This is a genomic window from Pseudomonas sp. Pseusp9, assembly GCF_059491265.1.
This window is the reverse complement of sequence record NZ_CP168500.1, coordinates 5,937,088-5,994,758: the sequence shown is the minus strand read 5'-3', so window position 1 is coordinate 5,994,758 and position 57,671 is coordinate 5,937,088. Positions and strand designations below refer to the sequence as shown.

49 protein-coding genes (2 of these 49 only partly in view) are annotated in these 57,671 nt (G+C 60.6%); 27 read left to right on the top strand and 22 right to left on the bottom strand.

The window, feature by feature from the left end:
* From etfA to ACEN8E_RS27360, 4 genes are all read left to right on the top strand, one after another.
* Positions 1–68, top strand: partial view of an electron transfer flavoprotein subunit alpha gene (etfA, locus tag ACEN8E_RS27375; RefSeq protein ID WP_495590556.1) — the final stretch only. The gene continues 1,153 nt to the left of window position 1, outside the view; the window shows 68 of its 1,221 coding nt (coding positions 1,154–1,221); the start codon falls outside the window, past its left edge; its stop codon occupies positions 66–68.
* A gap of 15 nt (positions 69–83) precedes the next feature.
* A complete protein-coding gene (gene etfB / locus ACEN8E_RS27370) occupies positions 84–854 on the top strand; it encodes an electron transfer flavoprotein subunit beta (RefSeq protein ID WP_495590555.1) in 771 nt (256 codons plus the stop codon).
* A 132-nt stretch (positions 855–986) separates the two neighbouring features.
* A complete protein-coding gene (locus ACEN8E_RS27365; protein WP_495590554.1) occupies positions 987–1,553 on the top strand; it encodes a GNAT family N-acetyltransferase in 567 nt (188 codons plus the stop codon).
* A gap of 178 nt (positions 1,554–1,731) precedes the next feature.
* The gene (locus ACEN8E_RS27360; RefSeq protein WP_495590553.1) at positions 1,732–2,937 is read left to right on the top strand and encodes a retroviral-like aspartic protease family protein; all 1,206 of its coding nucleotides are present in this window, start codon (positions 1,732–1,734) and stop codon (positions 2,935–2,937) included.
* A 762-nt stretch (positions 2,938–3,699) separates the two neighbouring features.
* Here the strand turns inward: ACEN8E_RS27360 and gbca are convergent.
* Positions 3,700–4,995, bottom strand: a complete 1,296-nt coding sequence (gene gbca, locus ACEN8E_RS27355) for a glycine betaine monooxygenase oxygenase subunit (protein WP_429366797.1) — start codon at positions 4,993–4,995, stop codon at positions 3,700–3,702.
* A gap of 295 nt (positions 4,996–5,290) precedes the next feature.
* Between gbca and gbcB the strand changes: the two genes are divergently transcribed.
* Complete coding sequence (gene gbcB / locus ACEN8E_RS27350) at positions 5,291–6,391, top strand: glycine betaine monooxygenase reductase subunit (protein ID WP_495590552.1); 1,101 nt, start codon at positions 5,291–5,293, stop codon at positions 6,389–6,391.
* Positions 6,392–6,518: 127 nt separating this feature from the next.
* Here gbcB and ACEN8E_RS27345 read toward each other — a convergent pair whose 3' ends face one another.
* Entirely contained in the window at positions 6,519–7,343 is an 825-nt protein-coding gene (locus ACEN8E_RS27345; RefSeq protein ID WP_495590551.1) for an SDR family oxidoreductase, read from the bottom strand.
* A 213-nt stretch (positions 7,344–7,556) separates the two neighbouring features.
* Entirely contained in the window at positions 7,557–8,597 is a 1,041-nt protein-coding gene (locus ACEN8E_RS27340) for a threonine aldolase family protein (RefSeq protein ID WP_008019507.1), read from the bottom strand.
* Between the two features lie 132 nt (positions 8,598–8,729).
* On the opposite strand from ACEN8E_RS27340, the gene ACEN8E_RS27335 reads away from it, so the two are divergent.
* From ACEN8E_RS27335 to fdhA, 8 genes are all read left to right on the top strand, one after another.
* Positions 8,730–9,482: a TraX family protein gene (locus ACEN8E_RS27335; protein WP_495590550.1), complete on the top strand. Its 753-nt coding sequence runs from the start codon at positions 8,730–8,732 to the stop codon at positions 9,480–9,482.
* A 301-nt stretch (positions 9,483–9,783) separates the two neighbouring features.
* Positions 9,784–11,037 carry a serine hydroxymethyltransferase gene (gene glyA, locus ACEN8E_RS27330; protein WP_413424829.1) on the top strand — a complete coding sequence of 418 codons (1,254 nt, stop codon included), beginning with the start codon at positions 9,784–9,786 and terminating at the stop codon, positions 11,035–11,037.
* Between the two features lie 23 nt (positions 11,038–11,060).
* The gene (locus ACEN8E_RS27325) at positions 11,061–12,311 is read left to right on the top strand and encodes a sarcosine oxidase subunit beta (RefSeq protein WP_007907561.1); all 1,251 of its coding nucleotides are present in this window, start codon (positions 11,061–11,063) and stop codon (positions 12,309–12,311) included.
* A gap of 14 nt (positions 12,312–12,325) precedes the next feature.
* Positions 12,326–12,655 carry a sarcosine oxidase subunit delta gene (locus ACEN8E_RS27320; RefSeq protein ID WP_053163068.1) on the top strand — a complete coding sequence of 110 codons (330 nt, stop codon included), beginning with the start codon at positions 12,326–12,328 and terminating at the stop codon, positions 12,653–12,655.
* Entirely contained in the window at positions 12,652–15,669 is a 3,018-nt protein-coding gene (locus tag ACEN8E_RS27315; protein ID WP_495590549.1) for a sarcosine oxidase subunit alpha, read from the top strand. Before ACEN8E_RS27320 ends, ACEN8E_RS27315 begins: the two co-directional genes overlap by 4 nt.
* 149 nt (positions 15,670–15,818) lie before the next feature.
* On the top strand, positions 15,819–16,451 hold the full coding sequence (locus ACEN8E_RS27310) for a sarcosine oxidase subunit gamma (RefSeq protein ID WP_495590548.1): 633 nt from the start codon (positions 15,819–15,821) through the stop codon (positions 16,449–16,451).
* 156 nt (positions 16,452–16,607) lie between these two features.
* On the top strand, positions 16,608–17,465 hold the full coding sequence (gene purU, locus ACEN8E_RS27305) for a formyltetrahydrofolate deformylase (protein WP_495590547.1): 858 nt from the start codon (positions 16,608–16,610) through the stop codon (positions 17,463–17,465).
* Between the two features lie 202 nt (positions 17,466–17,667).
* Positions 17,668–18,867, top strand: a complete 1,200-nt coding sequence (gene fdhA / locus ACEN8E_RS27300) for a formaldehyde dehydrogenase, glutathione-independent (protein ID WP_429366789.1) — start codon at positions 17,668–17,670, stop codon at positions 18,865–18,867.
* Positions 18,868–18,940: 73 nt separating this feature from the next.
* Here the strand turns inward: fdhA and ACEN8E_RS27295 are convergent, their stop codons facing one another.
* The 3 genes from ACEN8E_RS27295 to ACEN8E_RS27285 are packed head-to-tail and all read right to left on the bottom strand — an operon-like array spanning position 18,941 to position 20,886.
* Entirely contained in the window at positions 18,941–19,615 is a 675-nt protein-coding gene (locus tag ACEN8E_RS27295) for an anti-sigma factor (protein ID WP_495590546.1), read from the bottom strand.
* Complete coding sequence (locus ACEN8E_RS27290) at positions 19,612–20,238, bottom strand: sigma-70 family RNA polymerase sigma factor (RefSeq protein WP_495590545.1); 627 nt, start codon at positions 20,236–20,238, stop codon at positions 19,612–19,614. The genes ACEN8E_RS27295 and ACEN8E_RS27290 overlap by 4 nt, the downstream gene beginning before the upstream one ends.
* 54 nt (positions 20,239–20,292) lie before the next feature.
* A complete protein-coding gene (locus tag ACEN8E_RS27285; protein ID WP_081015145.1) occupies positions 20,293–20,886 on the bottom strand; it encodes a fasciclin domain-containing protein in 594 nt (197 codons plus the stop codon).
* A 308-nt stretch (positions 20,887–21,194) separates the two neighbouring features.
* Between ACEN8E_RS27285 and ACEN8E_RS27280 the strand changes: the two genes are divergently transcribed.
* Entirely contained in the window at positions 21,195–21,779 is a 585-nt protein-coding gene (locus ACEN8E_RS27280; RefSeq protein WP_495590544.1) for a DUF2780 domain-containing protein, read from the top strand.
* A 1-nt stretch (position 21,780) separates the two neighbouring features.
* On the opposite strand, the gene yihG is transcribed toward ACEN8E_RS27280, so the two are convergent.
* On the bottom strand, positions 21,781–22,668 hold the full coding sequence (yihG, locus tag ACEN8E_RS27275) for a 1-acylglycerol-3-phosphate O-acyltransferase, YihG family (protein ID WP_495590543.1): 888 nt from the start codon (positions 22,666–22,668) through the stop codon (positions 21,781–21,783).
* 164 nt (positions 22,669–22,832) lie between these two features.
* Between yihG and rloA2 the strand changes: the two genes are divergently transcribed.
* On the top strand, positions 22,833–23,333 hold the full coding sequence (gene rloA2 / locus ACEN8E_RS27270; protein ID WP_495590542.1) for a retropepsin-like aspartic peptidase RloA2: 501 nt from the start codon (positions 22,833–22,835) through the stop codon (positions 23,331–23,333).
* 12 nt (positions 23,334–23,345) lie between these two features.
* Here the strand turns inward: rloA2 and ACEN8E_RS27265 are convergent, their stop codons facing one another.
* The 8 genes from ACEN8E_RS27265 to ACEN8E_RS27230 form a co-directional block, all read right to left on the bottom strand.
* On the bottom strand, positions 23,346–23,975 hold the full coding sequence (locus tag ACEN8E_RS27265) for a glutathione S-transferase (protein ID WP_495590541.1): 630 nt from the start codon (positions 23,973–23,975) through the stop codon (positions 23,346–23,348).
* A 144-nt stretch (positions 23,976–24,119) separates the two neighbouring features.
* Complete coding sequence (locus ACEN8E_RS27260; protein WP_495590540.1) at positions 24,120–24,308, bottom strand: hypothetical protein; 189 nt, start codon at positions 24,306–24,308, stop codon at positions 24,120–24,122.
* Positions 24,305–25,435 carry a PepSY-associated TM helix domain-containing protein gene (locus ACEN8E_RS27255; protein WP_495590539.1) on the bottom strand — a complete coding sequence of 377 codons (1,131 nt, stop codon included), beginning with the start codon at positions 25,433–25,435 and terminating at the stop codon, positions 24,305–24,307. The genes ACEN8E_RS27260 and ACEN8E_RS27255 overlap by 4 nt, the downstream gene beginning before the upstream one ends.
* Before the next feature lie 72 nt (positions 25,436–25,507).
* Complete coding sequence (locus tag ACEN8E_RS27250) at positions 25,508–27,952, bottom strand: TonB-dependent siderophore receptor (protein WP_495590538.1); 2,445 nt, start codon at positions 27,950–27,952, stop codon at positions 25,508–25,510.
* Positions 27,953–28,127: 175 nt separating this feature from the next.
* Complete coding sequence (locus ACEN8E_RS27245; protein ID WP_495590537.1) at positions 28,128–29,102, bottom strand: FecR domain-containing protein; 975 nt, start codon at positions 29,100–29,102, stop codon at positions 28,128–28,130.
* Positions 29,099–29,617: an RNA polymerase sigma factor gene (locus tag ACEN8E_RS27240; protein ID WP_495590536.1), complete on the bottom strand. Its 519-nt coding sequence runs from the start codon at positions 29,615–29,617 to the stop codon at positions 29,099–29,101. Before ACEN8E_RS27240 ends, ACEN8E_RS27245 begins: the two co-directional genes overlap by 4 nt.
* A 240-nt stretch (positions 29,618–29,857) precedes the next feature.
* The gene (locus tag ACEN8E_RS27235; RefSeq protein ID WP_495590535.1) at positions 29,858–30,565 is read right to left on the bottom strand and encodes a 3'-5' exonuclease; all 708 of its coding nucleotides are present in this window, start codon (positions 30,563–30,565) and stop codon (positions 29,858–29,860) included.
* Complete coding sequence (locus ACEN8E_RS27230) at positions 30,562–32,502, bottom strand: putative nucleotidyltransferase substrate binding domain-containing protein (RefSeq protein ID WP_495590534.1); 1,941 nt, start codon at positions 32,500–32,502, stop codon at positions 30,562–30,564. The genes ACEN8E_RS27235 and ACEN8E_RS27230 overlap by 4 nt, the downstream gene beginning before the upstream one ends.
* Positions 32,503–32,756: 254 nt before the next feature.
* Here ACEN8E_RS27230 and ACEN8E_RS27225 point away from each other — a divergent pair, with 254 nt between their 5' ends.
* On the top strand, positions 32,757–33,218 hold the full coding sequence (locus ACEN8E_RS27225) for a response regulator (RefSeq protein WP_495590533.1): 462 nt from the start codon (positions 32,757–32,759) through the stop codon (positions 33,216–33,218).
* 184 nt (positions 33,219–33,402) lie between these two features.
* Here ACEN8E_RS27225 and ACEN8E_RS27220 read toward each other — a convergent pair whose 3' ends face one another.
* Positions 33,403–35,580, bottom strand: a complete 2,178-nt coding sequence (locus ACEN8E_RS27220) for a malate synthase G (RefSeq protein ID WP_495590532.1) — start codon at positions 35,578–35,580, stop codon at positions 33,403–33,405.
* A 546-nt stretch (positions 35,581–36,126) separates the two neighbouring features.
* On the opposite strand from ACEN8E_RS27220, the gene ACEN8E_RS27215 reads away from it, so the two are divergent.
* Positions 36,127–36,645, top strand: coding sequence for a glycine cleavage system transcriptional repressor (locus tag ACEN8E_RS27215; protein WP_429366772.1), 519 nt, complete (start codon positions 36,127–36,129; stop codon positions 36,643–36,645).
* A gap of 215 nt (positions 36,646–36,860) precedes the next feature.
* Here ACEN8E_RS27215 and rarD read toward each other — a convergent pair whose 3' ends face one another.
* The 5 genes from rarD to ACEN8E_RS27190 form a co-directional block, all read right to left on the bottom strand.
* Positions 36,861–37,748: an EamA family transporter RarD gene (gene rarD, locus ACEN8E_RS27210; protein WP_495590531.1), complete on the bottom strand. Its 888-nt coding sequence runs from the start codon at positions 37,746–37,748 to the stop codon at positions 36,861–36,863.
* A 207-nt stretch (positions 37,749–37,955) separates the two neighbouring features.
* Positions 37,956–38,930 carry a serine/threonine protein kinase gene (locus ACEN8E_RS27205; protein ID WP_108231659.1) on the bottom strand — a complete coding sequence of 325 codons (975 nt, stop codon included), beginning with the start codon at positions 38,928–38,930 and terminating at the stop codon, positions 37,956–37,958.
* A gap of 196 nt (positions 38,931–39,126) precedes the next feature.
* Positions 39,127–41,028, bottom strand: a complete 1,902-nt coding sequence (locus tag ACEN8E_RS27200; protein ID WP_495590530.1) for a PhoX family protein — start codon at positions 41,026–41,028, stop codon at positions 39,127–39,129.
* Between the two features lie 66 nt (positions 41,029–41,094).
* Positions 41,095–41,859 carry a TOBE domain-containing protein gene (locus ACEN8E_RS27195; protein WP_495590529.1) on the bottom strand — a complete coding sequence of 255 codons (765 nt, stop codon included), beginning with the start codon at positions 41,857–41,859 and terminating at the stop codon, positions 41,095–41,097.
* Positions 41,860–41,922: 63 nt separating this feature from the next.
* Positions 41,923–42,663 (bottom strand): ComFC family protein, encoded by a 741-nt coding sequence (locus ACEN8E_RS27190; protein WP_495590528.1) that lies wholly within the window; start codon positions 42,661–42,663, stop codon positions 41,923–41,925.
* Positions 42,664–42,755: 92 nt separating this feature from the next.
* Between ACEN8E_RS27190 and bioB the strand changes: the two genes are divergently transcribed.
* The 7 genes from bioB (at position 42,756) to ACEN8E_RS27155 (ending at position 49,866) form a co-directional block, all read left to right on the top strand.
* Complete coding sequence (bioB, locus tag ACEN8E_RS27185; RefSeq protein WP_429366767.1) at positions 42,756–43,811, top strand: biotin synthase BioB; 1,056 nt, start codon at positions 42,756–42,758, stop codon at positions 43,809–43,811.
* 166 nt (positions 43,812–43,977) lie between these two features.
* A complete protein-coding gene (gene bioF, locus ACEN8E_RS27180) occupies positions 43,978–45,156 on the top strand; it encodes an 8-amino-7-oxononanoate synthase (protein WP_495590527.1) in 1,179 nt (392 codons plus the stop codon).
* Positions 45,149–45,880: an alpha/beta fold hydrolase gene (locus tag ACEN8E_RS27175; protein ID WP_495590526.1), complete on the top strand. Its 732-nt coding sequence runs from the start codon at positions 45,149–45,151 to the stop codon at positions 45,878–45,880. Before bioF ends, ACEN8E_RS27175 begins: the two co-directional genes overlap by 8 nt.
* Complete coding sequence (gene bioC, locus ACEN8E_RS27170) at positions 45,873–46,685, top strand: malonyl-ACP O-methyltransferase BioC (RefSeq protein ID WP_495590525.1); 813 nt, start codon at positions 45,873–45,875, stop codon at positions 46,683–46,685. Before ACEN8E_RS27175 ends, bioC begins: the two co-directional genes overlap by 8 nt.
* Positions 46,682–47,362, top strand: coding sequence for a dethiobiotin synthase (gene bioD / locus ACEN8E_RS27165; RefSeq protein ID WP_085716494.1), 681 nt, complete (start codon positions 46,682–46,684; stop codon positions 47,360–47,362). The genes bioC and bioD overlap by 4 nt, the downstream gene beginning before the upstream one ends.
* A 123-nt stretch (positions 47,363–47,485) precedes the next feature.
* A complete protein-coding gene (locus ACEN8E_RS27160) occupies positions 47,486–47,782 on the top strand; it encodes a pyrroloquinoline quinone biosynthesis protein PqqE (protein ID WP_495590524.1) in 297 nt (98 codons plus the stop codon).
* A 278-nt stretch (positions 47,783–48,060) separates the two neighbouring features.
* Complete coding sequence (locus ACEN8E_RS27155; RefSeq protein ID WP_495590523.1) at positions 48,061–49,866, top strand: phenylacyl-CoA dehydrogenase; 1,806 nt, start codon at positions 48,061–48,063, stop codon at positions 49,864–49,866.
* Positions 49,867–49,936: 70 nt separating this feature from the next.
* Here the strand turns inward: ACEN8E_RS27155 and ACEN8E_RS27150 are convergent, their stop codons facing one another.
* Complete coding sequence (locus tag ACEN8E_RS27150; protein WP_495590522.1) at positions 49,937–51,724, bottom strand: hypothetical protein; 1,788 nt, start codon at positions 51,722–51,724, stop codon at positions 49,937–49,939.
* 1,110 nt (positions 51,725–52,834) lie between these two features.
* Between ACEN8E_RS27150 and ACEN8E_RS27145 the strand changes: the two genes are divergently transcribed.
* From ACEN8E_RS27145 to ACEN8E_RS27135, 3 genes are all read left to right on the top strand, one after another.
* The gene (locus tag ACEN8E_RS27145; RefSeq protein ID WP_495590521.1) at positions 52,835–54,976 is read left to right on the top strand and encodes a cytochrome-c peroxidase; all 2,142 of its coding nucleotides are present in this window, start codon (positions 52,835–52,837) and stop codon (positions 54,974–54,976) included.
* A gap of 152 nt (positions 54,977–55,128) precedes the next feature.
* Positions 55,129–56,421: a GGDEF domain-containing protein gene (locus ACEN8E_RS27140; RefSeq protein WP_495590520.1), complete on the top strand. Its 1,293-nt coding sequence runs from the start codon at positions 55,129–55,131 to the stop codon at positions 56,419–56,421.
* A gap of 85 nt (positions 56,422–56,506) precedes the next feature.
* A protein-coding gene (locus ACEN8E_RS27135) for an acyl-CoA dehydrogenase C-terminal domain-containing protein (RefSeq protein ID WP_495590519.1) crosses the window boundary here: on the top strand, positions 56,507–57,671 show its 5' portion. Its footprint extends 632 nt past the window's final position; the window shows 1,165 of its 1,797 coding nt (coding positions 1–1,165); the start codon lies at positions 56,507–56,509; its stop codon lies off the right edge, out of view.

Below are 57,671 nucleotides of genomic sequence, written 5' to 3'. Positions count from 1 at the left end.
AGATTCTTCAAGCCTTGATCGAAGCGGTAGAGGCTTACCGCAACGACGCCAAGCGCGATGCGGCTTAAGGGAAGGAAAGGGTTATGAGCACGAAAATCATCAGCCTGGTGTCCATCGGCGCCCACCCGACATCCGGTCGGCCGCGTCGCGCGGAGCAGGATGCGCGGGCGGTAGAGCTGGGGCTGCAACTGGCTGGGGATAACTTGCAAGTGCTGCATGCTGGCGACATTGCCGAGCCTGCCTTGCGCGCTTACCTGGGCATGGGGCTTGAGCAACTGCATGTGCTGGAGCAACCGCAAGGCGCCGACGCGTTGCCGGCGCTGACCGAATATCTGCGCGATGCCGGTGCTCAGGTGGTGTTGACCGGCAGCCAGGCGGAAACCGGCGAAGGTTCGGGCATGTTGCCCTTCCTGCTGGCCGAAAGCCTGGGCTGGCCGCTGGTGGTGGGGCTGGCGCAAGTCGAGTCCATCGATGGCGGTTCGGCGCTGGTGCTGCAAGCCTTGCCCCGTGGCCAGCGTCGCCGGCTGAAGGTGCGCCTGCCATTTCTGGCCACTGTGGATAACGCCGCGCCAAAGCCTCGTCAGAGCGCTTACGGCCCGGCCCGACGCGGCGTGCTGCAAGCGCAGGAAGTTGAAGTCATCGATGACGAACTGCTCGCGGTCGCCAGCCTGCAACCGGCCAAGCCACGACCCAAGCGTCTGAAGGTGATCAAGGCCAAGAGCGGCGCCGACCGCATGAAAGCCGCAACGGCGAAAGCCAGTGGCGGAGGTGGACAAGTGCTCAAAGGCGTTACCGCGCAAGCTGGGGCGGAAGCGATCCTCAAGTTGCTGATTGAAGAGGGTGTGGTCCGCTAACCCGGTTTCAGCACAGATCTCCTGTAGGAGCGAGCCTGCTCGCGATGGTGGTCAACGATGACGCGGGACGCCTGAATGACCGTGGTGTCCTTAAGTTTTTCGCGAGCAGGCTCGCTCCCACAAGGAAACACGATGACAGTTGAATTTCGTTCGGCGGTCCGCGCGGATGCGCGTGAGATTGCTCGGTTGTTCCAGATTTCATCCGAGGGCGCTTCAGATTACATCTGGAGCCAGATTGCAGAGCCTGGCCAGGAACTGTTGGACGTCGGCGCCATTCGGTATGCCCGCGACGACGTGGATTTCTCCTACCAGAACTGCCTGATTGCCGAGGCCGATGGCCAGGTCATTGGCATGATGCACAGTTACGTGATGCGCCACGATCCACTGGCGGTGCCAACGACCGATCCGGTGCTGGCGCCTTACGCCGACATGGAAGTGCCCGATACCCTCTACATCTCCAGCCTGGCCTTGCATGAAGGCTGGCGCAATCGGGGGTTGGGCGTGCAGTTTCTCGCCCATGCTCAGGAGCGTGCCGAGCGGCTGGGGCTCAATGGCCTGAGCCTGATCGATTATGCCGCCAACACTGGCGCCCGTCGCTTTTACGAGCGACACGGTTTCGGGATCATCAAAACCTGCCAGGTCACCCCTCATCCAATGATCCGTGTCACCGGTGACGCCTATCTTATGCACAGGCCCTGAGCGTGCTCGAGGGTTCGACCAGCGACGGTTATCCACAACGTCTCGCCCCCTTGTCCCACGCTGACGAGGGCGGTGAGCTACAGTTTTCCATGCGCTGATCAAGGATGCGGCACGCTTTCGGGAGTTTTCAGACGTTCAGCGCTGACTCATGAACCCGGTGTTTGTGACTGGCTTGAACATGAAGACTTTCGCTCTTCTGGTGCTTTTTGCATCGACCCTGTGGGTATCCACGGGCTTGTTGTCTGCTGCCCCGGCAAACGTGCCCGTGGCCGATCAGGACTTTTATCAATGGCTGGAGACCGGGCAGGGGCACAACGCGTCCCTGGCGCAGTTGCGGGAGCAATGCGACAAGGTACCGGATGCCGATAAGCACCTCAGCTGTTCGGTGACGGTTTTGGCCAGAATGTTCGAAGCCAAAGCCACCAGCCAACTCCCCGAGTACTATCTGGCCATCAAGGGCAAGCATGCCCGGGCTATTGCGGCCGACGCCGACCTGAACGCCCTGTTCTCCATGTTTGGCAGCGAATCACTGGCCATCCTGGCGAAGACTGGCAATTTCTCGGTCAAGGGTTCGGCGCGACATGAGGTGCTGCAGCTCCATCCCTATGCCAATGACTTCTACATCGTTGAACAAACACTGCCATTTATCGAGGTCGGAACGGCCAACGGTGTCTCGGCGCGTTTTGTACTGGACACGGGGGCACCGCAAACCCGGGTCAACATTGAAACTGCGAAACAGATGGGCATCAGGATGTTGCCCGATGCTCAATATCGCTACAGCACGTTTTATGGTGAAAAGGGTCTGGCCGCGAGGTTGGGAATTCTCAAGTCACTGACAGTCGGCAGCCGTGAGTTCAGGAATGTCCTGGTCTTTGTCAGCGACCGGGATAATTTGTTGGGGCTGGATCTGATCAGCAAGCTGGGTCGCTTGAAGATAACCAGGAAAACACTGGAGCTGAATCCGCCGCCTGCCAGGCGCTGTGATGCGCCAATTGCCTTGAGCCGCCTGGATCTCAACCAGCGGCTGGTGGTCGACGCACAGTTGGATCGTCGGGCAACGCAGGCCATCATCGATACGGGAAATGTCGACTACCTGACGGCCTCGTCGCCCGGCAGGCAAATCAGCGTGGTGCAGGCGCTGACACCGGGGGGCTCGAACGGTTACAGCGGCGACAACAGGCACTTTCAACGCTTCACCGGCGTGTTGGCCATGCAAGGCAACACCCTGGTGGTCAGCTACAAATACTACCCGGGCTTTACCATCCCGCCGTCGTTGGTGGACGGGCAATACGTCCCGTCGATATTGCTCGGGTGGCGTGCCTTCAAAGACTTCGAATTGAACCTGGACCTGGACTCAGGTCGCTCATGCCTCAATAAAGTCTGAACAGTTTTGGCGTTTACCCACAATCCCTGTTGGTGGATCTGTGGATAACATGTTCGCCCCTCGCTACACCCCATACAGATCAGGCCCTGCAGGGCATCGTACAAAAAACAACCACCCTGGCTCGTGGTTTTTCCAAGCTTTTTCAAGGGGATAAGTGTTGCTGTCGATGCAGACTTGCCCCCAATCTCTGTTGGCGCTTCTGTGGATAAGATGTTTGCTATCGTCTGTAGGCCTTATAGGCAGCGGTGTGCAGGGTTATGATCAAAAAATGATCAAAAGACGGTTTTGTGCCGTCAGCTATCACCTAAACACCGGATTTCCGCGGGCTTCAGCGGTTTTCCACAGAGCCTGCGAAGTTAACCCCAAAGTCTGTTGGCGCTTCTGTGGATAAGGTGTTCGCCATCCTCTGAAGGCTATATAATCCGTGGCTTTCAGGCTTCTGATCAAAAAACAGCCAGTGCACCAATGGAAGCATGCTTCTGGATAAGTCACGGTTTTTCTTTGGATTCAGTGAAGAAAGTTGGCGACATTTCCACAGTTGTCCCCATTAGCTGTGGGTGGAGATGTGGATAACTTGTTCGCGGAAGGCTGAGAGGTGCGGCGGGCATAGGCCTGAACGAAATAGATCATATTTCGTACAGTTCTGAGAGGGAATGCTGTACCGCATGGCGCTTTCGCGAGCAGGCTCGCTCCCACAGGGGATTTGTGAACGACACAGATCCAATGTGGGAGCGAGCCTGCTCGCGAAGCGTTTGAAGTTGATTAGCCTTGAACAGGAACCCCTTTGAGGTACGGCGCAGGCTCGGCCCCCAGGTTGCTCAGCAGGCGTTCGCTGTACCAGTCCACGAAGTTCACCACGCCGAACTCATAGGTCTTGGAGTACGGGCCAGGCTGGTAGGCGGTGGAGTTGATGCCGCGCTGGTTTTCTTCGGCCAGGCGACGGTCCTGGTCGTTGGTGGCGTCCCAGACCTGGCGCATGCGCTCCACGTCGTAGTCCACGCCTTCGACCGCGTCCTTGTGTACGATCCACTTGGTGGTGACCATGGTTTCCTGGGCGCTGATCGGCCACACGGTGAACACGATGATGTGATCGCCCATGCAGTGGTTCCAGGAGTGCGGCAGGTGCAGGATGCGCATCGAGCCCAGGTCCGGGTTCTTGATGCGGCCCATCAGCTTGGCACAGCCCTGTTTGCCGTCCATGGTCATCGACACGGTGCCCTTGAGCAGTGGCATGCGCACGATGCGGTTACGCAGGCCGAAGCTGGCGTGGGCATAAGGGATCTTCTCGGCTTCCCAGGCAGCGGCGGAGGCGGCGACGTGGTCCTTGAACGCCTGGTCGGCGCGCGGGTCGGTGACGTCGTCCCATTCCAGCAGGGTTTTCAACAGTTCCGGGTGCGATGCGTTGCAGTGGTAGCACTCGCGGTTGTTCTCTAGCACAAGCTTCCAGTTGGCCTTTTCCATCAAGGTGGTTTGCACCGCCACCTTGGTGTTTTCCATGTCGTACGGTTCCATGTAGTGGCTGAGCGTCGACAGGAAGTCATCGATGGCCGGCGGGTTCTCCGCCAGGCTGATGAAGATGTAGCCGCCGGCGGTCTTCACGTTCACTGGTTTGAGGCCGTACTGATTCATGTCGAAGTCGGCGCCCATTTCCGTGCCGGCGAACAGCAGGCGGCCGTCCAGTTCGTAGGTCCACTGGTGGTAGTGGCAAACCAGCTTGGCGACCTTGCCCTTGTCGCTGGTGCACAGGCGCGAGCCACGGTGGCGGCACACGTTATGGAACGCGTGCACCACGCCTTCGGCGCCACGGATCACGATGATCGGATTCTTGCCGATCTGCAGGGTCAGGTAGTTGCCCTTGGTAGGGATCTCGCAGGTCATGCCGGCGATCAACCACTCTTTCTGAAAGATTTCCTGCATGTCGATATCAAACAGGCGGTCGTCGGAGTAAAACGGCTGCGGCAGCGAGAACGTGCGCTCGCGCTCTTGCAGCATCTGTGCGGTGGCCTTGCGTGCGGGTTCCAGCGGATCGCCCAGGCTCAGGGTAGTAGTGACGTCCATCGTTTTATCCTCAAGGCCATCTGCGTGGCCGGCGAAAGTGGCTAATCAGGTGTGCTGTTCAGGGTTGCTACGCAAGGTGTAAAGGTTGTGTCTTGGTATGGGGCGAGTGTGGGGCCGGCGCAGGCCAGAACCTTATCCATGGGCGACATGGTGCAATCTGTTCCCGACGCGCAAGCCCCGGTAGTTGGGGGCTGGTCGCGATGAGCATGTGAATGTCGCAGATAGGTAAATGGGTGGTTCGCGCTATACGCAGAATCGCCAACATGAAGGCCGACAGTCGGCCGTGGAGATCAGCATGTCCAATAACTTCCTGAACCCGGTAACCACCCAGACCTGGGCCAATGGTCGGCACATCGTCCGTTGCGTCAAAGTCATCCAGGAAACCTGGGATGTGCGTACCTTCTGCTTCATGGCCGACCAGCCGATCATGTTCTTCTTCAAGCCGGGGCAGTTCGTCACCCTGGAGCTGGAGATCGAAGGCCAGCCGATCATGCGTTCGTACACCATTTCCAGCTCGCCGTCGGTGCCTTACAGCTTTTCGGTGACCATCAAGCGGGTTCCGGGCGGCAAGGTCTCGAACTGGCTGCATGACACCCTGCATGAAGGCTACGAACTGGCGGTGCACGGCCCGGTCGGCCTGTTCAATGCCATCGACTTCCCGAACCCGAAAGTGCTGTATCTCAGCGGCGGCGTGGGGATCACACCGTGCATGTCCATGGCGCGCTGGTTCTTCGACACCAACGGCAACGTCGACATGGCATTCATCCACAGCGCCCGCTCGCCCAAGGACATCATTTATCACCGCGAGCTGGAACATATGGCGGCGCGGATCGAGAACTTCAGCCTGCACCTGATTTGCGAGAAGCACGGTTTCGGTGAGCCGTGGGCCGGATATCGCGGTTATCTGAACCACAAGATGCTGGAACTGATGGTTCCGGACTTCCTGGAGCGCGAAGTGTTCTGCTGCGGCCCGACGCCGTATATGAATGCGGTCAAGCGCCTGCTGGAAAACGCCGGCTTCAATATGAAGCACTACCACGAGGAATCCTTCGGTGCCACGCCGCCAGAGGCGATTGCCGATGCCGTGGAGAATGCCGAACAGGCTGCCGAGGCACCGGAAATCGATGCTGCGGATTTGCACGAAGTGGAGTTCACCGCTTCCGGCAAGAGCATCCGCGTGGCCCCGGGCGAGACCGTGCATGCGGCGGCGGCCAAAGTTGGCCTGATGATTCCGAAAGCGTGCGGCATGGGTATCTGCGGCACCTGCAAGGTGCTGAAGCTGGGCGGCGAAGTGGAGATGGAGCACAACGGCGGGATCACCGAGGAAGACGAAGCCGAAGGGTACATCCTGTCGTGCTGCAGCGTGCCGAAAGGTGACGTGCGCATCGAGTACTGATCCACACCGATGCCCCTTGTAGGAGCGAGCCTGCTCGCGATGGACGTCAACGGTAACGCTGGCGTCCTGATGCCCCGCGTTGTTCTGTCGTACATCGCGAGCAAGCTCGCTCCTACAGGGAGGGTGGTCAATCGATGAACAGGTCCGTCATCAGCTTGTCGCTGCTGTCGGGCGCGAACCGATAGTGTTCGAACTCGGTTACGCCATTCTCACGCAGTATTTCCTCATCGATCAGCAATCGCCCGGTCAGGCTGCGGTTCGCGCTGCTCAGGATCACATGAGCGGCATCGGCCATGATCGCAGGCGTACGCGCATGCTTGAACGATTCCCTCGACCCTAGCTGAAACTCGATGGCGGCGGTGGCGATCATCGTCTGCGGCCACAGCGAGTTGACGCTGATCCCGTAATTCCTGAATTCCTCGTTCATGCCCAGGGTCAGCATGCTCATGCCGTATTTGGTGACGGTATAAGGGCTGTATTGGGCGAACCACTTGGTGGCCAGGTTCAGCGGCGGCGACAGGTTGAGGATGTGCCCGGCGGACTTCTTCAAATAGGGCAGCGCGGCCTGACTGCAAAGCAGTACGGCGCGGGTGTTGATCTGGTGCATCAGGTCAAAGCGCTTGAGCTCGAGGTGCTGGACCCCGGTCAGCTTGATCGCCCCGGCGTTGTTGATCAGTGCGTCGATACTGCCGAAATGTTCGTTGGCCCGGGCCAGCGCCTCACGTACGGCATCCTCTTCACGTACATCCACCTGCAAGGCCAGCGCCTTGCCGCCTGCGGCTTCCACTTCTTCGGCCACGCTGAAAATCGTCCCCGGCAGCTTGGCGTGGGGTTCGGCGCTTTTGGCGGCGATCACAATATTGGCCCCGTCGCGTGCGGCCCGCAGCGCGATCTCGCGGCCGATCCCGCGGCTGGCGCCGGTGATGAACAGGGTTTTGCCTTGCAATGACATGCGTACGCTCCTGATTGTTGTTATCTGTACGGATCGACAGACAATGTAGACCAAGACTTCAGGTGCGAACGGTCAGGGAAAATTCGGCGGGGGATTTACTTGTGGGAGCGAGCCTGCTCGCGAAGACGTACTGACCTTCAACATTGATGTTGACTGACCCAACGCCTTCGCGAGCAGGCTCGCTCCCACAGAGATTGCATTGGCTCTGGAGTTTTAGTGAGACATTACTTCGCGGATGTCTTTGGCCAGCTCGCGCACGCGCTCTTCCTCGGTGTCCCACGAGCACATGAAGCGTGCGCCGCCGTTGCCGATGAAGGTGTAGAAGCGCCAGCCCCTGGCGGTCAGTGCGGCGATGGCCGGTTCCGACAGTTGCAGGAATACGCCGTTGGCCTGAACCGGGAACATCAGTTCCACGCCGGGAATGTCGCTGACCAGTTCGGCGAGCAATTGTGCGCAACGGTTGGCGTGATTGGCGTATTTGAGCCAGGCGTCGTTTTCCAGGATGCCGACCCATGGTGCCGACAGGAAGCGCATCTTTGAAGCAAGCTGCCCGGCCTGTTTGCAACGGTAATCGAAGTCTTCGGCGAGTTTGTGGTTGAAGAACAGAATCGCCTCACCCACCGCCATACCGTTTTTCGTGCCGCCAAAGCACAGCACGTCGACGCCGGCCTTCCAGGTCAGGTCAGCCGGGGTGCAGCCCAGGAATGCGCAAGCGTTGGAGAAGCGCGCGCCGTCCATGTGCAGGTTCAGGCCCAGCTCCTTGCAGGTGGCGCTGATGGCGCGGATTTCGTCCGGGGTATAGACGCTGCCGACTTCGGTGGCCTGGGTCAGGGTCACGACGCGGGGTTTGGGGTAGTGGATATCCTGGCGCTTGAGCGCGACCTCGCGGATCGAGTCCGGGGTCAACTTGCCGTTTTCAGTGCGGGCGATCAGCAGTTTGGAGCCGTTGGAGAAGAATTCCGGGGCGCCGCATTCGTCGGTTTCGACGTGGGCGGTTTCCGAGCAGATCACGCTGTGGTAACTCTGGCACAGCGACGACAGCGCCAGCGAGTTGGCGGCGGTGCCGTTGAAGGCGAAAAACACTTCGCAGTCGGTTTCAAACAGTTTGCGGAAATCGTCGGAGGCGCGGGCGGTCCACTCGTCGTCGCCGTATGCGCGTTGGTGGCCGTGGTTGGCCTGTTCCATGGCCGCCCAGGCTTCAGGGCAGATGCCGGAATAGTTGTCGCTGGCGAATTGTTGGCTCTTGTCGGTCATGGCCTGCTTCCGTGGTCGAGATGCCTATGGTGAAGCGTCCCGTGGTCAATGAGGGTGCGCACTGTACCCAAGATCGTCAGGTGGAGCGCACAGGATGTCGCTGTTTGGAAAATACAGTGTCGAAGGGCAATTATGCACGTGACAATGCACAAGACCATGCACAAGGCCACGCACTTAAAGCAGCGAGACGGGGCATTGGATCTGCTCAAGTGGCTGGCGCTGCTCTGCATGCTGCTCGATCACTTGCGATATGTCGGTTATTCCGCCGATTGGCTGTATGTGCCGGGACGCCTGGCGTTTCCGTGGTTCTGTCTGGCGATGGCGGCCAATCTGGCGCGCGTGCGGACTAATACGACCGGTGGTCAGTGGCGTTATCTGGCTTGGCTGATTCTATTTAGTGCGGTGAGTGAAATTCCTTACCGAATGTTCATTCCCGATCCCGACACGCTGAATGTGCTGCCCACCCTTGCCCTGGGTTTGCTGGTGGTTCGTGGCTGGCAGCAACCGGCGCTTGTGTCGCGACTGCTGGCGGCCGGCGCAGTACTGCTGGCAGCGTTTTTCTCCCAGCGCTTGATGTTCGGTTTTTTTGGCGTTCTGTTGCCGTTGGCAATGCTGCTGGTGATCCGGCGTCCATGGTATTTCGCGTGGCTGCCGGGGCTGGTCTGTCTGGCGGCCAATCAATGGCAGGTGCTGTATCACGCCGCACGGCTGGGCAATCACGCCGCGATTCCCGCCATCGCCACTTGTCTGATTGCGCCATGGCTGGGGCTGTTCTTGTTGCGACATGCCCAGGCCGTAAAACCACCTCCCATGCGACGCTGGGCGTATGCGCTGTATCCCGTGCATTTCGTCGCTTTGCTGGCTGTACGCCAGGTTCTCGCCTGACCCTGTGGGAGATGCAAAGCCTGTGGGAGCGAGCCTGCTCGCGAAGAGGGAGTGTCAGGCGACATCAATGTTGCTGACCTATCGCCTTCGCGAGCAGGCTCGCTCCCACAGGGGATTCCGGCTGGTTCGGGGATTGTGTCCAGCTTGGCATTTCCCGTCATGTCGTAAACGCACCTTTGCGTGGCGCCCTTAGGCATTTGACCTGTCTGCCTCGGTCATACCATCGCTATCAAAGGGCACTGCCGAAAAGCCAGTGCCTCACCGAGACGAATGGCGCACCGCCGCCGCTGGGAGAGACGCGATGTTCAGCAAGCAAGACAAGATCCAGGGTTACGACGATGCACTGCTGGCGGCGATGAATGCCGAGGAGCAACGTCAGGAAGATCACATCGAGCTGATCGCGTCGGAGAACTACACCAGCAAGCGCGTGATGGAAGCGCAAGGCAGCGGCCTGACCAACAAGTACGCCGAAGGTTATCCGGGCAAGCGCTACTACGGTGGCTGCGAGCACGTCGACAAGGTCGAAGCCCTGGCCATCGAGCGCGCCAAGCAACTGTTCGGTGCCGATTACGCCAACGTCCAGCCACACTCCGGTTCCTCGGCCAACAGCGCCGTGTACCTGGCCCTGCTGCAAGCCGGCGACACCATTCTGGGCATGAGCCTGGCTCACGGCGGTCACCTGACCCACGGTGCCAAGGTGTCGTCCTCGGGCAAGCTGTACAACGCCGTTCAATACGGCATCGACACCAAGACCGGCCTGATCGATTACGACGAAGTCGAGCGCCTGGCCGTCGAGCACAAGCCGAAAATGATCGTTGCCGGCTTCTCGGCCTACTCCAAGACCCTGGACTTCCCGCGCTTCCGTCAGATCGCTGACAAAGTCGGTGCGCTGCTGTTCGTCGACATGGCCCACGTGGCCGGTCTGGTCGCTGCCGGTCTGTATCCGAACCCGCTGCCTTACGCCGACGTGGTCACCACCACCACGCACAAGACCCTGCGCGGTCCACGTGGCGGGCTGATCCTGGCCAAGTCCAATGAAGAAATCGAGAAGAAGCTCAACGCGGCCGTATTCCCCGGCGCCCAGGGTGGCCCGCTGATGCACGTGATCGCCGGTAAGGCAGTGTGCTTCAAGGAAGCGCTGGAGCCAGGCTTCAAGGCCTACCAGCAGCAAGTGATCGACAACGCCCAGGCGATGGCCGGCGTATTTATCAAACGCGGCTACGATGTAGTGTCCGGCGGCACCGACAACCACCTGTTCCTGGTCAGCCTGATCCGTCAGGGTCTCACCGGCAAAGAGGCGGACGCCGCCCTCGGTCGCGCCCATATCACTGTGAACAAGAACGCTGTCCCGAACGATCCACAGTCGCCGTTCGTGACCTCCGGCCTGCGTATCGGCACCCCGGCGGTGACCACTCGCGGCTTCAAGGTGACCCAGTGCGTCACGCTGGCCGGCTGGATCTGCGACATCCTCGACAACCTCGGCGACGCCGATGTCGAGGCCAATGTCGCCCAGCAGGTATCGGCCCTGTGCGCGGACTTCCCGGTTTATCGCTGAGTGCGGTTTTGGAGTAAATGACTATGCAACGCTACTCGGGCTTCGGCCTCTTCAAACACTCTCTCAGCCACCACGAAAACTGGCAGAAAATGTGGCGCACGCCGACCCCTAAAAAGGTCTACGACGTGGTCATCGTCGGCGGTGGCGGGCATGGTCTCGCCACGGCTTACTACCTGGCCAAGGAGCACGGCATCACCAACGTGGCCGTGGTCGAGAAAGGCTGGCTGGGCGGCGGTAACACCGCGCGCAACACCACCATCGTTCGCTCCAACTACCTGTGGGACGAGTCGGCGCACCTGTACGAACACGCGATGAAACTGTGGGAAGGCCTGTCCCAGGACCTCAACTACAACGTGATGTTCTCCCAGCGCGGCGTCTACAACCTGTGCCACACCCTGCAGGACATCCGTGATTCCGAGCGTCGAGTCAGCGCCAACCGCCTCAACGGCGTGGACGGCGAACTGCTCGATGCCAAACAGGTGGCCGACGAGATTCCGTACCTCGACTGCTCCAAGAACACTCGCTACCCGGTGATGGGTGCGACCGTCCAGCGTCGCGGCGGCGTGGCCCGTCACGATGCCGTGGCCTGGGGTTTTGCCCGTGCCGCTGACGCCTTGGGCGTGGACCTGATTCAACAGACCGAAGTGATCGGCTTCCGCAAGGAAAACGGCGTGTGCATCGGTGTGGAAACCAACAAGGGCTTCATCGGCGCCAAGCGCGTCGGCGTAGTGACTGCCGGTAACTCCGGGCACATGGCCAAACTGGCCGGTTTCCGTCTGCCGATCGAATCCCACCCTCTGCAGGCGCTGGTGTCCGAGCCGATCAAACCGATTATCGACAGCGTGATCATGTCCAACGCCGTGCACGGCTACATCAGCCAGTCCGACAAGGGCGACCTGGTAATCGGCGCCGGTATCGACGGCTACAACGGCTATGGCCAGCGTGGTTCGTACCCGGTGATCGAGCACACCATCCAGGCCATCGTCGAGATGTTCCCGGTGTTGTCCCGCGTGCGCATGAACCGCCAGTGGGGCGGCATCGTCGACACCACGCCGGATGCCTGCCCGATCATCTCGAAAACCCCGGTACCGAATATGTTCTTCAACTGCGGTTGGGGCACCGGTGGCTTCAAGGCCACACCTGGCTCGGGCAACGTGTTTGCCGCCAGCCTGGCCAAGGGTGAAATGCACCCATTGGCTGCACCTTTCTCCATCGACCGCTTCCACAGCGGTGCGTTGATCGACGAACACGGCGCTGCAGCAGTCGCCCACTAACAGGAGAAATCCCTATGTTGCATATCTTCTGTCCTCACTGCGGCGAACTGCGCTCCGAAGAGGAATTCCATGCATCCGGCCAGGCGCACATCCCGCGTCCACTGGATCCAGGCAGCTGCACCGACGAGGAGTGGGGCGACTACATGTTCTTCCGCGACAACCCTCGCGGTCTGCACCACGAGTTGTGGGATCACGTCGCCGGTTGCCGCCAGTACTTCAACGTCACCCGCGACACCGTGACCTACGAGATTCTCGAAACCTACAAGATCGGCACCAAGCCACAATTCACCGACAAGACCGATAGCCCGAAAGCGGCCAGCACGGCTCTGGGAGAGAAGGTATGAGCCAGATCAATCGCCTGTCCAACGGCGGACGGATCGACCGCAACAAAGTCTTGACCTTCACCTTCAACGGCCAGAACTACAAAGGCTTCGAAGGCGATTCCCTGGCCGCTGCACTGCTGGCCAACGGCGTCGACATCATCGGTCGCAGCTTCAAGTATTCCCGTCCGCGCGGCATCTTCGCCGCCGGTGCCGAAGAGCCGAACGCGGTGCTGCAGATCGGCGCCACCGAAGCCACGCAGATCCCGAACGTGCGTGCCACGCAACAGGCGCTGTACCAGGGCCTGGTCGCCACCAGCACCAACGGCTGGCCGAGCGTGAACAACGACATGATGGGGATTCTCGGCAAGGTCGGCGGCAAGCTGATGCCACCGGGTTTCTACTACAAAACCTTCATGTACCCGCAATCGTTCTGGATGACCTACGAGAAGTACATTCGTAAGGCTGCCGGTCTTGGCCGCTCGCCGACCGAGAACGATCCGGACACCTACGACTACATGAACCAGCATTGCGACGTGCTGATCGTCGGCGCTGGCCCTGCCGGTCTGGCGGCTGCCCTGGCGGCTGCGCGCAGCGGTGCCCGCGTGATCCTCGCCGATGAGCAGGAAGAGTTCGGCGGCAGCCTGCTCGACTCCCGCGAAAGCCTCGACGGCAAGCCTGCCGTGGAGTGGGTTGCCAGCGTCATCGCCGAGCTGAAAAACACCCCGGACGTGCTGCTGTTGCCGCGCGCCACGGTCAACGGTTACCACGACCACAACTTCCTGACCATTCACGAGCGCCTCACCGATCACCTCGGCGACCGCGCACCGATTGGCCAGGTGCGTCAGCGCATCCACCGTGTTCGTGCCAAGCGCGTAGTGCTGGCGACCGGCGCTCACGAGCGTCCACTGGTTTACGGCAACAACGATGTGCCGGGCAACATGCTCGCTGGCGCTGTCTCGACCTACGTGCGCCGTTATGGCGTGGCACCGGGCAAGAAGCTGGTGCTGTCGACCAACAACGACCACGCCTACCGCGTTGCCCTGGATTGGCTCGATGCCAGCCTGCAAGTGGTGGCCATCGCCGACGCCCGCAGCAACCCGCGTGGTGCGCTGGTGGAAGAAGCCCGCGCCAAAGGCATCCGCATCCTCACCGGCAGCGCCGTGATCGAGGCCCGTGGCAGCAAGCACGTGACCGCTGCCCGTGTGGCCGCCATCGATGTCAAAGCCCACACCGTGACCAGCCCGGGCGAATGGCTTGAGTGTGACGTGGTGGCCAGCTCCGGTGGTTACAGCCCGGTGGTTCACCTGGCTTCGCACCTGGGTGGCAAGCCGATCTGGCGCGAAGACATCCTCGGTTTCGTACCGGGCGAAGCACCGCAGAAACGCGTGTGTGTTGGTGGTATCAACGGCGTCTACGGCCTTGGCGATTCTCTGGCCGACGGTTTTGAAGGCGGCGCCCGCGCCGCTGCTGAAGCCGGGTTCCAGACAGTCGAAGGCGTACTGCCGAAAGCCCTGAGCCGTCTCGAAGAGCCGACGCTGGCGCTGTTCCAGGTGCCCCATGAAAAGAACACTGCTCGTGCGCCGAAGCAATTCGTCGACCTGCAAAACGACGTGACCGCCGCCGCCATCGAACTGGCGACCCGCGAAGGCTTCGAGTCGGTCGAGCACGTCAAACGCTACACCGCACTGGGCTTCGGCACCGATCAGGGCAAGCTCGGCAACGTCAACGGCCTGGCCATCGCTGCCCGCTCGCTGAACGTGACCATCCCGCAGATGGGCACCACCATGTTCCGCCCGAACTACACGCCAGTGACCTTTGGTGCTGTGGCCGGCCGTCACTGTGGGCACATCTTCGAGCCGGTACGCTACACCGCCCTGCATCAGTGGCACCTGAAAAACGGCGCCGAGTTTGAAGATGTCGGCCAGTGGAAACGTCCGTGGTACTTCCCGAAATCCGGTGAAGACATGCACGCGGCGGTGAAGCGTGAATGCAAAGCCGTGCGCGACAGCGTCGGCCTGCTGGACGCATCGACCCTGGGCAAGATCGACATCCAGGGCCCGGACGCCCGCGAGTTTCTCAATCGCGTCTACACCAACGCCTGGACCAAGCTCGATGTGGGCAAGGCGCGTTACGGCCTGATGTGCAAAGAAGACGGCATGGTGTTCGACGACGGCGTGACGGCATGCCTGGCCGACAACCATTTCGTCATGACCACCACCACCGGCGGCGCGGCTCGTGTGCTTCAGTGGCTGGAGCTGTACCACCAGACCGAATGGCCGGACATGAAGGTGTACTTCACCTCCGTGACCGATCACTGGGCGACCATGACCCTGTCCGGGCCGAACAGCCGCAAGCTGCTCAGCGAAGTCACCGACATCGACCTGAGCAACGAAGCCTTCCCGTTCATGACCTGGAAAGAAGGTCTGGTCGGTGGTGTGCCGGCGCGGGTGTTCCGGATTTCGTTTACCGGTGAGCTGTCGTACGAAGTCAACGTGCAAGCCGACTACGCCATGGGCGTGCTGGAAAAAATCGTCGACGCCGGCAAGAAGTACAACCTGACGCCATATGGCACCGAAACCATGCACGTGCTGCGGGCCGAGAAGGGCTTCATCATCGTCGGTCAGGACACTGACAGCTCGATGACCCCGGACGACCTGAACATGGGCTGGTGTGTCGGTCGCACCAAACCGTTCTCGTGGATCGGCTGGCGTGGCATGAACCGCGAAGACTGTGTGCGTGATCAGCGCAAACAGCTGGTTGGCCTGAAGCCGATCGATCCGACCAAATGGCTGCCGGAAGGTGCGCAACTGGTGTTCAACACCAAGCAAGCCATCCCGATGACCATGGTGGGTCACGTGACTTCCAGCTACCTGCACAACTCCCTGGGCTATTCGTTTGCCATGGGCGTGGTCAAGGGCGGCCTCAACCGCATGGGTGAGCGTGTGTTCGCGCCACTGGCGGATGGCAGCGTGATCGAGGCGGAAATCGTTTCTTCGGTGTTCTTCGATCCGAAGGGTGAGCGCCAGAACGTGTGATTGCCTCGGTCCCTGTGGTGAGCCTGCCGACGCCTTCGCGAGCAGGCTCGCTCCCACAGGAGATTGCGTAACCGTTGTGGGAGCGAGCCTGCTCGCGAAGACGGCGGAACAGCCCCCACAGGGCCAACAGAATTCAGGACAGGTGCTTTATGACCGCAGCCAATGTTTACCAACAACGCCCAACCTCCGGGGCCAAGGCCGAGTCGTCGCTGCATCACGCCGACCTCGCCAGCCTGGTGGGCAAGGGTCGCAAGAACGCCGGCGTGACCGTGCGTGAGAAAAAACTCCTCGGCCACCTGACCATCCGCGGCGATGGCCACGACGCCGCGTTCGCCGCAGGCGTGCACAAGGCCCTGGGCATCGAGTTGCCGGGCGCGCTGAGCGTCATCGTCAAAGGCGAAACCAGTTTGCAATGGATGGGGCCGGATGAGTGGCTGCTGATCGTGCCGACCGGTGAAGAGCTTGCTGCCGAGAAAAAACTGCGCGAAGCGCTGGGCGATCTGCACATTGCAATCGTCAATGTCAGCGGCGGCCAACAACTGCTCGAACTGAGCGGCCCGAACGTGCGCCAGGTACTGATGAAGTCCACCAGCTACGACGTGCACCCGAACAGCTTCCCGGTGGGCAAAGCCGTCGGCACGGTGTTCGCCAAGTCGCAATTGATGATCCGTCACACCGCCGAAGACACCTGGGAACTGCTGATTCGTCGCAGCTTCTCGGATTACTGGTGGCTTTGGTTGCAGGATGCTTCCGCCGAATACGGCCTCAGCGTTCAGGCCTGATCACACCGCCCCTGTAGGAGCGAGCTCTGCTCGCGATGGACGACAACGATAACGCGTGCTTGCTGGATGAGCGCGTCGTCCTTGAGTCCATCGCGAGCAAGCTCGCTCCTACAGGAAGGTAGCTTCATCTACAGATCTCACAGGAGTCACCGCACCATGAGCCGCGCCCCAGACACATGGATTCTGACCGCCGACTGTCCAAGCCTGCTCGGCACGGTGGATGTGGTGACCCGCTTTCTGTTCGAGCAGGGCTGCTACGTTACCGAGCACCACTCCTTCGACGACCGCCTCTCGGTGCGTTTCTTCATTCGTGTGGAATTCCGCCAGCCCGATGGCTTCGACGAGCAGTCGTTCCGCGCGGGGCTGGCCGAGCGTGGTGATGCCTTTGGCATGAACTTCGAACTGGTCGCGCCGAACTATCGGCCGAAAGTGGTGATCATGGTTTCCAAGGCCGATCACTGCCTCAACGATTTGCTTTACCGCCAGCGCATCGGCCAGTTGTCGATGGACGTGGCCGCCGTGGTCTCCAACCACCCGGACCTCAAGCCGCTGGCCGACTGGCACCAGATTCCGTACTACCACTTCCCGCTGGATCCGAACGACAAGCCGGCGCAGGAACGTCAGGTATGGCAGGTCATTGAAGAGTCCGGTGCCGAACTGGTGATCCTTGCGCGCTACATGCAAGTGCTGTCGCCGGAGTTGTGCCGCAAGCTCGATGGCAAGGCGATCAACATCCACCACTCCCTGCTGCCCGGTTTCAAGGGTGCCAAGCCCTATCACCAGGCCTACAACAAGGGCGTGAAGCTGGTGGGCGCGACGGCGCACTACATCAACAACGATCTTGACGAAGGGCCGATCATCGCCCAGGGCGTCGAGGCGGTGGACCACAGCCATTACCCGGAAGACCTGATCGCCAAGGGGCGGGATATCGAAGGGCTGACTTTGGCGCGGGCGGTTGGTTATCACATTGAGAGAAGGGTTTTCTTGAACGCGAACAGAACTGTCGTTCTTTAGATCGCTTTCGCGAGCGGGCTCGCTCCCACAGGGTTTTGTGTCGTTCACATACCTTGTGTTCACTCCCGATCCACTGTGGGAGCGAGCCTGCTCGCGAAGAGGCCCCAACAAGCAACACAAGAAACAGCATCTGTACCCGAGCATTTAACGCGCTGCCTGCCTGGGCAACGCGGTTCCATAAAAACAACAGCGAGGTGAAAGCATGTCTGGCAATCGTGGTGTGGTGTATCTCGGCGCTGGCAAGGTCGAAGTACAGAAAATCGACTATCCGAAAATGCAGGACCCGCGCGGCAGGAAAATTAACCACGCCGTCATCCTGCGTGTGGTTTCCACCAATATCTGTGGTTCCGACCAGCACATGGTGCGTGGCCGTACCACCGCACAAACCGGTCTGGTCCTGGGTCACGAGATTACCGGTGAAGTGATCGAAAAGGGCAGCGACGTCGAGAACCTGCAGATCGGCGACCTGGTGTCCGTACCGTTCAACGTGGCTTGCGGGCGCTGCCGTTCCTGTAAAGAAATGCACACCGGCGTTTGCCTGAGCGTTAACCCGGCGCGTCCGGGCGGTGCTTATGGTTATGTCGACATGGGCGACTGGACCGGTGGCCAGGCCGAATACGCCATGGTGCCGTACGCCGACTTCAACCTGCTGAAACTGCCTGATCGCGATCGCGCCATGGCAAAAATCCGCGACCTGACCTGCCTCTCCGACATCCTGCCAACCGGCTACCACGGTGCCGTGACTGCAGGCGTTGGCCCGGGCAGCACCGTATACATCGCCGGCGCCGGTCCGGTGGGCCTGGCGGCTGCCGCTTCCGCTCGCCTGCTGGGTGCAGCGGTGGTGATCGTCGGTGACGTCAACACCGTCCGCCTGGCTCACGCCAAGGCCCAGGGCTTCGAAATCGCCGACCTGTCCCTGGACACGCCGCTGCACGAGCAAATCGCCGCACTGCTGGGCGAACCGGAAGTGGATTGCGCCATCGACGCCGTTGGCTTCGAAGCACGCGGTCACGGCCACGATGGTGTGAAACACGAAGCGCCGGCCACCGTGCTCAACTCGCTGATGGGCGTGGTGCGCGTAGCCGGCAAAATCGGTATCCCTGGCCTCTACGTTACCGAAGACCCGGGTGCTGTCGACGCTGCCGCGAAAATGGGCAGCCTGAGCATCCGCTTCGGCCTCGGCTGGGCAAAATCCCACAGCTTCCACACCGGCCAGACCCCGGTGATGAAGTACAACCGCGCGCTCATGCAAGCGATCATGTGGGACCGCATCAACATCGCCGAAGTGGTGGGCGTTCAGGTGATCAGCCTGGATCAGGCTCCACAGGGTTATGGCGAGTTCGATGCCGGCGTACCGAAGAAGTTTGTGATTGATCCGCACAAGATGTTCAGCGCGGCTTGAGTCTTCACGCAAAATGAAACGGCGACCTTCGGGTCGCCGTTTTCTTTAATTGCGATCTTTTGCTCTTCTGCTTTCACAGTGCCGCCAACGCCCCTTGGTACAGTACCGGCCCCGTCGGCTGCCCGGTCGGCGATCCACCCTTCGGTTCAAGGCTTACCGCCAGCGCAATCGGTTTGCCGATCAACGTTTTCTGCGCCTCGCTCAATTCGACCTTGCCTTTGCCTCCGGCCGGAATCACGCCGAGGGAGATCGGCTTGCCGTCCGCCGGAATCGCCCACAACTCCAGGCTTTGCCCGGGTTCGACAGCCGCCAGCGTCAGCGGCTCGACTTGCAGGTAATTCTCGTGGGCCTGCACGCGCAGTGCCGGTTTCGCGTCGGCGTTGACCAGCGTGGCACTGTAGCGGGCGTCGTCGGAGATGTAGTGAACCCCGAGAATCACTGCAAGCAGCAGTGAGCCAACCGCCGCCGTCACTCGCAGCCAGTTCCAGAACGGACGCTTCTGCGGCACGTGCAGCACTTGCGGTTCGATCCGTTCGGTAATGCCCTGCCAGACGCGATCCGGCACCGGCTGCTCCGGCAGGGTTTCGGTCAGGCTGACCAGGCTTTCCTGCCACTGCGCCAGTTCCGCGCGCAAAGTCGCATCTTCCAGCAACAGCTGTTCGAAGCGTCGGCGCGCGGTGGCGGGCATCAGGCCAATGGCATAGTCGGCGGCGAGGGCGCGGCGCAGGGTCGGGGTTTTATAGTTCATGATTCAAGGCACCTGCGCAGGCGCTCCATGCCGCGGCGAATCCAGGACTTCACCGAGCCCAGCGGCGCGGCCAGGTGTTCGGCCAACTCGGAACACGACAGTCCCTGGAAATAAGCGACGGTAATCGACTGGCGCTGCATGCCTTCGAGGCTGTCCAGGCAGCGGCTCAGGGCGCTGGCTTCACGGGCACTGTCCAGTTGCTCTTGGGCCGATGGACTTTCATCCACAAGCATCTGTTCTTCGAGATCGCTCAAGGGCCGATCACGGTGTTTGCGCAACTGGTCGATGGCTTGATTTCGGGTGATGTTGATCATCCAGGTCAACGGCGCCGACAGATGCGCGTCGTAGCGCGAGGCGTTGTTCCAGATGCGTACGAAGCTCTCTTGCAGGACCTCTTCGGCCAGGTCCGGACGGCCCATGAAGCGCAGCGCTACCCCATGCAGACGCGGGCCGACACTGCGGTACAGCGTCTCGAACGCGCGGCGATCACCCAATGAACACTGGGCCAGCAGTTGCCTGAGCTGATCGGTGTCGGTGATGGGAATGGCGGTTCTCCAGGAAAGCAGGGCAGGGGGCCGGTTGCAGGCAGAGGTTAGTTCACGGCGTGCAGTTGTTCCATTCACGGCGAACACCTCGGGAGGACCGCCGCCCCCGATGCGCGGGGGCGGCGGTACGGTTCAGCTTTTTGGCATCAACACTTTGTCGATGACTTGAATCACGCCGTTGGACTGGTACACGTCATAGGTGGTGATGTCGGCGACGGCGCCCTTTTCATCCTTGATGGTGATGTTGTGCGGGCCGTTCATCATTGCCCACAACTTGCCGCCGGCAACGGTGGTGAGCTCGGTTTTGCCGCCGCCGGCCTTGATCTTCTCGGCCAGGGTGGCCATGTCGAGTTTGCCGGCGACCACGTGGTAGGTGAGGATTTTGCTCAGGGTGGCCTTGTTTTCAGGTTTGAGCAGCGTATCGACAGTGCCGGCAGGCAGGGCGGTAAAGGCTGAATTGACTGGGGCGAACACGGTGAACGGGCCTTTACCCTTGAGGGTGTCAACCAGGCCGGCGGCTTTTACCGCGGCGACCAGGGTGGTGTGATCGGCGGAGTTCACCGCGTTATCGACGATGTCCTTGCTCGGCAGCATGGCCTGGCCGCCGACGGTCACGCTGTCATGGCTCATGGTTGCCGCTTGCACGGTATTCAGGGCGAAAGCACCGCCAAGGGCCAGGGTCAGCAGGCTGGCAATCAACGGTGTTTTGATCGAAGTGCGTTTCATGGTGATGATCCTTTGGTGGGGAATCGGCCAGGAATGTCTGTCCGTGCTTGATATACGGGCGAGGGGCGGGACTGGATGCAGCACCGGGAAAATATTTGGATGAACCTGATCCCTGTAGGAGCGAGCTTGCTCGCGATGGGCTCAAAGGCAACGCGTTTGTCCAGACAGCCCGCGTCATCGTTGACGTCCATCGCGAGCGAGCTCGCTCCTACAGGGGATGGGTGGACGGGAACAATGTCGGGGGATATCAGTCCAACGCACAGTTTTTCGCCGTCCATTGCCGGGCGGCGTTCATAGAGGATGTCTGAATGAAGATTTCACGCGGTTTTGTCCTGGCATCGCTCTTGACCCTGGCAGTCAGCCCGGCCTTTGCCCAGTTCAACCTGAGCGATGCGGCCAATGCCATTTCCGGCATGCAGGGCGGCAATACGGCGACCGATACCGCGCCGACCCCGGAAACGGCGGACCTGCTGGGCACGCTCACTGAATTGAACATCACCCCACAGCAAGCCATTGGCGGCGCCGGGGCGATGCTGGGGCTGGCGAAGAACCAGTTGAGTTCGACCGACTACTCGGAACTGGCCAAAAGCGTGCCGGGTATCGACATGTTGTCCGGCGGTGGCGAGCTGGGGGCGCTTGCCGGATTGCTCGGCTCCACCGGCAAGGCCGCAGGCCTGGATAACGCCTTGGGCAACGTCAAGAACACCAATGACCTGAACAATGCTTTCAGCGCCTTGGGCATGGACAGCGGCATGATCGGGCTGTTTACCCCGGTGCTCCTGCAATACCTCGGTCAGCAGGGCGTTGGCGGTTCGCTGCTGAGCAATCTGGGTAGCATCTGGGGCACGGGCACGGGCACGGGCACGGGCATGGGCATCGGCACTGGTAGCTGATTCAGCGGCGCCCGGCGCGCAAGGCGTCGATGCGCCGGTCTTTCTCGATCCAGAGCTGGTTGACCCAGTTCTGGGTTTTTTCGCGAAACAGCGGATCGTTTTCGTAATCGCCCTGCCACAGCGCGGGGTCGAGTTCGCGGGTCTGGATATCGATGATGACCCTTGGCACATTGCCGCTGATCAAGTCCCAGAACCCCGGAATGTTCTGCTGCGGGTAAACCACCGTCACATCGAGGATCGCGTCCAGCTGTTCGCCCATCGCCGCCAGCACAAAGGCCACCCCGCCAGCCTTGGGCTTGAGCAGGTGATCGAACGGTGACTGTTGCCGGGCACGTTTGGCCGCCGTGAAGCGCGTGCCTTCCAGATAATTGACCACCGTCACCGGTTGGCGCTTGAACAACTCGCACGCCTGTTTGGTGATCTCCAGATCCTTGCCCGCCAGTTCCGGGTGCCTGGCCAGGAACGCCTTGCTGTAGCGCTTCATGAACGGGTAATCCAGCGCCCACCACGCCAGGCCCAGGAAGGGCACCCAGATCAGTTCTTTCTTGAGGAAGAACTTGAAGAACGGTGTACGCCGGTTCAGCGTCTGGATCAGCGCCGGAATGTCGACCCAGGATTGATGGTTGCTGATCACCAGGTATGAGGTGTCACGACGCAGATCGTCACCGCCGCGGATGTCCCATTGGGTGGGGATGCACAGGCGGAAGATCAGCTTGTCGATCTCGGACCAGGTCTCGGCAATCCACATCACCGACCATGAGGCGTAATCGCGAAAACGACCGGACAGGACCAGTTTGAGCAGGGCAAACACCATCAACGGCCCGATCAGGAGCAGGGTGTTGAGCAGAAGCAGCAGGGTCACGAAACAGCCGGTGAGCAGGCGGCGCATAAGTCACTCGTGGAAGCGGTTGGGCGCGCCATGATAAGCAGCTTCGGGCAGCAGGCCAAATCGGCGGTGACGAATGTTTCACCTTTGGGCCGGTAACCTTACGGGAACGATCAAGCGAACGACGGTCTAAATTCCCGCTGTTCACTCTCATGGAAGCTCATCACGTGAAATCCCTCCTTGCAGTGCTCTCCCTCATCGCCCTGCCGGTCTTGGCCGCCGAACCCACCCTCTATGGGCGTTACGAATACATCGCCCTGCCGGAAATCGGCGGACAGGTCCTAAAGGCGAAAATGGACACCGGCGCCCTGACCGCGTCGCTGTCGGCCAAGGACATCGAAACCTTCAAGCGTGATGGCGAAGACTGGGTGCGTTTCCGCCTCGGCACCAAGGATGCGGGCAATCAGGTCTACGAACACAAGATCGCGCGCATCAGCAAGATCAAGACCCGTTCCGAAGAGGAGGATGACGAAACGGCAGCCCCCACCAAGCGGCCGGTGGTTGATCTGGAATTGTGCCTGGGCAACGTCAAGCGCACGGTCGAGGTCAACCTCACCGACCGCAGCAGCTTCAACTATCCGTTGCTGATTGGTGCCAAGGCCTTGCGTGAGTTTGGGGCGGCGGTGAACCCGGCTCGGCGGTTTACGGCCGACAAGCCGGATTGCTGATCTTTTGAAGGCTTAAACCTTCGGCATCGTCGCAATCATCGAAGGCCGCTGACTCACCTCGAAATACCACGCCGCCAGCTGTGGATTGGAATCACGCCAATCCAGATCCGGATGGCGCAGGTCCAGGTAACCCAGTGCACAGGCCACGCTGATCGCCGCCACATCGAAATGGCAGGTCAGCTCGGCAATCGCATCCTTTTCCAGTAGCGCCAAGGCACGGCGGATCTTGTCGCGCTGACCGTCGAGCCATTCGTCCCAGTGTTTCTCCGGGGCGCGCAGGGCGACTTCGTAGCGCACCAGCACGGCTGCGTCCATGATCCCGTCGGCCAGCGAAGCGAGGGTCAGGCGCCGCCAGCGGGCCGAGCCTTCGCGGGGGATCAGCGGATTGCCGACGTGCTGCTGATCGAGGTAGTCGAAGATGACCCGGCTGTCATGGATGACATTGCCATCGGCCAGGCGCAGCGCCGGGATTTTACTCAGGGGGTTGTCTTCGATCAGGGCCGGGTCCGGGTTGACCGGGGTGAGCACGCAGTTTTGCAGCGCCACGCGGTTCTGTTGACCGGTTTCGTGCAGCAGCACCATGACTTTGCGAACGAAGGGAGAGAGCGGGTTGTGGTACAGGGTCATGCTCGGGGCGGACATGGCAGCGTCTCGGTCGGTGGCAGTGTCGGGCAGCATAGCGCTTGGACTCTGTAGGAGCGAGCCTGCTCGCGATGGTCGCCAACGATGACGCTGGCGCCCTGACACCCCGAGGCGTTCTCAGGTGCATCGCGAGCAGGCTCGCTCCTACAGGAATCGGCTGCGTTGCAGGAGGCCCCGCAGGGCAACAGCGGCGGGGATGCCCAAGCCAAGCCAGCTCAGCGAATCCCACACGCCATCCCCGAGCAACGCGGCAAACAACCCTGCCGCGCTGAACAGGGCGATGACGATCGGGGTGCTGAACACTTTCCAGAAATTCGACTGTCGGGGCTTCATGCCACGCTCTCCGCTTTTTCCAGCTCTGGCCTGGCAGCCTTGCGCCGCACCACCCACAGGTACACCCCGCTGCCGAGCACGATGATGGTCAGCACATCCAGGGTCGCCCAGAGGAGTTTCATCGGCATGCCACCGTAGTCACCGAAGTGCAGCGGCTGCGACATGCCCATGGCGTCCATGTACCACGGTCGTTCGGCCACGGCGGTGACTTGCAGGGTGCTGGCGTCGATCAGCACGGGTGTCAGCAGGTGTGAAGTCAGGTGCGTGCTGCCTTTCATGAACACCGCGTAATGGTGTTCGCTGGAAAACCGCGTGCCGGGAAAGGCGATGAAGTCCGGCTGCATGCCCGGCGCAACCTCCTCGGCGATGTCGAGCAGGCGGGTGGCCGGTGCCAATTGCGTCAGGGGCGGTGCGTCGCGGTACGGCGCGACCATCGCGCTCAGGCTGTCGTTGCGCCAGGCGGCAATGATCAGGTCGGCGCAGGCACTGATCACACCCGTCACGCCGACCACCAGGGCCCAGGTCAACGTCACTACGCCGATCAGGTTATGCAGGTCGAGCCAGCGCAGGCGCGTGGATTTGTCCTGGCGCACAGTGGCGAACTTCAGGCGGCGCATGAACGGCAAGTACAGCACCGTACCGGAAACGATCGCCACAACGAATAGAATCCCCATGAACGCCAGCAGCAACTTGCCCGGCAAGCCGGCGAACATGTCCACGTGCAGACGCAGCACGGTCAGCATGAAGCCACCGTTGGCCGATGGCGTTTCCAGCGCTTCGCCGGTACGGGCATCGAGCATGAAGGTGTGGGACGAGTTCGGCTCGGTGCCGGCGGTCGCGGCCATGATGGTCAGTACCGCGTTGGGCTCATCGTCCTCGAAGCCGAAGTACTGCATGACTTCACCGGGGCGATGCCGCTCGGCCGCCTCTGCCAGTTGCTGCAAATTCAGGCGTGGGGTGTCCGCCGGCATTGCCTTCACTTCGGGTGCATTACCCAGCAGGTGGTCGATCTCGTGGTGAAAGATCAACGGCAGGCCGGTCAGTGCCAGCAGCAACAGGAACACCGTACAAACCAGGCTGGTCCAGGTATGGACAGCGGACCAGCGGCGAATTGTTTTACTTTTCATGTCATGGCCTTCAGAAAAACCAAAGCCGTCCACGAAGGACGGCCTGGTCGTTGGGCGTGTCAGCTCAAGGCGTTACCACTTGTACGTGGCACTCGCGACGACACTGCGCTGGTCGCCGTAGTAGCAGTAGAAGCTGTCGCAAGTGGAGATGTAGTCCTTGTCGAACAGGTTGGTCGCGTTAACGGCCAGCGAAGCGCCTTTGAGGCTGTTGTCCAGACGACCGAGGTCGTAGTGAACCACCGCGTCGAACACCGTGTAGGCGCCGGCCTTGCCCAGCCAGGTATTGGCCTGGTCGCCGTAGGTGTTGCCGGTGTAGCGTGCGCCGGCGCCGATGCCGAAGCCGTCCAGCACGCCGTTGTACCAGGTGTAGTCACCCCACACCGACGCTTGCTGGTTAGGCATCAGTTGCAGGCGATTGCCCTTGTAGATGCCGTCTTGCACTTCGGATTTGGCCAGGGTGTAGGCAGCGGTGACCTTGAGGTTTTCGGTCACGTCGGAGACGGCTTCCAGCTCCAGTCCTTTGACTTTCACTTCGCCGGTCTGGCTGGTGACCGTGATGTTGCCCACGTTGTTGGTGACGGAAACGTTTTTCTGGGTCAGGTCATACACCGCCGCCGTCAGCAGGGTGTTGCTGCCCGGTGGCTGGTATTTGATGCCCAGTTCCCACTGTTTGCCTTCGGTCGGCTTGAACGAGTCGGTCGGCGAGGCGGCGGCATTGCTGGTCGGCTGGAACGATTCGGCGTAGGACAGGTAAGGCACGAAGCCCGAGTCGAACACGTAGCTGATCGCCGCGTTGCCGCTGAAGTTCTTGTCGCGCTCGGTGTTGGTGGCATCGCCCTTGTTGAAGAACGTGGTACCGGTGTGGACCCAGTCTTCACGACCACCGAGGGTCAGGCGCCATTGGTCGAGGGCCATCTGGTCCTGGATGTACAGGCCAGTCTGCTGGGTTTTCTGTTCGTAGTCATAGAAGGCCGTGGAGCGTGCCGGACGCTCGATCGGCAAGCCATAGATCGGATTGTTGACGTTGATGCCCGGCGCGGTACCGAAGATCGACAGGTAGTTGGTGGTATTGCGCTGGTGGTCCAGGCCAATCAGCAAGGTGTGGCTGACGTCGCCGGTGACGAAGTCGCCCTGGAAGTTGTTGTCCACGGCGAACTGGGCGATGTCTTCGTCGACGTTGGTGGTGCCACGGCCGGTGTTGCCTTGATCGTCGACGACAAACCCGAGGTCGGCAAAGTCAGGGTTGTAGCTGTTGACGGTCACGGCCTGGAACGACAGCTCCGACTTGGTGTAGCGCAGGTTCTGCCGGAACTGCCAGACATCGTTCAGGCGATGTTCGAAGGCGTAACCCAGCGCGTAGTAGGTGCGGTCGTAGAAGTCGTAGTTCGGATCACCCAGGTTCTTGTGATGGGAAATCTCGCCGAACGGCATGTCGATCTTGGTGCCCTGGATCGGATAGAACTGACTGGTGATACCGGTATCGTCGCGGGTGAACTGGGTGAGCAGGGTGAATCGGGTGTCGTCGTCGATGTTCCAGGTCAGGCTTGGCGCAATGTTGTAGCGCTTGTCATCGATGTGGTCGATTGGCGTGCCACCGTCGCGCAGTACGCCGCTGAGGCTGTACAGGAACTGGCCTTCGTCGTCGATCTTGCCGGTGCTGGCGAAGTTGATCTGGCGATGGTTGTCGCTGCCGTACTGCAACTGGATCTCGCTGCTGGCTTCAGCGCTTGGGCGACGGCTGACCATGTCCAGCAGGCCGCCCGGCGGGGTCTGGCCGTATACGGACGAGGCCGGGCCGCGCAGCAGCGCCAGGCGGTCGAGGTTCCAGGTTTCCTGTTTCGGGTTGGCGTACACACCTTTTGGCAGCGGCAGGCCGTCGAGGAATTGAGTCGGTTCGAAACCACGCACGCGCAACCAGTCGGAACGGGTGTCGCTGCCGAAGCTGCTGGCGGTGATGCCTGGCAAGTAGCGCACGGCATCATCGAGGGTGTGCACGTTGCGGTCGTCCATCTGTTGGCGAGTGACGACCGAAATCGAGCGCGGTGCTTCGACCAGCGCGGTGTCGGTCTTGGTACCGGCGGCGGTGCGCTTGGCCGTATAGCCCTGCGCCGAACCCCAGGCGCTTTCAGAGTCTTCCACGCCAATCACGCTGGTGGCCGGCAAGTCCATTACACCCTCGGGCACGGCCACCAGGCTGTAGGTGCCCGCACTGCTTTGTTCCAGTTGCAGGCCGGTACCACGCAAGGCTTCACGCAGCGCACCGGCTGCGTCGAACTGGCCATTGACGGGTGCCGAGGTCTTGCCCGCCGCCAGCGACGGATTCAGCGACAAGGCCAAACCGGCCTGGCTGGCGATCTGGTTCAGGGTGTTGGCCAACGGAGCGGCCGGCAGGTTGTAGGCGCGAACGCTGGAAGCCTGTTCTGCGGCGAACAGTGGGCTGCTGGCCAAAGGGGTGCAAAAGGCAATGGCGAGCGCCAGCAAACCGGGGCGCAACAAGGTGTCTAGCGAACGGGGCATACAGCGGCTCCTGAATGGAAATATTTCTCAATTGCCTGTGTGCCGAACGAGAATTGAAAAGTGATAGGGCTGGATGAAAATAATTTCGATTCAGAAGTCGGTTGCGGCTGGGATTGGGTCAAACCGGTTTTTGTGGGGAGTCGATCGCCGCCATCGCGAGCAGACATAAAGATTTTCAGGGCTTGGTATCGGCCTTGGCCACGACCTTCACCCACCATTGCGTGTGCTGTTCGATCTGCACCGGCAGGGTCGGCAGCAGAGCATTGAGCGCCAGATCGGTGTCGCGTAGCGGGAAGCTGCCGGTGATGCGCAGGTCGGCCACTTCCGGTGCGACGCCGACGTAACCGGTTCGATAGCGGCCGATTTCATGTACCAGATCTTCCAGCCGCGTGTTGTCTACCACCAGCATGCCGCGGGTCCAGGCATCTGCACCGAAATTGATCGCCATGACCGGGCCCAGGCTGTTGTTGCGGATCAGCACCTGCTGGCCTTCGTGCAGGATCTGTTCGTTCGGGTAGGACTCAGGGTGAACCGCCACCGCCGACTGCAACACGCTCAGGCGCGTGCCTTCTTCTTCGCGCTTGACCAGAAACCGGGTACCCAGCGCGCGCATGCTGCCTTCGCGGGTTTCGACGATGAACGGCCGAGGATCGCCATGACCGGTTTCCACCAGGATTTCGCCTTCCTGAAGCACGATGCGTCGCTGCTTTTCATCGAAGCGCACATCCAGGGCACTGTGGGTATTGAGATTGATCAGCGTGCCATCAGCCAGGCGCAGAGTGCGCTGCTCGCCAATGGCGGTGCTCTGGTCGGCCAGCCAATAGTCGATCGGCAGATAACGCTCCCCGGCGAACAGCGCCAGGCCGATCACCGCAACGATGCTGGCTACACCGCTGCCGAGCTTGCGTACACGTCGACGAATGCCTTCACGCGACTGCAGCAGGGCCGTGCGGGCCGGGCCGCTGGCCACGCTGAAACGCTGGTCGAGCATGCCCAGCTGGCGCCAGGCGCGGGCGTGTTCTTCGTGGGCCGCATGCCACTTGGCGAACTCTTCGCGCTCCACCGGATTGGCGGAATCCATGGACAATTGCCAGGCAATCGCCGCGTCCAGCACCTTGGCCGATACCGGTTTGGAACTGAGAGGATTCATGTCGGCTCACCATATAGCGCGATGTAGCACTGGCGAATGCCCTGGGCCAGATACTGGCGCACCCGCGGTACCGACACACCGAGGCGCTCGGCGATTTGCGCGTGGCCGAGGCCGTCGAGACGGTTGTAGAGAAACGCCGCCCGGGCCTTGCTGGAAAGCGTGCCGAGCAAACGGTCGATGTTTTTCAGGTCTTCGAGGATCATCTGCTGTTCTTCCGCCGACGGCTGCTCGGCTTCGGGAACCCGCATCAACTCGGTGAGGTACGCCTGCTCCAGCGCGGCGCGGCGGAAATAATCGAACAGCAGGCCCTTGGCGATCGCCACCAGGAATGCCCGTGGCTCGCGCGGGATCTTCAGTTCCTCGCGACCCAGCAAGCGCACGAACGTGTCCTGGCTCAGGTCTTCGGCGCGCTGCGGACAGGCGACGTTGCGTCGAAGCCAGGCCAATAGCCAACCGCGATGGTCACGATACAACGCACCGACGAGCTCACTCTGAGGGCTTGGGACTGACGACACGCCGCATCACCGATTGGGAAGTATTAACTAACGAGAATAGTTCGCGATTGTGGCAGAGGCGGGGGAGGTAAGCAATTGGCGTTGGTCGGGTGGGAGTTTGGCGACGGCCCCTGTAGGAGCGAGCTTGCTCGCGATGATCCCAAGAACGCCGCGGGGTGCCAGGCTTCCCTCGTTATCGTTGACGTCCATCGTCGGAACGCCGCCCGGAGCAAGCTCGCTCCTACAGGGGGGCGCTGAAGGTCAGAAGGAAGGCGCCTGCTGCCGGCGCTTCCACTGACTCAAGCGCTGTTGCAAATTCAACGGGCTATGAATCTGTTGCTGCCGCGCGCGGCTGAACAGGATCAGCATCAGTTCGGCGGTGGCCAGGGCATCGGCGCTGGCGTGGTGTCGCTCGAAGACTTCGAGCTTGAACCAGTCGATCCAATCGTCCAGCCCCGCCTCGCGAATGTGCGCCTGGGGGCACAGCAGCGGGGCAATGTCCGCCACGTCCAGAAACGGATGCTGCAACTTCAAACCCAGATGATCTTTCAGCGCGCGGCCGAGCATGTGCTGGTCAAACGGCGCGTGGAAGGCCAGCACCGGACTGTCACCGAGGTACTCCATCAGGTCGAGCAGCGCTTCTGCCGGATCGCTGCCTGCCGCAATGGCGCTGGGGCCAATACCGTGGATCAGCACGCTGGGACCGAGTTTTACCTCCGGGTATTGCAGGGTGCGTTCGAACTGCTGGCGAAAGTCGATGGCCCCGTCTTCGATCACCACGGCGCCGATGGACAACACGCGGTCCTTGTTCAGGTTCAACCCGGTGGTTTCCAGATCGAGCACCACCCAGCGCTGCTCGCGCAGGCTGCACTGCGCCAGGTCGGCAGCAGTTGGCAAGCGTTCCAGCCGATGTTGCAGATGGACAGGCAAGGAGAGGGGCGTCGGGCGCAACCAGGAAAACAGGCTCATAACTGATACCGCAAGGTCAGGCTGCTTTGCAGGCGTTGTGCCTGGCGCAGGGACTCGCGCAGGATGCGCCGGTCCAGATGGTTGAGGCTGTCAGGATCGACCCGGTTCGAGTAAGGAAGATTTTCCCGGGTCTGTAGTTGATGTTGCTGCATGCGGGTTTGCTGGATGAAGTGATAGGCCTCTTCGTACGCGGCGCCGTCCAGAGGGTCGATGACCTCCCTGGCGACCAGCTGGCGAAAACGCTCCAGCGTGTTGTTCGCTTCGATACCGTGAGCCAGGGCCAGCAACCGGGCACCTTCGACAAACGGTGCCAAGCCCTGGATCTTCAGGTCCAGGCCGGCTTTCTCGCCATTTTTGCGCGTCAGCACGAACTCGCGGAAGCGCCCTACGGGTGGGCGATTGCGCAGCGCATTTTCGGCCATCATGCGCTGGAACAAACGGTTGTCGCCCACTTGATCGAGAATGCTCCGACGCAACTGCTCGCACCCTTGCTCGCTGCCCCAGACCACGCGCAAATCGAAATAGATACTCGAGCCCAGCAGGTTCTCCGGGGTTGCCTCGCGGATAAACGCTGCAAAGCGTCGCGCCCATTCGGCCCGGGACAGGCACAGCTCCGGGTTGCCGGCCATGATATTGCCCTTGCACAAGGTGAAGCCGCACAGCGCCAGGCTCTGGTTGATCTGCTGGGCAATGGGCAACAACTTGCCGCGAATTTCGGCGGCATGGGCCGCATCCCGGGCTTCAAACAGAATGCCGTTGTCCTGATCGGTGTGCAGGGTCTGCTCGCGGCGGCCTTCACTGCCGAAACACAGCCAGCTGAACGGCACGCCGGGGTCGCCTTTTTCGGCGAGAGTCAGCTCGATCACCCGGCACACGGTGTGGTCGTTGAGCAAGGTGATGATGTGGGTGATCTGCGTCGAAGACGCGCCGTGAGCCAGCATTCGCTCGACCAGTTGACCGATTTCGCCCCGCAGCGCCACCAGGTTTTCCACCTTCTGCGCATTGCGGATAGTGCGGGCCAGGTGCACCAGATCGACCCGTTGCAGGGAAAACAGATCACGCTCGGACACCACGCCGCACAAACGCTGGTCCTTGACCAGGCAGACATGGGCGATGTGACGCTCGGTCATGGCAATCGCCGCGTCGAAAGCACTGTGATCCGGCGACAGGAAAAACGGCGCCCGGGTCATGTGCCCATCGATGGCTTCGTTGAAGTCACTGCTGCCGTCGGCCACGGTCTGACGCAGGTCGCGCAGGGTGAAAATTCCCAGTGGCGCCTTGAGTTCATCGACCACCACGATGCTGCCGACCTGCTGTTCGTGCATCAGCGTCACGGCTTCGCGCAACGGCGTCTGCGGGGCGCAGGTCACCGGGTGGCGCATGGCCAATTCGCCCAGTCGGGTATTGAGTGAATATTGGGTGCCGAGGGTTTCCACGGCTTTTTGCTGCACTTGCTGGTTGACCTGATCCAGCAGGCTGCTGACGCAGCGCAGGGCGAAGTTGCGGAAGGTATCCGATAGCGAAAACAGGCGAATGAACGCCGGTTTGTTCAGTTGCAGGCAGAAGGTGTCCTCGCCGGCCAGGTGCTCGGTGCGGGTCGCCCGTTCACCGAGTAATGCCGCGAGGGGGAAACATTCGCCGGTGGTGATTTCGAAGACCGTTTCGGTGCCACCTTTTGCCGTATGCGCACGTTCGCCCACGACCCGGCCTTGCTTGACGACATAGAAATGCTCGACCGGGCCGTCGGCGGGTTTGATGATGCTCTCGCCGGGGGCGTAGAAACGCAGCTGACATTGCTCGACCAGATACGCCAGGTGAGCGTGTTCCATCTGGTTGAAGGGCGGGAAACGCTGAAGAAATTGCAACGTGCCCTGGATGTTCTGCAACACCGCGGTTTTCCCTGCCTGTGTGAAGGCGTCCGCTTTACTCATAACCATTACCGCAGTCTTTTTTGGATTTGTTGTTGTCGGATGACTCACTCATGGTCAACCCCTGCGACCAGGGTGCCCATTGGACGTAAGTCTAGGTAGGCAATCAGCGTGGCGGCATGTCGGAAAAACCTTACGCATTAGAGAGAAAAATCGCTCTATCCTGCTATAGGAAAAGCTTTCAGCAAAGTGCACATTGATGGTCTGCTTAGCGATGTCTCACCACTGTGCTAGGGAATTGAATTGAACATGTAGAGAAAGCCATGTCCGACCACGATATTTTGAGCGACGCCGAGCGAGAATTACTCAGCGCCGTCATGCTGGAACCTGACTTGCCGCCGCAACGAGTGCTGATCGTCGACGACGATAAAGACGCCCGGGAGCTGCTGTCAGAGATCCTCGCGCTGGAGGGCATTCGCTGCATGACGGCGGCCAGTGGCGAAGCGGCACTCAATATCCTGGTGGCTGAGGCAGAGATCAAAAAGCCCTCGATCGGTTTAATGATCACCGACCTGCGAATGGGCCATGTAGACGGGCTGGATCTGATCCGCCAGATACGCGAGTCGGTTCGGGCGGCGTTGCCGATCATCATTGTCTCGGGTGACGCCGACGTGAAGGATGCGATCGCCGCGATGCATTTGAGCGTTGTGGACTTTCTGCTCAAGCCGATCGATGCCGGGGAGTTGCTTGAGTTGGTCAAGCGTGAGCTTGGGATGAAGCCTTAGTAGCCCTGCGCATCCCCCCTGTGGGAGCGAGCCTGCTCGCGAAGGCGTAGTGTCATTCGCGATATTCGTTGGCTGACTCACCGTTTTCGCGAGCAGGCTCGCTCCCACAAGGGCATTGCATCCGCAAACAAAAAAGCCCTGATTTTTCGATCAGGGCTTTTTCATGTCCGGCGTAAACGCTCAGTTACAGGCCATTGGCAGCCTTGAACTCGCGACGACGACGGTGCAGGACCGGCTCGGTGTAGCCGTTCGGCTGTTTGGTGCCTTCAACCACCAGTTCGACCGCCGCCTGGAAGGCGATGTTGCCGTCGAAGTTCGGAGCCAGCGGACGGTACAGCGCGTCGCCGGCGTTCTGACGGTCAACCACCGGCGCCATGCGCTTGAGGCTTTCCATGACCTGGTCTTCGGTGACGATGCCATGGCGCAGCCAGTTGGCGATGTGCTGGCTGGAAATACGCAGCGTTGCACGGTCTTCCATCAGGCCGACGTCGTTGATGTCCGGCACCTTCGAACAACCGACGCCCTGGTCGATCCAGCGCACCACGTAACCGAGAATGCCCTGGCTGTTGTTGTCCAGTTCGTTCTTGATCTGTTCGGCGGTCCACTGCGGGTTCACCGCCAGCGGGATGGTCAGGATGTCGTCCACCGAAGCATGCGCACGTTTGGCCAGTTCGGCCTGACGGGCGAACACGTCAACCTTGTGGTAATGCAGCGCGTGCAGCGCAGCAGCGGTCGGCGAGGGTACCCAGGCGGTGTTGGCGCCGGCCAGTGGGTGGGCGATTTTCTGTTCGAGCATCGCCGCCATCAGGTCAGGCATGGCCCACATGCCTTTACCGATCTGCGCGCGACCCTGCAGGCCGGTGCTCAGACCGATATCGACGTTGGAGTTTTCGTAGGCGCCGATCCATTTTTCCGCCTTCATGTCCGCCTTGCGCACCATGGCGCCTGCTTCCATGGAGGTGTGGATTTCATCGCCCGTGCGGTCGAGGAAACCGGTGTTGATGAACACCACGCGCTCGCTCGCCGCCTTGATGCAGGCCTTGAGGTTGATCGTGGTACGACGCTCCTCGTCCATGATCCCGACTTTAAGGGTGTTGCGTGGCAGGCCCAGCACGTCTTCGATGCGACCGAACAGCTCGTTGGTGAACGCGGCTTCTTCGGGGCCGTGCATCTTTGGCTTCACGATATAGACCGAGCCGGTGCGGCTGTTCTTGCGCGAGCTGTTGCCGTTGAGGTTGTGGATCGCCGACAGGCAGGTCACCAGGCCGTCGAGAATGCCTTCCGGCACTTCATTGCCATTTTTGTCGAGGATCGCGTCGATGGTCATCAGGTGACCGACGTTACGCACGAACAGCAACGAACGACCGTGCAGGCTCAGTTCACTGCCATCGACAGCGGTGTAGGTGCGGTCGGCGTTCATGGTGCGGGTAAAGGTCTGACCGCCCTTGGCGACGCTTTCGGACAGATCGCCCTTCATCAGGCCGAGCCAGTTGCGGTAGATCACCACTTTGTCATCAGCGTCGACGGCGGCGACCGAGTCTTCGCAGTCCATGATGGTGGTCAGCGCGGCTTCCATCAGGATGTCTTTGACGCCGGCCGCATCGGTCTGGCCGACCGGGGTGCTGGCGTCGACCTGGATTTCGAAATGCAGGCCATTGTTTTTCAGCAGGATCGCAGTCGGTGCAGCGGCATCGCCCTGGAAGCCGATCAGTTGCGCATCGTTGCGCAGGCCGGTGTTGCTGCCGCCTTTGAGGGCGACCACCAGTTTGCCATCGACGATCTTGTAGCCGGTGGAATCGACGTGGGAGCCGGCTGCCAATGGCGCCGATTCGTCGAGGAAGGCGCGGGCGAAGGCGATGACCTTGTCACCGCGTACCTTGTTGTAGCCTTTGCCTTTTTCCGCGCCGCCAGCTTCGCTGATGGCGTCGGTGCCGTAGAGCGCGTCATACAGCGAACCCCAGCGGGCGTTCGAAGCGTTGAGCGCAAAGCGGGCGTTCATCACCGGCACCACGAGTTGCGGGCCGGCCATGCGGGCGATTTCGTCATCGACGTTTTGCGTCGTCGCCTGGAAATCGGCCGCTTCTGGCAGCAGATAACCGATGTCTTGCAGGAAGGCTTTATAGGCCACGGCGTCGTGCGCCTGACCGGCACGGGATTGGTGCCAGCCATCGATACGAGCCTGGAAATCATCGCGTTTGGCGAGTAGGGCTTTGTTCTTCGGCGCCAGGTCATGGATGACCTTGTCGGCACCGGCCCAGAACTTATCGGCGGTGAGGCCGGTACCGGGAATGGCTTCGTTGTTCACGAAGTCGAACAGGACTTTGGCGACCTGCAGGCCACCGACTTGAACGTGTTCAGTCATTGCTTGCCTCACTCTGCTCAGCTATTTCGCTTTTCAGCTCTTCAATTTAACAATGAAGCCTTTGGCCATTTAAACCACAAACCCCTCTACCAGTACATGCCCGCGACGGGCGGCTGGGTTGGGACCAATCAACGGCTTGGGGCCTTGCTGACAGGGCTTTCAGGGTTGCGAACGTGCCTGCGGCAGACATCGATCCAACGTTATGTAGTGCGCGCTGCGGCATACTACATGATGAATTGCGGTTGTGAAAATTAGACTAATTACGTCGTTCTGCGACCCCATGACGCATTGCGGTCACGTCGGGGATGGTGATGTTCTCAAAAAACCATTGGATTGTTCCAGTTAAATATCAAAAGTTGTACACGATTTGTTGTGTCTGTCGGGGCGGTGGTGCCTGCATTCGCGGGCAAGCCCGCTCCCACAAGGGCTCGCGTAATCATTGTGGGAGCGAGCCTGCTCGCGAAGGCGCCGGACCTGTCAGCGCAGGTTCAACCCTTGCCTATACTTGTTTTTCCAAAACAAAAAACATGACCAGAGGGCTGCGCCATGGACCATCTCGTACTTACAGTTTTTGCTCCGGACAAGCCCGGGCAAGTCGAGCGCATTGCCCAATGCATTGCCGAGCACGGCGGCAACTGGCTGGAAAGCCGCATGTCGCGCATGGCGGGACAATTCGCCGGCATTCTGCGGGTGGGGGTGCCCGCCGAGGCCTACGACGAATTGGTCGCTGCCCTGCAGGGCTTGTCTGCCCAGGGCATTCGCGTGTTGGTCGCCGAAAGCAGCATCGAACAATCCTGCACCTGGAAGCCGATCGCCATGGAACTGGTGGGCAATGATCGTCCGGGGATCGTACGTGACATCACACGCTTGTTGAGCGAGCAGGGGGTGAATCTGGAACGGCTGGTCACCGAAGTGCGCCCGGCACCGATGAGCAGCGAGCCGTTGTTCCATGCCGAAGCGATTCTTGCCGTCCCGCTGACGCTATCGCTGGACGTACTGCAATCGCGCCTGGAAACCCTGGCCGACGATCTGATGGTCGAGTTGGTGCTGCGCAGTGATCCCTGATCAGGTTATCCAAGTTAAACGTGCACCGGCCTGTGGATAACCTGTAGAGACACCCCGCCAGGCCACGCCGACCGGGGTTCTTCAGGACTTGATCAAAAAACCGGCAGTTTCAGCCACTTGCGCACAATCGGCGGGGATCACGCTGTGGATAACCTTGGGAAGGATCAGCGCAGGCCACGGGAGACGTGGCCTGTAGAAGTTTGTATGTTTTTTGATCAGCTGCGGTGGCGCAAACTGAGCCACGCATCAACGCTGTAAACCGCCAGACCGGCCCAGATAAACATGAACGCTACCAGGGTGCTGGACGACAGGTGCTCGCCAAACAGCAGGATCGCTTGCATCAGCACCAGTGTCGGTGCCAGGTACTGAAGAAAGCCCAGTGTCGTGTAGGGCAAATGCCGTGCAGCAGCGTTGAAGCAGACCAGCGGCACCAGCGTGATCGGGCCGGCGGCCACCAGCCACCAGGCTTGGGACGTGGTCCAGAATTCGGCCTGGGCGCTGCTGGCCGTCGGGTTGAACAGCAACCAGCCGAGGGCAATCGGCACCAGCATCCAGGTTTCCACCACCAGTCCCGGCAGTGCCTTGACCGGTGCCTGCTTGCGAATCAGCCCATAGAAACCGAAGGTCAGGGCCAGCACCAGCGACACCCACGGCAGGCTGCCGACTTGCCAGACCTGTTGCGCCACCCCCACAGCCGCCAGACCGACGGCAATCCATTGCATGCGCCGCAGCCGTTCGCCGAGGATCAGCATGCCCAGCAGCACGTTCACCAATGGGTTGATGTAGTAACCGAGGCTGGCTTCCAGCATGCGGCCGTTGTTCACCGACCAGACGTAGGTCAGCCAGTTGGCTGCGATCAGCGCACCGCTCAGGGCCAGGATCGCCAGCCGTCGCGGGTTTTCCCGCAGCTCGCGCCACCAGCCGGGATGCTTCCAGACCACCAGCAGCAAGGCACCGAACAGCGCCGACCACAGCACCCGGTGGATGATGATTTCCACGGCGGGCACGCTGGCGATGGCTTTGAAATAGAGGGGGAAAAGCCCCCAGATGATGTAGGCACTCAGGCCTAGAATGTACCCGCGACGCGGGTTGGCGGCTTGCATGCAGAATCCTTGCTTAGGCAGCTAACAAAGAGGGGGATTGTAAGGAGATTTGTCTACCGATGTCCTGACTGAATAGGTAGGACATTTGTGAACACGAACAACCTGTGGGAGCGAGCCTGCTCGCGAAGGTGATTTCAGATTCAGCACAACAGTGTCTGATAAACCGCTTTCGCGAGCAGGCTCGCTCCCACAGGGTTTCGGGTGGGGTTAGAAGAGTTTCAGCGGTTCTTCATTGAGCGCGGCCAACTGCTCGCGCAAGGCCAACACCTGATCACCCCAATAACGCTCGGTGCCGAACCACGGAAAACTGCGGGGAAATGCAGGATCGTCCCAGCGGCGGGCGAGCCAGGCGCTGTAATGCATCAGGCGCAAGGCGCGCAGCGGTTCGATCAGCGCCAACTCCCGCGGGTCGAAGTCGTGGAATTCGTTGTAGCCATCCATCAGCTCCGACAACTGGCTCAGGCAATCCTGGCGGTCACCGGCGAGCATCATCCAGATGTCCTGCACCGCCGGGCCCATGCGGCAGTCGTCGAGGTCGACGATATGGAACATCTCGTCGCGGCACATCATGTTGCCGGGGTGGCAGTCACCGTGCATGCGGATGTTCTGGTGCGGCGTGTTGCTGTAGGCATCTTCCACACGCTTGAGCAGATCGCGGGCCACTGACTCGTAGGCCGGCAGCAGGCTGCGGGGGATGAAGTTGCCGTCGAGCAAGGTATTGAGTGAGTCATGGCCGAAATTTTTCACCGCCAGCGCTTCACGGTGCTCGAACGGCCTGGTCGAGCCGACCGCATGCAAGCGCCCGAGCAACTGGCCAAGGCGATACAGTTGATCGAGGTTGCCAGGCTCCGGCGCACGACCGCCACGGCGGGGGAACAGGGTGAAACGGAAACCGTTGTGCTCGTGCAGGGTTTCGCCGTTGTGGATCAACGGCGCCACGACCGGCACCTCGCAGTCGGCGAGTTCGGCGGTGAACTGGTGTTCTTCCAGAATCGCTTCGTTGCTCCAGCGTTGCGGCCGGTAGAACTTGGCGATCAGCGGCTCGGCGTCTTCGATACCGACTTGATAGACGCGGTTCTCGTAGCTGTTGAGTGCCAGGATGCGTGCGTCGCTGAGAAAGCCGATGCTTTCGACGGCATCGAGCACGAGGTCTGGCGTAAGGGTTTCAAACGGGTGGGCCATGCTGACTCCTGCGCGCAGCAGGCTGCTGCGTCCGGCCAGGCATGGTAGCGCAGACGGGGGCTCTTTAGGGGCAGGGTTGCGAGATGTGTTGCCCGGGCTGGCGCCTTCGCGAGCAGGCTCGCTCCCACAAGATCCTGCGCGGGTATCAAATCAGCGCCAATCCTGTGGGAGCGAGCCTGCTCGCGATAGGGACCTGTCAGGCGCCGACGATCCCGCCGTCTTCCCGGGTAATCGCCATCACCGATGAGCGCGGCTTGCCGTTGGGCAGATGCTCGGGGAAGGTCGAGCCGCCGTTTTCGCCCGGGTGCTGGATCCCGACAAACAGGGTTTTCTGGTCCGGCGAGAAGCTGATCCCGGTCACCTCGCAGCCCACCGGGCCGACCATGAAGCGGCGAATCTCGCCGGTCGCCGGATCCGCGCAGAGCATCTGGTTATTGCCCATTCCGGCAAAGTCACCGGCGTTGCTCACATCACCGTCCGTCAGGATCCACAAGCGTCCGGCTTTGTCGAAGCCCAGGCCGTCCGGGCTGTTGAACATGTTCTGCGGCGTGATGTTCGACGAGCCGGCCTTTGGCGTACCGGCATGCGCGCCCGGGTTGCCGGCCACCACAAACAGGTCCCAGGCAAAGGTGTGCGAGGCGTGATCGTCGCGCTCGGTGCGCCAGCGCAGGATCTGGCCGTAGACGTTCTTCTCGCGCGGGTTCGGTCCGCCCACCGGTTGCCCGTCTTCGCCACGCTTGGCGTTGTTGGTCAGTGTGCAGTAGACCTGACCATCCTTGGGGCTGACCACGATCCATTCCGGGCGGTCCATGCGCGTGGCTTTCACCACACTGGCGGCGAGACGGGCGTGAATCAGCACTTCGGCCTGATCGGCAAAGCCGCTGCTGGCGTCGATACCGTTCTTGCCGTGGGTCAGTTCGATCCACTCACCCTGGCCTTTCGGGTGATCGGCGTTACCGTCCCCCGCATCGAAACGCGCCACGTACAAGGTGCCGTGATCGAGAATGTCGCGGTTGGCCTTGGGGTTCTTGTGGTCGATCCTGTCGCGGCTGACGAATTTGTAGATGAACTCACCGCGCTCATCGTCGCCCATGTACACCACGGCATGACCGTCGGCGGTTTCGGCCAGGGCGGCGTTTTCGTGCTTGAAGCGCCCCAGGGCCGTGCGTTTGACCGGTGTCGATTCAGGATCGAATGGATCGATCTCTACCACCCAGCCGTGACGGTTGAGTTCGTTGGGGTTCTTGGCCAGGTCGAAGCGCTCGTCGTGCGGGTGCCAGTTGATCTCTTTGCTGGTCACCACCGCACCGTAGCGTTTTTGCGCCGGGTCGAATTTCTGCTCCGCGTTGCTGCTGCCGAAACAGTCGGTGAAGTTCTCTTCACAGGTCAGATAAGTGCCCCAAGGCGTCTTGCCATTGGCGCAATTCTGGAAAGTGCCGAGAACGTTCTTGCCGTGGGGATCGGCACTGGTTTTCAACAGGGCATGGCCGGCGGCCGGGCCACTCATGCTGATCGGGGCGTTGCCGTGAATGCGGCGGTTGTAGCGCGAGCCCTGGACGAATTGCCATTGGCCGTTCTTGCGCTGCACTTCGATCACCGACACGCCTTCGCAGGCCAGTGCCTTGCGCACTTCTTCCGCCGATTGCGGCATGCCGCCGTGGGCGTAGAGGTAGCGGTAGTTGGTGTATTCGTTGTTGATCGCCATCAGCGCCCGGTCTTTTTCGCCCGGGAATTCGAACAGGCTCATGCCGTCGTTGTTGTCACCGAACTGGGCTTCCTGATGTTCGGCGCTGCCGTTGCCGCTCGGGTCGAACGCCGGGCCGTCCTTGTGCAGAGGCTGGCCCCAGCTGATCAGCACCGAGGACTTGTAGCCCGGCGGCAGGGTGATGGCGTCGCTGGTGGCGGCGGGAATGCTGTCGAAGCCCAGCAACTGGCTGTTAGCGGCGCTGACGTTGGCAGCCATCACACTGCGGCCCAGCAGGTTGCCGCCGAGGAACATCGCGGCGCCGCATAAGGCACCTGCGCTGATGAAGCCGCGACGACTGAGGCCGACCATGGTTTCGAGGTCGGTGGACTGGTTTTCTTCTAATAGGCTCATTTCAGGCTCCCTGCGGTTTTGCAGACACCATAATGATGAGTAATGAACCTTTTGTTGCAGTTCTGTTTACAGCGGTGTGCCCAACAGCACCCTGGACGGCGAAAACTCCACGCGCACCGGCTTGCCGCACGTCAGCCCCAATGCCTGCAGATGCCCCGGTTCGTCCAGAGCGCACAGTGTCAGGCCGTTGGGCAGGGTGATGCGCACTTCGCTGGGGCCATCGTCGGCGTCGAGAATCTTTTCGATGGTGCCTTTCAGGCAATTGTTTCCAAGGGTTTCAGCGGAATCGATTCCCAGCACATCGAGCCAGCCGGCCTTGATCAACGCCACGACTTCAGTGCCGATTTGCAGTTCCAGGCGCTCGGTGCTGTCGTGGGTGATTTGCGCGTCGACGATCACGCCTTCGGCGACTTCGAGGCGAATCAGGTCGTTGCGTCCCTGAGGTTCGATCGCCACCACCTTGCCGTGCAACTGATTGCGCGCGCTGGTGCGCAGCATCAAGCGCCCGAGCAGGTCGAGGTCGCTCGCGTCTTCAGCGGCTTCCAGCACTTGAGCCTGTAAGGCTTGCAGCTTCTGGTACAGGCGCAACACGCGTTCGCCTTCGTTGGACAGGCGGGCGCCACCGCCGCCCTTGCCACCGACAATCCGCTCCACCAGCGGTTTCTGCGCCAGGTTGTTCAGTTCATCGATCGCATCCCAGGCAGCCTTGTAGCTCAGGCCCGCGCTCTTTGCGGCGCGGGTGATCGAGCCTTGTTCGGCGATGTGCTGCAGCAGGGCGATACGCTGCGGACGGCGGACAATGTGCTGGGACAACAAGGTGGGCAAAGACATGGCGAGTCGCTTTGGCTGGTGACAATGGTGGGGACGTTGGCCGCTTGGGCTGCGCGAGTCAAGTCAGGGTGTCTCGCCGGGCTTGGGTGTGCGGGCCAGACAATAGACGTCGACCCGCGCCGCACCGGCGTCCATCAGCAGCCGAGCCAGGGCCTGGGCCGTGGCACCGGTGGTCAGTACGTCGTCGATCAGGGCCAGGTGCTGGCCTTTGACGATGGCGCCGGGTGCCAGGGCGAAAGCATTGCGCAGGTTCTTTCGGCGGGCTTCGGCATTCAAGGCCTGCTGGGCGTCGGTGTCCTGGGTTCGCAGCAGCAACCGTTCGTCGCAAGGGATTTCGAGTCTGGCACTCAACCACTGAGCCAGCATCGCCGCCTGATTGAACCCGCGCTGACGCAGGCGCCGGCTGGCCAGCGGTACCGGGATAAGTACATGGGGCCGCTGCAGATCGTCTTCGAAGCGATGTTGCAGGCATTGAGCGAGAAGTTCGGCGAGCAGGTGACCAAACGGCCACTTTGCGTTGTGCTTGAAGCGGGTGATCAGGCTGTCTACCGGGAAGCTGTAGGTCCAGGGAGCAATCACTTGTTCGAAGGCCGGTGGCTGCTGCAAGCAATGGCCGCAGGTCAGGCCCGCAGCCGGGAGCGGCAGGGCGCAGGTCAGGCAATGATCGCCGAGCCAGGGCAGCTCGGTTTCGCAGGCCGTGCAGACAGGGAGGGGGCCATCGGCGATTTCATCGCAGAGCAAACACTGTTGGTTGTTTTTTAACCAGATGTAAACCGGTCCTTTGTATCGTGGTTGACAGCGCATCGCTCTTCCTTAAATATGCCGAACATCCGTGTCGCGCCTGTGGGTATTCCATCCCGCGGGCGCTCGCCCAGCATAAAACAAAGGTAACGCCCATGAGCGCCAGCACCACTGCAACCCTGCGTCATGACTGGTCTTTGGCCGAAGTCAAAGCACTCTTCGTTCAGCCATTCAACGACCTGTTGTTCCAGGCGCAGACGGTGCACCGCGCGCATTTCGACGCCAACCGTGTCCAGGTCTCGACCCTGTTGTCGATCAAGACCGGTGCCTGCCCGGAAGATTGCAAATATTGTCCGCAGTCCGGTCACTACAACACCGGCCTGGAAAAAGAAAAACTGATGGAAGTGCAGAAGGTTCTCGAAGAGGCCGCTCGCGCCAAGGCCATCGGTTCGACCCGTTTCTGCATGGGCGCGGCGTGGAAGCACCCGTCGGCCAAGGACATGCCTTATGTGCTGAAAATGGTCGAAGGCGTGAAAGCTCTGGGCCTGGAAACCTGCATGACCCTCGGTCGCCTGGATCAGGAGCAGACCGAAGCGCTGGCCAAGGCCGGCCTCGACTACTACAACCACAACCTCGATACGTCGCCTGAGTTCTACGGCAGCATCATCACTACCCGCACCTACAGCGAGCGCCTGCAAACCCTTGCGTATGTGCGTGACTCGGGGATGAAGATCTGCTCCGGCGGCATCCTGGGCATGGGCGAGTCGCTGGACGATCGCGCCAACCTGCTGATCCAGCTGGCCAACCTGCCGGAGCATCCGGAGTCGGTGCCGATCAACATGCTGGTGAAAGTCGCCGGTACGCCGCTGGAAAATGCCGACGACGTCGACCCGTTCGACTTCATCCGCATGCTCGCGGTTGCCCGCATCCTGATGCCGCAATCCCACGTGCGCCTGTCCGCCGGCCGCGAAGCCATGAACGAACAAATGCAGGCGCTGGCGTTCTTTGCCGGTGCCAACTCGATTTTCTACGGCGAAAAACTGCTGACCACCGCCAACCCGCAGGCCGACAAGGACATGCAACTGTTCTCGCGCCTGGGCATCCTGCCGGAAGCCCGCGAAGAGCACGCCGACGAAGTGCATCAGGCGGCTATCGAGCAGGCGCTGGTGGAGCAGAAGAGCAGCGAGCAGTTTTATAACGCGGCTGTTTAATCGCCACCATTGATCTGGTCGGAATGCAAAACACTGTGGGAGCGAGCCTGCTCGCGAAAGCGATCTAGCAGTCGACATTCATGTTGAATGTGAAACCTTCTTCGCGAGCAGGCTCGCTCCCACAAGGTACTCCGATCGCTTCTGAATTCTGATCCGCGAGGCCTGCATGTCTTTCGATCTCGCCGCACGCCTTGCTGCCCGTCGTGCCGAAAACCTCTACCGCCAGCGCCCGCTGCTCGAAAGCCCGCAGGGGCCGCAAGTGGTGGTCGATGGCCAGCCATTGCTGGCGTTCTGCAACAACGACTACCTGGGCCTGGCCAATCATCCGCAAGTGATCGAAGCCTGGCGCGCAGGCGCTTCGAAGTGGGGTGTGGGCGGCGGGGCGTCACATTTGGTCATCGGCCATAGCACCCCGCATCATGCCCTGGAAGAAGCGTTGGCCGACCTGACCGGTCGCCCGCGCGCGTTGCTGTTCACCACCGGTTACATGGCCAACCTCGGCGCGGTCACGGCGCTGGTGGGGCAGGGTGATACGGTGCTCGAAGACCGGCTCAATCATGCGTCGCTGCTTGACGCGGGCTTGTTGTCCGGCGCGCGATTCAATCGTTACCTGCACAACGACCCGGTGAGCCTGGCCAAGCGCCTGGAAAAAGCCACCGGCAATACGCTGGTGGTCACCGACGGCGTGTTCAGCATGGACGGTGATATCGCCGACTTGCCGGCGCTTGCCCGAGAGGCCAAGGCCAAAGGCGCCTGGTTGATGGTCGACGATGCCCATGGTTTTGGACCGCTGGGTGCCAACGGTGGCGGCATCGTCGAACATTTCGGTTTGAGCCAGGATGACGTTCCAGTGCTGGTCGGCACCCTCGGCAAAGCGTTCGGTACGGCGGGTGCCTTTGTGGCCGGTAGCGAAGAGCTGATCGAGAGTCTTGTCCAGTTCGCCCGTCCCTACATCTACACCACCAGCCAGCCACCTGCGCTGGCCTGCGCCACCTTGAAGAGCCTGGAGCTGCTGCGCAGCGAACACTGGCGTCGCGAGCATTTGCAGACGCTGATCCGCCAGTTCCGCGCCGGTGCCGAACAGATTGGCCTGGAACTCATGGACAGCTTCACGCCGATCCAGCCGATCATGATCGGTGACGCGGGGCGCGCGATGCGCCTTTCGCAAATGCTGCGTGAACGCGGGTTGATGGTGACTGCGATTCGTCCGCCGACCGTACCCGCCGGCAGCGCCCGACTGCGGGTCACGCTGACGGCTGCCCACAGCGAGGCCCAGGTACAGCTATTGTTAAATGGGCTGGCCGATTGTTTTCAGCAACTTGGACCGGAGCCCAGCCATGCGTGATCGTTTGATTCTGCTGCCCGGCTGGGGCCTTGGCGTTTCACCGCTGGAGCCTTTGGCGGCGGCTTTGCGCGGCCTGGATGAGCACCTGCATGTCGAGATCGAGCCGTTGCCGGAACTGGAGTCGAGCGATCTTCAAGAGTGGCTCGATGAGCTTGATTCGACACTGGCGCAAGACGCCTGGCTTGGCGGTTGGTCCTTGGGTGGCATGCTCGCCTGTGAGTTGGCGGCCCGGCGCGCAGATCGCTGCTGTGGTGTGTTCACCCTGGCCAGCAACGCTTGTTTTGTCGCTCATGAACATTGGTCAAGCGCCATGCCCCAGGAAACCTTCGAGGCATTTCTGGCGGGATGTGAAGCCGATCCGCGCGCGACGTTGAAACGTTTTTCTCTGCTCTGCGCCCAAGGCGCCGAAGACCCGCGCGGTTTGTCGCGGTTGTTGCTCGGTGGCGCACCGAACACCGCCGCGCCGGTGCTGCTCAGTGGTCTGCAAGTGCTCGCGCAACTGGATACCCGGCAGGCACTGCAAGCGTTTCGCGGTCCGCAACTGCATCTGTTCGCTGGCCATGACGGGCTGGTACCAGCAGAAGTGGCTGGCGAGTTGTTGGCATTGCTGCCGGATGTTGAAATCGGTCTGATTGAACAGGCCAGCCACGCGTTTCTCCTGGAAGATCCCCACGGTGTGGCGGGGGCGATCCAGGCCTTTTTGCATGAGAGCGGCGATGACTGACTTATCCCTTCCCAACCCGCCCGGCGCCTTGCCTGACAAGCGCCAGGTCGCCGCTTCCTTCTCCCGCGCAGCGGCGAGCTACGACAGCGTGGCCGAGTTGCAGCGTGATGTGGGCAGCCAATTGCTCAGGCGCTTGCCGCCGGATTTCGTACCGCAGCGCTGGCTGGATCTTGGCTGTGGCACCGGGCATTTCAGTCGTGCCCTGGATGAGCACTTTCCGGGCGGTCACGGTGTGGCGCTGGATATCGCCGAAGGCATGCTCAACCATGCCCGGCCATTGGGAGGTGCCGCGCACTTCGTGGCCGGCGATGCCGAGTGTTTGCCACTGCAGGATTCGACTTGCGACCTGATCTTCTCCAGCCTGGCGGTGCAGTGGTGCGCGGACTTCGAATCGGTGCTCAGTGAAGCCTTTCGGGTGCTCAAGCCGGGTGGTTTGTTCGCGTTTGCTAGTCTGTGTGCAGGGACGTTGTTTGAGTTGCGCGACAGCTGGCGGCAGGTCGATGGCATGGTGCACGTCAACCGTTTCCGGGAGTTTGGTATTTATCAGCAGTTGTGTGCGGCCAGCGGCTTGAGGACGGTCAGTCTGCAGAACGTTGCGCATGTGCTGCATTATCCGGATGTGCGCAGCCTGACCCATGAACTCAAGGCACTGGGCGCGCACAACCTCAATCCCGGTCGACCGGGTGGCTTGACCGGTCGGGCGCGGATTCTGGGGCTGATTGAGGCTTACGAGCAGTTTCGTCAGGCCCGAGGCCTGCCGGCGACTTATCAAGTGGTGTACGCCGTATTGGAGAAACCCTTATGAGTGCAGCCTATTTCATCACCGGCACGGATACCGATGTCGGTAAGACCACGGTCGCTGCGGGGTTGCTGCATGCGGCACGTTCGGCAGGCTTGAGCACGGCGGCGGGCAAGCCGGTCGCTTCCGGTTGCGATGTGACACCCAAAGGCTTGCGCAATGCCGATGCGCTGGCCTTGCTGGCGGAGTGTTCGCTGCCGCTGACCTATGCCCAGGTCAATCCGGTGGCCTTTGAACCGGCCATCGCTCCGCACCTGGCGGCGCGAGAGGCAGGCGTAGCCCTGACGGTGCAGTCGTTGCTGGCGCCGATGCGGCAGATTCTGGCCATGCAGGCCGATTTCACGTTGATCGAGGGCGCTGGCGGCTGGCGCGTGCCGCTGGCCGATCAGGACAATCTGTCGGACCTGGCCATTGCTCTGAAGCTTCCGGTCATTCTCGTCGTCGGCGTGCGTCTGGGTTGCATCAGCCATGCCTTGCTGACGGCCGAAGCGATTGCCCGGGACGGCCTGCAACTGGCCGGGTGGGTGGCCAACATCATCGACCCGAAGACCTCGCGTCTTGAAGAAAACCTTGCGACTCTCGCCGAGCGCCTGCCAGCGCCGTGCCTGGGGCGTGTGCCAAAACTCAAGGCCGTCACGGCCGAAGCGGTGGCCGAGCACTTGCAACTGGACCTGTTGGACTGAGGTTTTTGCGATGCGGGCTTTGCCTATGACAAGGCACTATGCCATTAGTGTTTTTGTCGGGTGTTTTGCCGGCCACTCTGCTTCAATGACTGCTGTTGATCCTTTGCAAGGACGAGTTCTCCCATGGAAATCTCAGGAAGCAGCGCTTTTTATGCCGGTCTGAGCACCCTTCAGGCAGGGCAGAACCGTGTCGATCAAGCCGCCGGGCAGATCGCCAACACCACCATTGAACGATCAGTCACCAGCCAGTCTTCCGAGGCTCAGGTTGATCGCCTGCGTTCAGTCGATCGCAGCCAGCAATCGGACCTGGCCAGCAACATGGTCGAAATGTCCCAGGGCAAGATTCAGGCAGAACTGGGCGTGAAAGTCGCCAAGGCAGCCGATGAAGTGCTTGGAACCTTGATCGATACCTTCGCTTGATTTTTTACAGAATCCGCACCTCCCAGCGCCGCGCCTGTTCGCGGCGTTTTTCTGCGTAAGTCTTTCTTGCTCAACTAATCTTTCCTGTGTGGCGGGCTGCTTCGAAAGCGCGGCGGCGTTGTGGTGTGCCTGTGTGTCCAAATCTGCGATGACGAACGGCAAAAGATCGGCGCTTGACAAGATTTAGGCGTAAACGTATGTTTCAAACAACTGTTTGATCGCAACAACAAATCAATGCGGTCGTTCATTCCCGGTTACATCAGCAGAGGTTTATCGCTATGCCTGACTACAAGGCCCCCTTGCGTGATATTCGCTTCGTACGTGACGAACTGCTCGGCTACGAAGCGCACTATCAGAGCCTGCCGGCTTGTGCGGACGCAACTCCGGACATGGTTGACGCCATTCTCGAAGAGGGCGCCAAGTTTTGTGAGCAGGTACTGGCTCCGCTGAACCGCGTGGGCGACCTCGAAGGCTGCACCTGGAGCGAGTCCGGCGTTAAGACTCCGACGGGCTTCAAGGAAGCCTACAAGCAATTCGTTGAAGGCGGCTGGCCAAGCCTGGCCCACGACGTAGAGCATGGTGGCCAAGGCCTGCCGGAGTCTCTGGGTCTGGCCATCAGCGAAATGGTTGGCGAGTCCAACTGGTCGTGGGGCATGTACCCAGGCCTGTCGCACGGTGCGATGAACACCATCTCCGAGCACGGCACCCCTGAGCAGCAAGAGGCTTACCTGACCAAGCTGGTTTCCGGCGAGTGGACCGGCACCATGTGCCTGACCGAGCCGCACTGCGGCACCGACCTGGGCATGCTGCGCACCAAGGCCGAGCCGCAGGCCGACGGTTCCTACAAGGTTTCCGGCACCAAGATCTTCATCTCGGCCGGTGAACACGACATGGCCGACAACATCGTCCACATCGTACTGGCCCGCCTGCCGGATGCACCGGCTGGCACCAAAGGCATCTCCCTGTTCATCGTGCCGAAGTTCCTGCCGAACGCTGATGGTTCGGTTGGCACGCGCAACGCCGTGTCTTGCGGTTCCCTGGAACACAAGATGGGCATCCACGGCAACGCCACCTGCGTGATGAACTTCGACGGCGCTACCGGTTTCCTGATCGGCCCTGCGAACAAAGGCCTGAACTGCATGTTCACCTTCATGAACACCGCACGCCTGGGTACCGCGCTGCAAGGTCTGGCCCACGCCGAAGTCGGCTTCCAGGGCGGCCTGAAATACGCTCGCGACCGTCTGCAAATGCGCTCGCTGACGGGCCCGAAAGCGCCGGACAAAGCGGCTGACCCGATCATCGTTCACCCTGACGTACGCCGCATGCTGTTGACCATGAAGGCATTCGCCGAAGGCAACCGTGCGATGGTTTACTTCACCGCCAAGCAAGTCGACATCGTCAAGTACGGTGTGGATGAAGAAGAGAAGAAGAAGGCCGACGCACTGCTGGCTTTCATGACGCCAATCGCCAAGGCATTCATGACCGAAGTCGGTTTTGAGGCGGCCAACCACGGCGTGCAGATCTATGGCGGTCACGGCTTCATCGCCGAGTGGGGCATGGAGCAGAACGTTCGCGACAGCCGCATCTCGATGCTGTACGAAGGCACCACCGGCATCCAGGCACTCGACCTGCTGGGCCGTAAAGTGCTGATGACCCAGGGCGAGGCCCTGAAAGGCTTCACCAAGATCGTCCACAAATTCTGCCAGACCAACGAAGGCAACGAAGCGGTTCAAGAGTTCGTCGCTCCGCTGGCTGCACTGAACAAGGAATGGGGCGAGCTGACCATGAAGGTCGGTATGGCCGCCATGAAAGATCGCGAAGAAGTCGGCGCGGCCTCCGTGGACTACCTGATGTACTCCGGTTACGCCTGCCTGGCCTACTTCTGGGCTGACATGGCGCGTCTGGCTGCCGAGAAACTGGCTGCCGGCACTACCGAAGAGGCGTTCTACACCGCCAAGCTGCAGACTGCGCGCTTCTACTTCCAGCGCATCCTGCCGCGTACCCGCACTCACGTTGCAACCATGCTGTCGGGCGCCAACAACCTGATGGACATGAAAGAAGAGAACTTCGACCTGGGCTACTAAGCCTTGATTCAAAAAAACCGCCGCTTCCTCCGGGAGCGGCGGTTTTTTTTGTACGGTGCTCAGGCCTTGATCACCATGGCGTCGGGGCCAGCGGGCCTACGCCCGTTGGAGTGCTCACGCCCTCTCCGTTACGTAAGAACGGCAGGTGCCAGAAGTCGTTCGGCACCACCGGATCGCCAGGCTTGACGCCTTCCGGAAAGATGAACTCGAACACCGGCGCCACATACTGTCCGGCAGTCAGTCCATTGGCGACGGTCAACCTGCCCGCATTCTGGATGCAACCGTCCACGCCGGCCTGGGACAAGCTTTGCTGTGGAACGCAAAGTGACCGGGCAACGACGCGCAAGGTACGTGTCGGCTGGCTAAGCAGCCCAGTGGGCGCTTTGGTCGCACGCAATCTGGCGCGTTGTGGCTGAGCACCCGTGTTCTGGGTCGTGATACCACCCGAGGCTCCGAGGCAACTGGCCGCAAGGCCCACCCCAGGGTTGCATTCACCCGTCATCTCATAGGGGGTGATCCAGCGATTGGTTTGTACGCCCGTCGCTGGATTGACATCTACCATATAAATGTCGACCGGGGTCTTGATGTCGGTGGTCGAGGCTTCAAGGAAAATCCGGTCCTGGGTCTCCTGTGCTACTCCGTTGATGGCCGTTGCGGCCGGGTCGGCCGTACCGATGCCAAACTCCCCGATAGACATGTAGCTGGGCTGCGAACCAGGCTGAGTGTAGATCCCGACATTCGCCTCGATCGTGTGTGCAGAGACGAAGTCCGGGAGGCCCGTTGTGGCTGACTTGAACAGAGTACCGGACCAGCTGATGAAGTCGCCGACTTCGAAGGGTGCCTGTTGTGTCGGGTCGGGGTCCGTCGCCGTGCGTGTAGCATCGCTGAATCTCTTCATGACGTACTGGCTGCAATAGAGCTGCCCCACCGCTGGACCCGAGAGCTCTCCACTGGCCGGAAGCGCGACGCCGGCCTGGCTGAAATTGCGGCAGTTGTTGGTCGTGGTCGGGGTGACCACTTTTGGCCGGTTTTTTTGCGGGCAGAGTGCATCGTCTCCGGTAATCGTACGTGGCACGCACATCGGGTAGCCGGTGGCGGCATGGATGGTCGGGTTGGCATCATCGACGGAGAAGCGTGGGTCGGGGCTTTGGGCGCGGCCAAAACGGCCATTCGGATCGTTGATCTGAATGATCGTGGGTTGCGTCGGGTTGCCACTGTCAACTTCGATGTTGCCGTTGGTGTAGTCGATCCGGGTGATGACACCGCTACCGGCGTTGACGGATTGCTGGGAGACAAAGATCAGCCCCGCAATTGGCTTGTTGGAGACGGTATTGCCTACCACATGGATCTCGAACGAGGGGTAGGCCGCCAGTGATTTTCCGAGCGCCAGGGTTCCACCTCTGACGAAGTCGGCCCAGGTCAGGGTGTTGGCCGGCATCTGCATTACGGTGTTGCAAGGGACAACAATCGTGACGCCGTTCAACTGGACGGTCCCCCCAAAGCGGCTCGGGTCGCTGGTATTGGGGCAATTCGCATTGGTGGTGTCCAGGGTCATGTCCTGGATAAAACCGGTAACGTCAAACCCATGAATCGCATTCGGGTCTGTAAAAATCGGGTCGGGCAGTGTGGGTGTCGTGAACGGCGAAGGCAATCCTGGTGGCTTGGCAGTCCCGCCACCACCGCCACCACCGCCGCCACCGCCAGCGCCGTTTTTGGCAAATGCATCTCCACCCCCACCAATGGCCAGTGCGACAGCGACGGCACCGGCGAGCAGAGCATGGCGACTGAAGATGCCGTTGAATCGCTTGTGAGGCAGCAGCGGTATGGCGAGCGTTTTTTCGTACAAAGATAAGCTCATGGCTCACTCCAGAATCTTGCAGGACCAAATTGCCGGCCGATCGAGATCGCGGATCTGCTGATGCGCTGAGTCCTGCGCAAGAAAAACGCAAAGCCGTGAGGGTCGAATAGGGGCTCGATCCGGCCGGATAAGTGCCTGTGTACAGTCGACACTTGCCGTTCGGATGTTTTCACCTGCGTTGCGTTGGCCGGTTACAGACGCAAACGCGAGAGACATTTCCATGAGCCTGATGGGCACATAGCAGTAGTCGTGCCTGATTGGCACAAAATGCTTGTCAGCCAGCAAAAATGCGGGCTGCGCTGAGGTTGGTGATATATACACGAAGTTATAGTTATGTGATTGGCGCCAAAGTGGGTGGGGGTATACACCCAAGTTTGGAGTGTTGTAAAAGGTTTTAGTGGGTATCTCCAATAGTAGTGGTTGAGAAGTGTTGTCTTTTAAATACGACTAAAGTCTTATGTGTGCAAGAGAGGGTGTTGAGGAGGGTGGCGGGGAAGTAACACTGAGTTGTGGGTATAAATTAAAAAGGCAATAGCTGACGCAGTACAACTTGCGCACAAATGGGGTTTATATGTCTGATGGGTGTTTCTATTGACTGGCGGTGTGGATTTGCAGGTTCTTTTTCAAGTGCCGCTTACACCGGGGTGTTTGGATTAGCAATTACTCTGCCAGCCTCAAGATAACGCAGCCTTGTGACGTGATGTCCTTTAAATACTGGCTTTAGAGGCCGTTGGTGATCGTCCGGTGCGAGCTGTTTGGGGAATGACACCCAATAGTGGGGTGAAGTTTAACCAGAACTGAGGAATAGTACGCAGTTGTCGTTATTAGTAAGGTTTCTTGAATTGGCTTGAATAAAATAATATTGAATTTTTTTTGTTGAAATGTTTTGTTACGTCTAGAGTTGTATCAAACGCTACCCAGTGGCGCGAAATATCATTCTTTTAAAAGCCTGGTCAGCGAGAGTGCTTTGCCAGTCAGGTCTCGTATTGCCCATGCAACTTTAAGTTGATGCGGCTACTCGAGAGGGCAGCAAGAATAATGGCGATGAGTTCATCTCGCAACAGGGAAATCACGGAGTTGATTACTCCATACTGAATCGGGAACGCTGTCATGTTTGAGTATTTGAACACGTTGCGAACCACCCGCCTGGCCAGTGCGATGGCGATGACTCTTTTCGCCACCGGCCTGCCTGGCATGAACGTTTGGGCCGCAGACCCCGTCGGGGTCGTTCCGACCGTGCCGGATGTGCCCAGCCTGCAGTCTCTACGCGGCCTGACACCACCCGACCCTTCGGGAACCGAAGGAGGACGCAAAGTCGACCTGATGACCGACTACGTGCTCAATCGCTCGGCGGCAGTGCTCCTGGGCAAGGCACTGTTCTGGGACATGGAGATCGGCAGTGACGGTTCCACCGCTTGTGCGTCCTGCCACTTCCACGCGGGTGTCGATCACCGCACCACCAACCAGATCAACCCGGGACAGGCGAACACCAATGCGAACGTCTCGTCGATTTTCAACAAACCGTTCACCGCTTCCGACATCCCGGGCGATGTACCGACCTACACCACCAGATCCGGTGGCAAGGGTGGTCCGAACTACCTGTTGAAGAAAGGCGATTTCCCGACCCATGTGCTGGCTGATCCGTTGGATCGCAATTCGGCGATTCTCTACTCGACCGACGATGTGATCGGCTCGCAAGGCGTGTTCGACGCCAACTTCGTCAAGCCCCATCAGTCGCGCTTCGACAAGTGCATCCAGCAGCCGGACGGCATCTTCCAGGTGGGTGGCATCAATGTTCGCCGCAGCACCGGACGCAACGCGCCAACGGTGATCAACGCCGCGTTCAACGTGCGTAACTTCTGGGATGGCCGGGCCAATAACATCTTCAACGGCTTCTCTCCTTTCGGTAATCGCGACCCTGACGCCGGGATTTTCGTGACCAGCGATGGCAGTGGCGTGGCAACCAGAGTCAGGCTGGCGCTCAAGGATGCTTCCGCCGCTTCGCAAGCGGTAGGGCCTCCCGGCAGCCCCGTGGAAATGTCTTGCGGCGGTCGAACTTTCGCCGACATTGGCCGACGCATGCTCGACACCCTGATGCTCAAGCAACAGCGGATTTCGTCTACCGATTCGGTACTGGGGCCAGTGTCCGGCGGACACCGGCCGACCTATCGCGAACTGATCAAGAACGCGTTCCAGCCGCGTCTGTGGAATGCCACGCAACAGGTCTCGCTGGGCGGTGCGCCGTACACCCAGATGGAGGCGAATTTCCCGCTGTTCTTCGGGCTGGCGATTCAAATGTATGAGTCCACGCTGATCTCTGACCAGGCACCGCTGGATGCCTATCTGCAGGGCGACCACACAGCCATGAACAACCAGCAGGTCCAGGGCATGAACCTGTTCCTGGGCAAGGGCAAGTGCGTCAATTGCCATGGTGGCGCGGAGTTGACCAACGCCGGCAGCCGGTTGCTGTTCCATCCTCGGGAACGTATCGAGCGCATGCTCATGGCCGACAACCTGACCACACTGTATGACAGCGGTTTCTACAACACCGGGGTGCGTCCAACGTCGGAAGACCTCGCGGTCGGTGGCTCGGATGCCTGGGGCAATCCGTTGTCCTTCACCCGCCAGTACAACACCGTGCTCCAGGGCGGCCAGATCCCTGACCCGCTGGAAGTTGACGTGTGCACCTTCGAAGTGCCCTTGAGCCCGGCCATCCCTTGTGATGCGACGCTCAAGCCCAACGTCGGTTTCCGCGACGCGGTCGATGGCGCCTTCAAGACGCCGACCTTGCGCAACATCGCGTTGACCGGGCCGTATTTCCACAACGGCAGTCGCGCAACACTGCAACAGGTCATGGAGTTCTACAACCGCGGCGGCGACCGGCGTGGCGAGGATGCCAGCAACACCAGTGGCTTCGAGCACCCGACGGTCAATCAACACAACGGCTCAAACCTCGATCCGGACATTACCCGGCTGAACCTGACCCCGGATGAAGTGGATGCATTGGTCAAATTCATGGAAGTCGGCCTGACCGATCCTCGGGTTGCGTGGGAACGGGCGCCGTTTGACCATCCGTCGCTGGTACTGCCCCAGGGCGAAAAAGGGGATGAAAACTCGGTCGGGCAAAAACCGGCCAGTCCGAAGATCACTACCCGGCAGGCGCAGGACGCCGAATTCCAGCTCAAAGCGGTCGGTGCCGAAGGTCGCACACGTCTGGAAGGGCCGCTGCAACCGTTCAATAACGACCTATAACAAGGTATTGCCCTTGCGTCACTGGTGGCCGATGGACGCCAGTGACGCCTTTTTACAAATACCACAGTATTTCACTCAGCAAATCGGGGGTTCTGCCGTTACAGTGGTTGGCACATTGCCATCAATTGATTTGACCGGTCGGAGCTTTACCCTTGCCGCGTTCTTCCGCTGTGCGTTTCAGTCACTTCCTGCCGTCATTACTGCTGTTGCTGGCGGGGCTTGCGGCTGCATACATCAAGGAACTGAACGTCTTCTTCACCTCGCTGTTCAACGTGCTGCCCACCCTGGTGTTGTTGCTCGGTGGCGCCTATTGCGCGGTATACCGACGTCAGCGTGAACTGTTTCTGATGGTCACGGTGTACATCGCCTACTTCCTGCTCGACACCCAGACCGACTATTACCGCGACAACGGCAAGGTGCGCGACGATGCCGCCGTGGTCTTTCATTTGTGTTGCCTGCTGCTGCCGCTGCTGTTTGGTGTCTTCGCGGTATGGCAGGAGCGCACCCATCTGTTCCAGGACATGGTGGCGCGTTTCGCCGTATTGCTGGCGGTCGGCTGCGTGGCGCTGGGGCTTGAGCAAAGCTATCCGCACGCGTTGCTGATCTGGCTGTCGGAGATTCGCTGGCCCGCCTTGCATGGCGCCTGGATGAGCCTGATCCAGTTGTCCTATCCGGTGTTCATTGCTGCGTTTGTGCTGCTGGCCTGGCAATACTGGCGTAGCCCGCGACCGCTGCATGCCGCGCAATGGGTGGGGTTGCTCGGGTTGTTCTGGATGTTGCCGAAAACCTTCATCCTGCCGTTCACGCTGAACATCATGTGCAGTCAGGTGATGCTGATGATCGCCGCCGCCGTTGCCCACGAAGCCTATCAAATGGCCTTCCGCGACGAACTGACCGGGCTGCCGGGCCGCCGAGCGCTGAACGAACGCATGCAACGGTTGGGGCGCAACTACGTGTTGGCGATGAGCGACGTCGACCACTTCAAGAAATTCAACGACACCCACGGCCACGACGTCGGCGATCAGGTGCTGCGGCTGGTGGCCAGCAAGCTGGCGAAAATCGGCGGTGGCGGTAAGGCGTATCGCTATGGCGGCGAGGAATTCGCCCTGGTGTTTGCAGGCAAGACCCTCGAAGAGTGCATGCCGCACCTGGAAGTCATCCGCGAGTCCATCGCCACTTACAACATCCAACTGCGTAATCAGGAAAATCGTCCGCAAGACGATAGTCAGGGGCGCCAGCGGCGTGCCGGTTCCGGCGCATCGAGCGTAACGGTCACGGTCAGTATCGGTGTTGCCGAACGGATCGATCAACGCACCCCGGAAGAGGTGCTCAAGTCCGCTGACCAGGCGCTCTACAGTGCCAAGGGCGCCGGGCGTAACTGCGTGATGGCGTTCGGGCAGAACCGCCGTGGCGCGGTGCGCATGGACGCGGCTACTGTTGAGTGATGATGACGCATTCAGCGTCTGGACTGTGATTGTGAGGCGTGGTCGGCGGCAGTAGGTTGAGGAAATCTGCCGACGGAGAATGACCATGCCCGAGTACAAAGCACCTTTGCGCGACATGCGCTTTCTGATCGACCACGTCTTCGACTTTCACGGTAACTACGTTGCGCTGGGGGCCACCGATGCCAGCCCGGACATGGTCAATGCGATCCTCGAAGAAGGCGCGAAGTTCTGCGAAAACGTGCTGTCGCCGCTCAACCGCAGCGGCGATGAAGAAGGCTGTCATTTCGACAATGGTGTAGTCACCACGCCTGCAGGCTTCAAACAGGCTTTCGCACAGTATGTGGAAGGTGGCTGGCATGGCCTGGCAGCCGATCCAGCGTACGGCGGCCAGGGTTTGCCCAGCTCGCTGGGGTTGGTCATCAGCGAAATGGTGGCTTCCAGCAACACCTCATGGGGCATGTACCCCGGCCTGACCCACGGTGCGATGTCGGCAATCCACGCCCATGGCACCGAGGAGCAGAAGCAGACCTATTTGAAGAAGCTCACCGCTGGCCAATGGACTGGCACCATGTGCCTGACCGAAGCCCATTGCGGCACCGACCTGGGCATCATCAAGACTCGAGCCGTGCCTGCGGCCGATGGCAGTTACGCGATCTCCGGCAGCAAGATTTTCATCTCTGCCGGTGAGCACGACATGAGCGACAACATCATTCATCTGGTCTTGGCCAAGTTGCCGGATGCACCGGCCGGGACCAAGGGCATTTCGCTGTTCATCGTACCCAAGTTCCTGCCCGACTCGACGGGTGAAGCGGGTGAGCGCAACGCTGTGTCCTGCGGCTCGATCGAGCACAAGATGGGCATCAAGGCCTCGGCCACCTGCGTGCTGAATTTCGACGAGGCCAAGGGTTTCCTGATCGGTGAGGCGAACAAGGGCCTGAACTGTATGTTCACCATGATGAACCACGCGCGGCTGGGCACCGGCATGCAAGGGCTGTGTCTGGGTGAGGCGAGCTTCCAGGGTGCGATCAAGTACGCCAACGAGCGATTGCAGATGCGCTCGCTGACCGGCCCGAAAGCGCCGGAAAAAGCTGCCGACCCGATCATCGTGCACCCTGATGTGCGCCGGATGTTGCTGACGATGAAAGCCTTCAACGAAGGCAATCGCGCGCTGACCTACTTCACGGCGCAGTTGCTCGATGTTGCACACCTGAGTCCGGATGAAACGGCGCGTCAGGATGCCGAAGACCTGC

Coding starts and splice junctions, on each gene's coding strand:
- etfB (WP_495590555.1), top strand. CDS start 84: ATGAGCACGAAAATCATCAGCCTGGTGTCCATCGGCGCCCACCCGACA.
- ACEN8E_RS27365 (WP_495590554.1), top strand. CDS start 987: ATGACAGTTGAATTTCGTTCGGCGGTCCGCGCGGATGCGCGTGAGATT.
- ACEN8E_RS27360 (WP_495590553.1), top strand. CDS start 1,732: ATGAAGACTTTCGCTCTTCTGGTGCTTTTTGCATCGACCCTGTGGGTA.
- gbca (WP_429366797.1), bottom strand. CDS start 4,995: ATGGACGTCACTACTACCCTGAGCCTGGGCGATCCGCTGGAACCCGCA.
- gbcB (WP_495590552.1), top strand. CDS start 5,291: ATGTCCAATAACTTCCTGAACCCGGTAACCACCCAGACCTGGGCCAAT.
- ACEN8E_RS27345 (WP_495590551.1), bottom strand. CDS start 7,343: ATGTCATTGCAAGGCAAAACCCTGTTCATCACCGGCGCCAGCCGCGGG.
- ACEN8E_RS27340 (WP_008019507.1), bottom strand. CDS start 8,597: ATGACCGACAAGAGCCAACAATTCGCCAGCGACAACTATTCCGGCATC.
- ACEN8E_RS27335 (WP_495590550.1), top strand. CDS start 8,730: ATGCACGTGACAATGCACAAGACCATGCACAAGGCCACGCACTTAAAG.
- glyA (WP_413424829.1), top strand. CDS start 9,784: ATGTTCAGCAAGCAAGACAAGATCCAGGGTTACGACGATGCACTGCTG.
- ACEN8E_RS27325 (WP_007907561.1), top strand. CDS start 11,061: ATGCAACGCTACTCGGGCTTCGGCCTCTTCAAACACTCTCTCAGCCAC.
- ACEN8E_RS27320 (WP_053163068.1), top strand. CDS start 12,326: ATGTTGCATATCTTCTGTCCTCACTGCGGCGAACTGCGCTCCGAAGAG.
- ACEN8E_RS27315 (WP_495590549.1), top strand. CDS start 12,652: ATGAGCCAGATCAATCGCCTGTCCAACGGCGGACGGATCGACCGCAAC.
- ACEN8E_RS27310 (WP_495590548.1), top strand. CDS start 15,819: ATGACCGCAGCCAATGTTTACCAACAACGCCCAACCTCCGGGGCCAAG.
- purU (WP_495590547.1), top strand. CDS start 16,608: ATGAGCCGCGCCCCAGACACATGGATTCTGACCGCCGACTGTCCAAGC.
- fdhA (WP_429366789.1), top strand. CDS start 17,668: ATGTCTGGCAATCGTGGTGTGGTGTATCTCGGCGCTGGCAAGGTCGAA.
- ACEN8E_RS27295 (WP_495590546.1), bottom strand. CDS start 19,615: ATGAACTATAAAACCCCGACCCTGCGCCGCGCCCTCGCCGCCGACTAT.
- ACEN8E_RS27285 (WP_081015145.1), bottom strand. CDS start 20,886: ATGAAACGCACTTCGATCAAAACACCGTTGATTGCCAGCCTGCTGACC.
- ACEN8E_RS27280 (WP_495590544.1), top strand. CDS start 21,195: ATGAAGATTTCACGCGGTTTTGTCCTGGCATCGCTCTTGACCCTGGCA.
- yihG (WP_495590543.1), bottom strand. CDS start 22,668: ATGCGCCGCCTGCTCACCGGCTGTTTCGTGACCCTGCTGCTTCTGCTC.
- ACEN8E_RS27265 (WP_495590541.1), bottom strand. CDS start 23,975: ATGTCCGCCCCGAGCATGACCCTGTACCACAACCCGCTCTCTCCCTTC.
- ACEN8E_RS27260 (WP_495590540.1), bottom strand. CDS start 24,308: ATGAAGCCCCGACAGTCGAATTTCTGGAAAGTGTTCAGCACCCCGATC.
- ACEN8E_RS27255 (WP_495590539.1), bottom strand. CDS start 25,435: ATGAAAAGTAAAACAATTCGCCGCTGGTCCGCTGTCCATACCTGGACC.
- ACEN8E_RS27250 (WP_495590538.1), bottom strand. CDS start 27,952: ATGCCCCGTTCGCTAGACACCTTGTTGCGCCCCGGTTTGCTGGCGCTC.
- ACEN8E_RS27245 (WP_495590537.1), bottom strand. CDS start 29,102: ATGAATCCTCTCAGTTCCAAACCGGTATCGGCCAAGGTGCTGGACGCG.
- ACEN8E_RS27235 (WP_495590535.1), bottom strand. CDS start 30,565: ATGAGCCTGTTTTCCTGGTTGCGCCCGACGCCCCTCTCCTTGCCTGTC.
- ACEN8E_RS27230 (WP_495590534.1), bottom strand. CDS start 32,502: ATGGTTATGAGTAAAGCGGACGCCTTCACACAGGCAGGGAAAACCGCG.
- ACEN8E_RS27225 (WP_495590533.1), top strand. CDS start 32,757: ATGTCCGACCACGATATTTTGAGCGACGCCGAGCGAGAATTACTCAGC.
- ACEN8E_RS27220 (WP_495590532.1), bottom strand. CDS start 35,580: ATGACTGAACACGTTCAAGTCGGTGGCCTGCAGGTCGCCAAAGTCCTG.
- ACEN8E_RS27215 (WP_429366772.1), top strand. CDS start 36,127: ATGGACCATCTCGTACTTACAGTTTTTGCTCCGGACAAGCCCGGGCAA.
- rarD (WP_495590531.1), bottom strand. CDS start 37,748: ATGCAAGCCGCCAACCCGCGTCGCGGGTACATTCTAGGCCTGAGTGCC.
- ACEN8E_RS27205 (WP_108231659.1), bottom strand. CDS start 38,930: ATGGCCCACCCGTTTGAAACCCTTACGCCAGACCTCGTGCTCGATGCC.
- ACEN8E_RS27200 (WP_495590530.1), bottom strand. CDS start 41,028: ATGAGCCTATTAGAAGAAAACCAGTCCACCGACCTCGAAACCATGGTC.
- ACEN8E_RS27195 (WP_495590529.1), bottom strand. CDS start 41,859: ATGTCTTTGCCCACCTTGTTGTCCCAGCACATTGTCCGCCGTCCGCAG.
- ACEN8E_RS27190 (WP_495590528.1), bottom strand. CDS start 42,663: ATGCGCTGTCAACCACGATACAAAGGACCGGTTTACATCTGGTTAAAA.
- bioB (WP_429366767.1), top strand. CDS start 42,756: ATGAGCGCCAGCACCACTGCAACCCTGCGTCATGACTGGTCTTTGGCC.
- bioF (WP_495590527.1), top strand. CDS start 43,978: ATGTCTTTCGATCTCGCCGCACGCCTTGCTGCCCGTCGTGCCGAAAAC.
- ACEN8E_RS27175 (WP_495590526.1), top strand. CDS start 45,149: ATGCGTGATCGTTTGATTCTGCTGCCCGGCTGGGGCCTTGGCGTTTCA.
- bioC (WP_495590525.1), top strand. CDS start 45,873: ATGACTGACTTATCCCTTCCCAACCCGCCCGGCGCCTTGCCTGACAAG.
- bioD (WP_085716494.1), top strand. CDS start 46,682: ATGAGTGCAGCCTATTTCATCACCGGCACGGATACCGATGTCGGTAAG.
- ACEN8E_RS27160 (WP_495590524.1), top strand. CDS start 47,486: ATGGAAATCTCAGGAAGCAGCGCTTTTTATGCCGGTCTGAGCACCCTT.
- ACEN8E_RS27155 (WP_495590523.1), top strand. CDS start 48,061: ATGCCTGACTACAAGGCCCCCTTGCGTGATATTCGCTTCGTACGTGAC.
- ACEN8E_RS27150 (WP_495590522.1), bottom strand. CDS start 51,724: ATGAGCTTATCTTTGTACGAAAAAACGCTCGCCATACCGCTGCTGCCT.
- ACEN8E_RS27145 (WP_495590521.1), top strand. CDS start 52,835: ATGTTTGAGTATTTGAACACGTTGCGAACCACCCGCCTGGCCAGTGCG.